Consider the following 54,986-nt stretch of genomic DNA (forward strand, 5'->3'; position numbering starts at 1 on the left):
CGGGGGGGGGGGGGGGGGGGGGGGGGGGGGTGTTGGGGGGGAAACCCCTCCCCCCCCCCCCCCCCCCACCCCCGCAGGCCCGACCCCGCCCAGCCACAAGCCCCGCGCAGCGGACACCGCCCCGCGCAGCGGGAAACGCGCCCGCACGAGGGCAACCGTGCTCACCCAGAATCCCGACCCGCCCCGCGCAGCGGAAACCGCTACGCGACAACCGTGACGTCGAGCTCACCATCCGCGTACTGCCGACGCAAAACCTTCTTGTCGAACTTCCCGACGGAAGTCTTCGGCACCGAGGTGACACGCGCCCACCGCTCCGGAAGCTGCCAGCGGGCAACCCGCTCGCCGAGGAACGCCTTCAGAGCCGGGTAGTCGCAGGTCGCGCCGTCCTTCAGGACCACCGTCGCCAGTGGCCGCTCGCCCCACTTCTCGTCCGGGACCGCCACCACGGCCGCCTCGGCGACGTCCGGGTGCGCCATCAAATGGTTCTCCAATTCAACCGAAGAGATCCATTCACCGCCCGACTTGATGACGTCCTTCGAACGGTCCGTCAGCTTCAGGAAGCCGTTCGGGTAGATCGCGCCGACGTCGCCCGTCCGCAGCCAGCCGTCTTCCGTGAACTTGTCCTTCGGACGCTCGTGTTCGGCGCCCGCCCCGCCGTAGTACGAGGCCGTGATCCACGGCCCGCGCACCTCCAGCTCGCCGGTCGACTCGCCGTCCCACGGCTGGATGCTGCCATCGGGCGCGGCCAGCCGCAGCTCCACACCGGCCGGCGGCCGCCCCGCGAGGATGCGGTACGGCCACGCCTCCTCGCCCGTCATCCCCAGCGGCGGGAACGCCATCGAGCCCAGCGGCGACGTCTCCGTCATGCCCCACGCCTGTACGAGCGTCACCCCGTGCCGGTCCTCCAGGTCCCGCATCAGCGCCGGCGGGCACGCGGAGCCCCCGACGATCACGGTCCGGAGGGACGACATGTCACGCGGCTTCGCGTCGAGTTCGGCGAGCAACCCCGCCCAGATCGTCGGGACGCCACCGCTGACGGTGGGCTTCTCCGCCTCGATCATGTCGGCGAGCGGCGCCGGCTGGAGGAACCGGTCGGGCATCAGCATCGACGTGCCCGCCATGAAGCACGCGAACGGCAGACCCCAGGCGTTGACGTGGAACATCGGCACGACGGGCAGGCACGTATCGGCCGGGGTCAGTCCGAAGGACGCGGCCGCGTTGACCTCCATGGCGTGCAGGTACACCGAACGGTGGCTGTACGCCACGCCCTTGGGGTCGCCCGTCGTCCCCGAGGTGTAGCAGAGGGCGGCGGCCTCGCGCTCGTCCAGCTCGGGCCAGTCGAAGTGGTCACCGGGGCGGCCCGCGAGCAGCTCCTCGTACTCGTGCACGGTGGGTCGACAGGACGCGAGGACGGACCTGTCCCCCGGGCCGGAGACGACGACATGCTCGACCGTACCGAGGTACGGCAGCAGCGGCGCGAGCAGCGGCAGCAGCGAACCACTGACGATGATCACGCGGTCGGCGGCGTGATTGACGATGTACGCGATCTGCTCGGGAGGCAGGCGCAGGTTCAGGGTGTGCAGGACGGCACCCATGGAGGGGACCGCGAGATACGCCTCCATGTGATCACTGTTGTTCCACATGAGCGTTCCGACCCGCTGGTCGCCCACCACCCCGAGCTCGTCCCGGAGCGCGTGCGCCAACTGCGTGGTGCGTTCGCCTATCTCGCGGAAACTGCGCCTCAACGGCTCGCCGTCCCCGGTCCAGGTCGTCACCTTCGCGTCCCCGTGCACGAGCGCACCGTGGAGGAGCATGCGGGTAACGGTCAGCGGTACGTCCTGCATCGTGCTCAGCACCGAGGGGCCTCCCATATCTACGCGCCGCGTTGCGCGAGGTAGTTCCCCGCGATTCTGCTTACGTTCCCCTCGGTAAGTCACTACCCTGCGGCCACGTTTTCGCTTGCCGCTCAGGGGGCGAGATCGCCGCTCTTGACAGCGGCGAGGAAGGTGGCCCAGGCGGAGGCCGGGAAGATCACGGCGGGGGCGTGGGGTCGCCGCTTGCTGTCGCGGACGGGGACGATGCCGCCGGGTATGTTGTCGGCGATTTCGAGGCATTCACCGTCTCCCACGCTGTACGTCGACTTGCGCCAAGTGGCTCGGCTCAGTCCGATTCGAGTGCTCTGCATGTGCCGAATTCCTCCATCGCCTTTTCAAGCCAGCTGATTGACGCAGATGGCGAGAGCGCCGAAGCCTGCACCAGGTCGTACCGATGCGAGTGCCGCGCTACCGCTCGCCGGTCCCTGACCAGATCGCCCCAGGATTCCGCTTCAACGTAGGCCACATCCGGGGCGTTGTCGAAGGACAGCAAGGTCAACGTTCCGCCCATGGCCGCATGCGCGCCCACCGCGAACGGCAGGACCTGCACCTCGATGTTCGGAGAATCGGCAGCGGCCAGGACATGAGCCAACTGCTCGTACATGACGGAAAAACCTCCGACCGGCCGTCGGAGCACCGCCTCGTCCAACACCACCCACAGCAGCGGAGGGTCTGGCTTCGCGAGCACGCTCCTCCGGGCGATCCGCGCGGCGACCTTTTCCTCGATGAAATCCGCCGTGAACCACGGGTAGGCAACTCGCATGATCTCCCGTGCGTACGCCTCGGTCTGCAACAGGCCAGGAACGTGGAACGGCAAGTACTTGTGCATGGCGCTGGCTTTGGCCTCGTACTCGACGTACTTGCGCACCCAGTCCGAATACGGAAGTCGCTTGACGTGCTCCCACAGATCGGACAGGTCTCCATCCGCGTCGAGGAGCTTGTCAAGCCGGTCGGAGATGTCTTTGGGAGGCACCTCTTTGCCCAGTTCGAACTGAGCGATCCGGTTGTGCGCGAGGGGGATTTGGTCACCCAATTCCCGCTGCGTCCAACCGGCTCGCGCACGCAGCTTGCGCAACTTCTTGCCGTACAGGGCCGCCAGGGACGTGGAAGGGTCGAGTTCCTTGGGAGCGGGCACCGTTGCCACCATTTTCGCCTTGATACGCCGAAAGCCGTTACCCCTGGTCAGCGTACTCCGCAGGGGCCATTCTCGTCACCGCATCAGCACACACAGTGAGGAGTCGAGCGGTGAGCACCCGGGCCGTGATCAAGCACATGTACTGGACGGTCCGGCCCGACGAGGAGCCGGACGCCAGGATTCGTACGTACGCGCAGGAGTGCGATCTGTGCGGGGAGGGGTCGCCCCGGTCGGCGGACCCGACGCCGACCATCGACTGGGTCCTCCGGCACGCGGGCGCGCACCCGTCGCACCGTTCGTACACCGAGATCATCAAGCGCGGCTGGCGCGCGGTGATGGACACCCCGGCGGCCCGCCCGTGACCGGCCGCGACTGCGCGCACCCGCCGGGTGGGTGGAGGAGGGGGCGGGCCGGCATGCGATGCGCCCATTGCGGCGTAGAGCGCTTCCCGTCCTACGGGACGATCGGCCTGGCGCTCCCCCTCCCGGACTACGCCCCACCGACCGGCTCCCGCATGGCCCTCGACAGACGTTAGGGGCGCCTCTCGCGGAAGCCGAGCGGGACGGGGCACCACCGCAGCACGCCAAGGCCGAGCCACTCGGACCGGCCACAGCCCCGGAGGTACGCACATGCCGCCCGCAACGCAGATCTGGCACCTACATGCCGAAGCGCTCGCCATGCGCGTCGCGCACCGCTCGTCACGATGACGCCCGGGTCTTCGTCGAGCCCGACGGCTCGACGTACCTGGCCCGCGGGAAATGGCTGGCCAAGTTGTAGCCCAGGCATCGAGATATCGTGGTGTGTCGGAGTGTCTGGCGAGAGAGGCGGCTCATGGCCGAAGCGGCGGGATCGGGTCCGGGTGATCTGATCGAGGTGTTCAAGGCCCTTGGCAACCCTGCCCGTTTGCAGATCATGCGGTGGCTGAAGGATCCCGAGACGCACTTCGGCGAGTACGAGCCGATCGCGGACCGCCGGACGGTCGGCGTGTGCGTCACGCACATCCAGGCGAAGTCGGGGCTCGCCCAGTCGACCGTCTCCGGCTACATGAGCACGCTCGAACGGGCGGGGCTCGTGCATCCCACCCGGGTGGGCAAGTGGACCCACTACCGGCGCGATGAAGAGCGGCTGGCGCAGGTGGCGCGAGCGATCGACACCACCATCTGATAACTCATTGACGCATCGCAATACGTCGATATGATTCTCTCATGTCGACCTTCGATGCTGCTCCCACCGCGCTGATCGTTCACGCTCACCCCGAGCCCCAGTCGTTCACCACCGCCCAGATGACCACCGCGGCTCAGGCTCTGCGTGATGCCGGGTACCGGGTCGACGTCCTCGACCTCTACGCCGACGCATGGGCCCCGGTCCTCGCCCGCGAGGAGTTCGCACCGGCGGAAGGCCACTTCAAGCCGCAGGCCGAGCAGATGCGCGCGGTCAAGGACGGGACGCTCGACGCGGCCGTCAAGGCGCATCTCGATCGGCTGCTCGCCGCTGATCTGCTCGTGCTGTCCTTCCCGATGTGGTGGTTCTCGTTGCCCGCCATCCTCAAGGGATGGGTGGACCGGGTCTTCGTGAGGGGCGGGGTCTTCGGCGGGGACCACGGACTCTTCGGCGACGCGGCGCTCGCCGGGAAGCGCGCGATGCTGCTGTTCACGACCGGCGGGTCCAGTGAGTCGTTCCGCCCTGGTGGCGCCTTCGGCCCGATGGACGACTTCCTGTTCCACATCCACCGCGGGATGCTGGAGTTCGTCGGATTCCAGACGCTCGACCCCGTGGTCACCCATGGACCCGCCCAGATGACCGACCAGGAACGAACGGCGGCGCTGGACGCGGTCAGGGACTCCGTCGCGCTCATCGCGGCGGATTCGCGGGCCACGAACGGGCCCGCTTCCGCGGTTCGGTGACCGACCGGGAACACGCGATGCAGGCCGAGGAGAGCTGCTGAGCGGCCGCCGCATGGCCGGCAGGAGCCGACCCCACCCCCACGCCGCTCTCACCGCTCGTACAGCTCGTACCCCTCGCAGAGCAGGATGCTGAGGGAACTGTCGGGTTCGATGCTGGCCGGGAATTCGGGCGTCCACTCTTCGCCCTCGGCGAGCGCCATGACTTGCAGATCGAGAAGTACCGTGGCCATTTCCTGTCCCTTCTCCGCCCGCGCTGTTCTCTCCTGTTCATCGATGCCCGCTGAAACGAGTGGGTACGGGCGTCGCGCATCCGCGAGCCGGAGCAACGGGCGCGTGCGTACCCCTCGAACGAGCGCGGCGCTCACGCCCCGAGCATGCGCCGGGCCCGCTCCACCAGGGCGCGGGCGGCCGGGCTCATGGGACCGTCCTCGCGCCAGGCGAGGGCGAGGCCCCCGCGCAGCTCCGGCTCATGGATCACCAGCGTGTGCAGGTCGGCCCTCGACCGGGCCAGGCCCTCCGGAATGATCGCGGCGCCGAGTCCTCGCGCGGCCAGCTTCGCGAGCACCACCGGACTGCCGGCCTCGAACGCGACGCGCGGGGCGATCCCGGCGGCCGCGCAGGCGCCGTCGAGGATCGACCGGATTCCCGTGCCCTGCGGGAGGCTGATCAGCACCTGGTCGTGCAGGGCCGCGAGCGGGATCGTCGGTTCTGCCGCCAGTTCGTCGTCCAGGCCGACGGCGGCCACGATGCGCTCCTCGACGATGGTGTGGATCGCGAGGCCCGGCGGCAGCGGCTCGCCGAACGCGATGATCGCCGCGTCCAGCCGGCCGGACCGCAGCGCGTCGGCGAGCTCGTGGGAATTGGCTTCGACGAGGGTGATCTCCACGCCGGGGTGAGCCGCGTGGAACTCCGCCAGCAGCGCGGGCAGATCGACATCGTGCGAGGTCACCATGCCGATGGCGACGCGCCCGCGCACCATCCCGGCCATCTCGTCCACGGCGAGTCGCACCCCGTGCACCGCCGTCAGGGCCGCGCGCGCGTACGGGAGGACGACCTCGCCGACCTCCGTCAGCCGCACGGCGCGCCCCGACCGGTCCAGCAGCTCCTGGCCGAGCTCCCGTTCCAGCCTGCGGATCTGCGCGCTGACACCGGGCTGGGCGACGTGCAACTTCTCTGCCGCACGGGTGAAGTTGGCCTCCTCGGCCACGGTCACGAAGTACTCCAGCTGGCGAAGTTCCATAACGAATGATTCTAGCTACGAGCATGACTAGATCTTGGACTTCTGGATCAGGCGGGAGGAGGCTGGGAGCGCGGGAACGGCAGGGCCCGCACCGAAGACAAGAGGAGCTGAGCGGCATGAGCATGGACACCACCCCTCGCCCGCGCGCCACCGCCCCCGAGGACATCGCCCGGATGTTCGTGGAGCGCGCCAACGCCGGTGACGCCGAAGGGCTCGCCGAGCTGTACGCGGAAGACGCCGTCCTCGCCTTCCCGCCGGGTGAGCGGACGGTCGGCCGTGAGGCGATCCGCGCGCTGTTCGAGCAGATGGTGGCGCAGGCACCGCGGTTCACGGTGGAGGAGCCGCTGCCGACCCTGCGCCACGGCGACCTCGCCGTCACCTCGACGCGGCCGGCCGACAACTCCGGCGGGCGCGTCCAGGTCGCGCGGCAGCAGCCGGACGGTACGTGGCTGCGCATCATCGACCGCCCCGAGATCACCGGCTGACCATGCGCGTCCTCATAGCCGGGGCCGGCATCGGCGGCCTCACCACCGCGCTCACCCTCCACGCCGCGGGCATCGAGGCGGCCCTGATCGAGGGCTCCCGCGAACTGCGCCCGCTGGGCGTCGGCATCAACGTCCTCCCGCACGCCGTGCGGGAACTCACCGACCTCGGTCTCGGCGACGACCTGGCCCGTATCGGCGTCGCCATCACCGAGAACGTCTACTGCGACCGGTCGGGGGCCACGCTCTTCGCCGAGAAGCGCGGGCTCCCCGGGGGATACGACCGGCCGCAGTACGCCGTGCACCGCGGGCAGTTGCAGATGCTGCTGCTGTCCGCGGTGCGCGAGCGGCTCGGCCCGGACGCGGTCCGCACCGGCGCCCGGCTGACGGGGTTCACGCAGGACGCCGACGCCGTACGGGCCCGGGTCGGCGGTACGGACATCGCGGCCGACGTGCTGATCGGCGCGGACGGCCTGCACTCGGCGGTGCGGGCCCAACTGCACCCGGACCAGGGACCACTGGCGTGGTCCGGCGTACGGATGTGGCGCGGGGTGACCGAGGCCGCGCCCTTCCTCGACGGCCGTTCGATGGTCATCGCGAGGGGCGAGGGCAGCGAGGCGAACTGCGAGCTCATCGCCTATCCGATCGGCCCGAACCTGATCAACTGGGTGGCCCAGGTCCAGGTGGCCGACCCCGGCCCGCTGCCCGGCGACGCGAACTGGAACCTCCCGGGCCACCCGGAAGACGTCCTGCACCACATCGGCCACTGGGACCTCGGCCTGCTCGACGTCCCCTCCCTGGTCACCGGCAGCCGGATGATCCTCGAATACCCCATGGTCGACCGTGACCCCCTGCCGTCGTGGGGCTCGGGCCGGGTCACCCTGCTGGGTGACGCCGCCCACCCCATGTATCCCCTCGGCGCGAACGGCGCGTCCCAGGCGATCGTCGACGCGCGCGTCCTGGCCGACGAGCTCGCGGCCGCCGGCCTGCCCCACGGCCTGGCCGCGTACGAGAAGGCGCGCCGCGATGCGACGGCGGCCGTCATCGCCGCGAACCGCGAGATGCGGCGCGGCGTGGACGCCCGTACCCCCGCCGAACTCGCCCGCATCACCGAGGACTACCGCCGCGCCACCGGCGCCGACCGCCGGCCCGGCCGGCACTACCCCGGGAAGGCGGCTACGTGAACGCGCCGCACGCCCGCCCTCATCCCGTCCGGCCGAACCCGCAAGGACGGGATACCAAGGGCACCCCCTGGCCATGAGCGGAGGGCCCGGCCGAAACGCACCGGCTCTTCGCGCTCGTAGGGGTGCCGTACCCCGGGCTGATAGGCGCGTTGGTTCGCACGCCCCTCTCAGAGGACCTGGAAGTTGGCCATCATGGCCATGTCCTCGTGTTCGAGGTTGTGGCAGTGGAGCATGTAGCGGCCCCGGTAGCCGTCGAAGCGGACGAGGACGTCGACGACCTCGTAGGGCCGTACGTCCACCGTGTCCTTCCACCCCGCATCAGTGGCGGCCGGGGCACGGCCGTTTCGGGAGAGCACCTGGAAGTGCGCGAGGTGCACGTGGACGGGGTGGTGGAAGTCGCTGCTGAACCTCCACCGCTCCACCGTGCCCAGGCGGGGTGTGGCCAGCAGGGTCCTTGTGTCGAAGGGGCGGCCGTTGACCGTCCACATCTGCCGGTCGTCCACGCCTTCGGTGCGGCGGAAGTCGAACCTGCGGACCGCCGCCGCCTCGCTCGCCTTCAGCGTCTCCAGCTTGGACAGGCGGCGCGGGATCGCGCTGTCGTCCTTGCCACGGCGGGTGATGCGGAAGCGCATCACCTGGCGCATGCGGCCCTGGCCCAGGGTGTTGACGAGGGTGACGTCGCTGCCGACCGGGTAGGCGGAGAAGTCGACGACGACGTCGAACCGTTCCGCCGGGGCCATGGAGAGGGTGTTCAGCTGTTGCGGCGCGGCCAGCAGGCCGGCGTCGCTGCCGATCTGGGTGAAGGAGCTTCCGGTGCGGGGCGTGGGTTCCAGGGCCAGGCGGTAGCGGCGGGCGTTGGAGGCGTTCAGCAGTCGCAGCCTGTAGCGGGTGGCGGAGACTTCCAGGCGCGGCCAGGGGGCACCGTTGACCAGCTGGACGTCACCCAGGACGCCGTCCATGTAGGCGTCGCGGACGCCGGGGGCGCCGGTGCAGGAGGGGTCCAGGGCCGGGTAGCGGAAGGCGCCGTCGGCGTCGAAGGACCGGTCGCAGAGCATCAGCGGGAGGTCCCGTTCGCCGTGAGGCAGCGGAAGCGCGTCCTCTTCCTCGTCGTGGACGAGGAAGAAGCCGGCCAGCCCACGCCAGACCTGTGGGGCGCTGAAGTCCATGCGGTGGTCGTGGTACCAGAGCGTGGCGGCACGCTGGTTCAGCGGATATTCGTACGTCCGGTAGCCCTCGCGCACGTTCCAGTCGGACGGCGCGACGTGCATGGCGTGCCCGGCCTGCTGGCCCTTGAGGACGTCCTTGCGGAGCCGGGGGTCGCAGCCCGCGGGCAGGAGCAGGTCGGTGGGGTAGCCGTCGTGCTCCGGTGGAGTGACGCCGCCGTGCAGATGGGTCGCGGTCGGCACGGGCAGCTTGTTGAGGACCCGCACGGTCACGGGGCGACCCGAGCGGCCGGTGAAGGTCGGGCCGGGGAAGATCCCGTCGTAGCCCCAAACGGCGGTCTTCAGGCCCGGAAGGATCTCCACGGCCGCCTCCCGCTGAACGACCTCGTACGTGTCCCGGCCACGGCGGGTACGTACCGGCCGGGCCACGCGCGGGACCGGCAGCGGTACGGAGAAGGGCTCGGGAAGCTTCGCCGTGCTGGTGAGGGTGCGGCCGGTGGACCGACCGGCCAGCTGCGCGTACCCGGCGGCGCCCAGGGTCACGGCCGATCCGGCACCGGTGAGCAGTCCCAGCAGAGCACGGCGCGAGAGCTGTGGCGTCATCTCTCCCCCTGGGTTCGGAAGGTGAGGGCCCAGCAGGTCAGTGCGGCGGCGAGGCCGAAAAGGGCCATGCCGAGGGGGATGTGCCCGGCGAGGATCCGGGCGTGTCCCAGGGCCTGCTGACCTGTGATCAGGGCGAGCAGGAGCACGGTCGCCGCGACCGGCCAGCGCGGGCCCTGGGCGCGGAACCGGATCAGCGCGGTGGCGGCGATCTGCAGGGCGGCGAGCGTGGACAGCGCCTGGGCGTTGGCGTCGTGCCAGCGCAGCAGCTCCACGTCCCCGGTGACGAACAGCCCTGCCAGAGCGGCCTGGAACAGGGTGTCGAGCAGAAACAGGCAGGCGAGCGCCCGCATGACGGTGACGGGCCACTGGCTCGCCTGCGACCGTGCCCGCCGCGTCTCGGTTGTCGGTACGACGACACTGCTCAGGGCGCTCATGCGGCGGCCTCCGGCAAGCTGTGCTCGTACGCCTCGTAGCCGTCCTCGATGCCGAGGAAGATGTCCTTGAACGTCAGGTATCCCTGGCCGACGAGCGGGGTGTCGCGCAGTTCCTCGACCAGGAAGTAGTAGGCCGTGAGGTCCTCGGTCTCCAGCAGCGCGAAGTCGGTGAAGCGCGTCTGGAACGCCTCGGCGTCGACGAACCGCATCCGCACCCGGTCCTCGTACTTCGCGACGATGGGACCGATATGGGTCTCCTTCAAGCGCCGCCGCTCCGCACGCGGCAGCGCCAGCCACAACGGCGAGAACGAGTAGCCCAGGACAATCACGAATGCCATGCGGTGCCCCCATCGCGCCCCGGGCGGACGGCCACGGGGCAGAAATAGTTAACAGTGTTTACCAGGCGGGTCGTAAGATACAGCTAACACCGTTTACCGAGTCAAGCCCGGGGCCCCGAGGAAGCCGGATCCGGGCCGGGCCCGAGAGCAGGAGAAGCCGCACATGGCCGACAAGCCCCCCACCCAGCGCGCTCGGCAGCGCGCGCAGACCGAGGCGGGCATCCTGCGCACGGCACGGCGCCTGCTCGCGGAGGCGGGCCCCACCGCCCTGACCCTGCGGGCCATCGCCCGCGAGCTCGGCATGACCGCACCGGCCATCTATCGCTACTTCCCCGACCACCGCGCTCTCGTCCAGGCCGTCGTCGCCGACCTCTACCAGGACCTGGCGGCCACGCTGGAAGCCGCGCGCGACGAACACCCCCAGGCGCCGACTGCCCAGAAGCTGGCGTCCGCCGCTCGCACGCTGCGGCTGTGGGCACTCTCGCACCGCCGCGAGTTCAGCCTTCTGTTCGGCAAGCCCATCGCCGACGCCGGCACGGCACCCGACGACCCCTCGCACGAAGCGAGCTGGCGCTTCGGCCAGGTATTCCTCACACTCATGACCGAGCTGTGGCGCGAGGGAACCATCCCGGCCCCGCCACCTGCCGACAGCCGGAGCGAGCCGGCCTGGCTGGAGCAGCTGGAGGAACTGCGCGAGCACCTGACCGATGACGTGCCGCTACCCGTCCTGCACGTCTTCGTCCAGGCATGGGTACGGCTGTACGGCGTCATCTCGATGGAGACCTTCGGCCACCTGGACTTCGCGCTCGCCGACCCCGAGCCCCTCTTCGAGCAGACGCTGCGCGAGGTCCTGGCCATGTTCGGGACCCACGTCGGCTGACAACCGGCGACTCCGGGAAGCGTGACTGAACGGCACAATGCTGCCGGACGACCTGAACGGCGCGTGCCGGACCGCCGGCCACCAGCCAGGACGGCGGGCGGCCCCCCTGACGAATCTTTCACCTCGCCGACCACGGCCGCCGACGGGTGCAGCCTCCAGCCGCACCGGACGGCTTGCCTTTCCTTCCAGGGCCGTCGGCGTCCGCGGACCTCGCAAATCCGCCGCCTAACCTATTCGGTGCCCCAACGCAGCGGCCTCCTCGGCGAGCTTCGGGAAGTCCGCCGTGGGGTTGAGCGTGCGGACGAGCTCCGGGGTGAGCGGGGCCCCGGCGAGGACGGCCGCCACCGCGTCCCGGTCGACGGGGCATTCGAAATAGTCCTCGGCCCACTCGGCGTACGCCTCGCCACCACCGTCGAGCAGCAGCTCGAAGAGGAAGTCCGCCCCGTCGGTCTCGCCGTCCTCGAACTCCACCGGCCCGCAGTGCCACCTGTCGTCCCCGGTCTCCCGCCACGCGCAGACCGTGGCGTCGAAGAACCCGTCGAACTCGAACGCCGGCTCGGCGGCGTAATGGGCGAGCGCCGGAGGGAGGCCGTCGAGCAGGCCCGGCCAGTGGGCGCGGTCGTCCTCGCGCCAGGGTGTGGCGTCGCTTTCGTGGTCGAAGCCGTAGAGGAAGACCCCGGCCGGGTCGAAGACGATGGCGTAGAGATCACCGCCGCCGTTGTCCATCTCCGCCAGCGCGACCCCGTCACCCCAGGCGGGGTCGAAGCTGTATGTGCGATAACTCGGATCGAAAACGGCGTCGAGCACGGCGAGGGCCCGGCAGCGCTCCAGGAGCACCGCCGGGTCGGGCAGCTGGGCCACGAGCTCCAGAACGGTCATGGCGACCATTCAACTCCCCACCACTGACAATCGGACCCGGCCGGATCCGCCGGGTTCGCGTCAGCGCCCGGCGGAGTTGCGGCGGCGGGCCACGACGACCAGGCCCGCACCGGCGGCGACGGCCGAAGCCGTGCCGCCGATCGCCCAGGGGGCGTCGAAACCGGCGCCGGTGGTGGCGAGTCCGGTGCTGCCACCGACGGGCTTCAGCCTTGTCCTTCGCGGCCTTGTCCATGGCGGCCTTGTCCTTGGCGGCCTTGGCCGCGGCTTCCACGAAGGTCGGGCCGTTGCTCTTGTCGGACAGCACCTGGGCGATGGCGACCCGGTTGTCCTCGTCACGGGCCGCGTACTGGCCCTTCTCTCATCGATACGCGGGGACGCCGACCATCGTCAACAACAGGTTGACCGCACCGAACTTCGCACGTCAGAACGGGCGTTGAAGGCCCGCGCGGACGGTCGCGCTTGCGATACGGTGGCCGGGATTCGGCTGCTTCGTGACGAAGCGAAGCGGCCCTCGACGGTGCGGGAACACCGGTCGAGGGCCTACACCCACAAGGTCTGCATAGGAGGACCTCGGGATGCTCCGGCATGCTATCGCCCCCGCGCGATTCTTCTCCCAGGTACCGAACGAGATCATTCGGCATCCGCGCCTGTCGGCCGAGGCCGTACGGCTACTGCTGTGGCAGCTCTCCCTGCCGGAGGACGTGCGCACCCCCCTGCACGTGACGGCGACGCAGGCGGCCATCAAGAAGACGGCGTTCATCCGCGCGAAGCGGGAGCTGATGGCGGAGGGCTACGTGCACGAATGGCGCCGCCAGGGCGCGGACGGCCGGTGGACGACGACCCAGCTGGTCTCGAACGTCCCCCTGTCGGCGGAGGAGGCCACGGCCTTACGCGACCCCGCAGCACCGACAGTCGCGAAACCGGCCGTCGGTGAACCGACAGGTCGGGCGGTCGGCCGTCACCCAGACAACACTGAAGAGAACACTGACGACCCTCCCTCCCAGCCCTCCGGAATCCCGCAGCCGTTGATCGAGCGCGGCGGGCTGGTCCTGGCCTCGGTCTCGCACCGCGAACGAAGGCTCCGGCTGACCGGCAGGGACGTACAGCAACTGGCCACCCTGGCGGGTGAATGGCTGCTGCGGGGAGCGACCGTCAAGGAAATCCGCGAGGCCCTGACGGACGGCCTCCCCGACCGCGTCCATTCCCCGGCGGCCCTGGCCCGCAACCGCCTCACCCGCAAGATGCCGGACGCCCCACGGCTCGGCGCGGACGCGCCTGGGGTTCGGCCGTTGCAGCCGTGCGACGGGGGCTGTGAACGGGTGTTCCGACCGCTGGCGGAGGAGACGAGCTGCCGGGACTGCCGGGTGGAGGCGGCGGAGGAACGGCGGGATAGTGGGGTGGGCTCCCTGGGTGGCGCCCAGGCGGCTCTACCGGCTTACTGAGAACTCGGGAGCGACGACAACCATGCCTGGTCCCAAGCGACTTGAGCCGGAGACTTCACTGGCCGCCGTCTACGGCAAGAAAGTCCGCAAGCTGCGGACTCGCGCGGGCTGGACGCAGCGTGAGCTGGGCGAGAAGGTCTACGTCACGCACAGCCGGATCGCGAAGATCGAGCTGGGGACGGAGTCGCTGCCCAGGCAACTCTCGAACGCTCTGGACGATGTCCTTGGCGCAGAGGGCGACTTGACGGACCTGTGGGAACATCTCGGCTACATCCCGCCCTTTCCCAATTGGTCCCGCCAGTTCTTCGAGTACGAGGCCAAAGCGACGAGGATGCATAAGTTCGCGCAGATCATCCCTGGGCTGACCCAGACGGAGGAGTTCATGCGGGCGCTCTTCCGCTCGGGAGAGATTTACGGCGGCCTCAGCCTGGAGGAGAAGGTGGCTGTCCGCCTCGGTCGGCAGGCCCTGCTCGAAACGCCCACTCCCCCATGGTTGTGGATCATTCTGGATCAGTCCGTACTCCACCGGGTCGTGGGCGGACGAGAGGTCATGCGGCGGCAACTGGAACATCTTCTGGACCTCTCCGAACGGCCCAACATCCACGTGCAAGTTCTCCCGTACGAGACTGCGGAGACCGTCACGATGGGCGGCTCGCTCACCATCCTGACGCTCCCCAACAGGCACGAGGTGGTGCACCTGGAGGGCGTGCAGTCCGGCGGGACCATCGAAGAGCCCGAAGAGGTCGCGAAGTACGCGGGAATCTACGACCGCCTACAGGCGAACGCACTCCCCCCGAAGACGTCCACGGACTTGATCCGCGAGGTAATGGAGGAGCAGTACCCATGCGTGCCGTCCCAACCGACATGAGCGCTGCCGTATGGCGCAAGAGCAGCTACAGCAACAGAGAGGGCGGCGACTGCGTCGAAATCGCCGACCACATACCCGGCACCGTCCTGCTCCGTGACTCCAAGCACCCCCAAGGCCCGGCCCTGACGATCCCCGCCGAGGCATGGGCCGCATTCGTCACCGCGATAAAGCCGTAGGACGGCCCATGTAGTCGAATGAGGCGTGACGCGCGCAGCGCCCCCGCGTTGGCCAGGCGCATTCGCCCGTCGGCGTCACCGACCCTCCGGAGTCCGCTGTGAAGAAGCCCTGCCTCCGCGTCCTCACCCTTGCCGTGGTGTCACTGGGAGCGCTCGCGCCCTCGGCCGCACCGGGTCCCCTGCGCGCAGGCACCCCGATCACCCTCTGCCTGACCGACGCGTCCGCCGCCGCCCTGCGTACCGCGGGGATCGAGCTGGCGGCCGTCGCGCCCGCCACCCTGGTCGCCAGGAACGGCCACCCCTGCGTGCGGACGGGCCTGGAGACCGGGCGGATCAACCCGGACCTGTCCGGGCCGGCCCCGGCGGCGGGCGGCGGCTTCGCCTTCCGACGTGATCAGCAGCGGGCCGCGTTCGAGAACCTGGCCGGCGCGGCCACACCCGGCCGGGCCTTGGTCACCTCGGCCGTTCACCACGGCAGGCGGATCGACGTCTTCACCTCGCCGTCGGCCCAGCTGAAGCTCTTCCTGACCAAGATGAGCGCCGAGGACATCCCGATGAACCTCACCCCGACCGGCGCGGCCGCCCTCGCGGAATCGTTCACCACCAGCCCGCTGCCCGCGAACAGCAAGGTCTTCACGGGGAGTGCCGACTTCGACGTCCTGAAGCAGGCGGCCGGCCTGCTGGGTGGCCGGTAGGGCCTGTGGGACCGTCGTTGCCGCCTGCGGCGGCGAGCGCCCTGCGGGCGCGTCCTCAAGCGCCGCGCAGCGGTGGTGCACCCCCACGACCCGCCGCACACGCCCTGATGACCGTCACGCCGCCCGCGCCAGATCCGGGTCCTCGCGGAGCTTGCCCAGCGCCCGCGACACCGCGCTCTTGACCGTGCCGACCGAGACCCCGAGCAGCTCGGCGGTCTGCACCTCGGTGAGGTCCTCGTAATACCTGAGGACGACCATGGCCCGCTGGCGCACCGGCAGCCGGAGGATCGCCCGCCACATCGCGTCGCGCAGCGCCTGCGCCTCCGCCGGGTCCGCCGCGGCCGACGCCTCGCGCTCGGGGAGCTCGTCGTAGGGGAACTCCTCGACCTTGCGCTTGCGCCACTGCGACGTGCGGGTATTGACCAGGGCGCGGCGTACGTAGCCGTCGAGCGCCCGGTGGTCCTCTATGCGCTCCCAGGCCAGGTAGGTCTTGGTGAGAGCCGTCTGCAGCAGATCCTCGGCATCGCACGGGTTCGAGGTCAGCGAGCGGGCGGTGCGCTGGAGCACCGGGCCGCGTGCCCGTACGTACGAGGAGAACGACGGGTACACGGCGGTGGATGCGCTGGTGCACACAGGCGTCGTGGTTGCTGTCATGCCCTTAACGCTAGGAGCGCCCCCCTGCCTCGCGGATCGGCCGCAGGTGCCGAAGAGCGGTCCCCCTCAGGTCGTACAGATGAGGCTGTCCCCACCTCCTGAAGGGGGAGGGTGCTCAGGGGCCCGTCGGGGCGGCGGCACTGGCCAGGGGGCCTGCCGGGGCGCCCCGGCAGGCCCCCGGCGACCTCAGTCGATGATCGCCACGGGCGCGTCGACGAGGTTGCGGTCGATCGTCAGCCGCTCCCCGCCGTGGGACTCGGTGACATTGCCGCGGTACTGGTGGATGCGGCGGTGCGGCTGCCAGGCCGTACGGGCGAGCGACGGCTCGTCGTCGGTGGAGGGCTCGACGTTCCAGCGGGCGAACCACAGCACGTCGGGCAGGCTCGACGTGCCCGACCGCCGGGCGCGCTCCATGTGGCGCACGCCGGAGCTCGCGCTGCTGTAGAAGCCGGCCAGATAGCCCTGGCGGCGTACGGTCGAGCTCCAGCCGCGGATGAAGTTCAGGGTCGTACGGGTGCAGTCGGCGTCGCTCTGGTCGTACGCCTCCATGTCGAGGTAGAGCGGGCTGTGGGAGGCGATGCCCATCGCGGCGGCCCGGTTCACGGCCTCCCGGCCCTCGTCCTGGCCCTGCCCGTAGGGGTCGTCGTCCTCGATCAGGAAGCCCTTCTTGTTGTCCGCGGTGACGCAGGGCGACTGCGAGCCGACGTAGATCGGCAGGACGCGCCAGCCGAGGGAGCGGACGCTGGTCAGCCACGTGGCACTGAGATGGTGCTGATTGGGGCAGGCGCGGGCCCGGCCGGCGAAGTAGACGCCGACGGCGCGGTAGTCCGACTCCTTCCAGGCGCGCATGGTGGACAGCGGGGGCGCCTGGCAGGTGTCGAAGCCCCACCCCTTGAACACGGAGGCGCCGTCGTCCCTGGGGTCCCCGTCCTTCGCCGTCGCGGCCGGCGTCCCGGTGGTCAGCTGGGCCGCAGCGACCATCAGGGCGACGAAATATCCGATGATCTTCCTTCGTCGGTCCATACGCCGAGTGAACGGCTCCCCTGACCTTCAGCCTCCGCTGACACGCCCTCGGTTCATCCGTCTGCCCCGAGAAGCAGCCCGGACGTGGGAACTCCGGTGCCCGCCGTCACCAGGACCAGCGCCGCGCCGGGGACCTGGTTGACGGAGGTGCCGCGCACCTGCCGCACCGCCTCGGCGATGCCGTTCATGCCGTGCAGATACGCCTCGCCGAGCTGGCCGCCATGGGTGTTCAGCGGCAGCGCGTCCGCGGCGACGAACCCCCCGCCCTCACCCGGTGCGCAGAAACCGAACTCCTCCAGTTGCATCAGCACGAAGGGCGTGAAGTGGTCGTAGAGGATCGCCACGTCGACGTCCCCCGGGGCCAGGCCGCTGGAACGCCACAGCTGCCGGGCGACCACCCCCATCTCGGGCAGGCCGGTCAGATCGTCCCGGTAGAAGCTGGTCATCTGCTCCTGCGCCCGCCCCGCGCCCTGAGCGGCGGCGACGATCACGGCCGGCGGATGCGGGAGCGTACGGGCCCGGTCGAGCGAGGTGACGACGAGCGCCTGCCCGCCGTCGGTCTCCTGGCAGCAGTCGAGCAGCCGCAGCGGCTCGGCTATCCAGCGGGACGCCGCGTGATCGGCGAGGGTGATCGGCCTGCCGTGGAAGTACGCGGCCGGGTTGACCGCGGCGTGCCGGCGGTCGGTGACGGCGACGTGCCCGAAGACCTCGGGCGTCAGGCCGTACGTGTGGAGGTAGCGGCGGGCGGCCATGGCGACCCAGGACGCGGGCGTGAGCAACCCGAAAGGCAGCGCCCAGCCGAGCGCCACGCCCTCGGCGGACGGCTCGCGCCGGCGCACACCGGCGCCGAAGCGGCGGCCGGAGCGCTCGTTGAAGGCGCGGTAGCAGACGACGACCTCGGCGACGCCGCTCGCCACGGCGAGAGCGGCCTGCTGCACGGTGGCACAGGCGGCGCCGCCGCCGTAATGGACGCGGGAGAAGAAGGTCAGCTCACCGATGCCGGCCGCCTGGGCGACGGTGATCTCAGGGCTGGTGTCCATGGTGAAGGTGACCATGCCGTCGACGTCGGAGGGCGCGAGCCCGGCGTCCGCGAGGGCGGCCCGTACGGCCTCGGCGGCCAGGGCCAGCTCACTGCGCCCGGAGTCCTTGGAGAACTCCGTCGCCCCGATGCCGACGACGGCCGCGGTGCCACCGAGGGTGTCGGGGCGGCGGGCGCTCATTCGGTGGGACCGACGGCGGCAGGAGTGGTGGGGGCGGTGGGGATGGCGATGGTGACCGAGCCGGTGACGTGGCGGCCGAGCCGGTTCGTGCCGATGACGGCGACTTCGGCTCGCCCTGTGGGACCGGAGCCGGGGGCGAGTCGGTGCCGGGGTCCGTGCTTGGGTCCAGGCTTCGGTCCACGCTCTGGTCCGGAGCCGGCTCCGGCGGGGGCGTCGTGGGCGTGATCGCTCACGGAGACGATCCTTCCGGTCAGCGTCAGGACATCGCCTGGATAGTTGGGCACGCCCAGCCGTATCGAAACGCTCAGAAGCATGGATTCTGGGCCGAAATAGTCAGTGATGTACCTGCCCACCAGACCATTGGTGGTGAGGATGTTCATGAAGATGTCAGGAGAGCCCTTCGCGCGGGCCGCTTCTGCGTCGTGGTGGACGTCCTGGAAGTCGCGGGAGGCGATGGCGCCCGCGACGACGAGCGTACGAGTGACCGGGATGGTCAGCGCAGGCAGTTCGTCACCGGCCTTCATGCCTCCGCTCCGTCCGGGAGCGCCCGGAATACGGGAAGTTCCAGTTCCGCGTCCACCCGTATGAACTCCAGCTCGACCGGCATCCCTATCCGTATGCGCTCGGGGGCGGCGCCGGTGATGTTGGCGATCATCCGTACGCCCTCGGCGAGTTCGATCAGGCCGACGGCGTAGGGAGGGGCGAAGGCGGGGACGGGCGGGTGGTGCACGACCACGTACGAGTAGACGGTCCCGGCACCGGACGCCTCGACGGTGCTCCACCGCGGCGACCCGCACCGGCCGCACCCCGGCAGCCAGGGGAAACGGAGCGTGGCGCAGGCGTCGCAGCGCTGTACGAGCAGCTTGTGCGCGGCCACTCCGTCCCAGAAGGCGGCGTTGTCGCGGTTGACGACGGGGCGGGGGTGATCGGAGGGGCGGGGGTCCTGCTGGGTGGGCAGGGGCTCCTGGGATGGGCGGGACTTGGGCGCGTATTTGAGGATGCGGAAGCGGTGCGTACCGACGAGGCGGCCCTCCACCCGGACCTCCGTCCGTGTAGTGACGAAGTGCCCGACGCCGAGCTTGGTGGTCTTGCGCGGCGACACGGTCTCGATGACGGTGTCGAAGGTGGGGAGGTCACCGGGGCGGAGGGGGCGCGGGTACTCCTGCTCGCAGTCGGTGGCGACGGTGGCGGTGTACCCGGCACGGTGGAGCAACTCGAACAGCTGCCCGTAGGCAGCGGAGCGTTCCCGCCCGGAGAGTCCGCCCATGAGCCATGCCTGGAGCATGGTGGGCGGGGCGATGGCGTCGGGGCCGGTGTAGGCGGGGTTCATGTCGCCCATGGCCTCGCACCAGTGCCTGATCATCGGCGAATTGACGGGATCCTTGGCCCGGCCGGACACGGCGGCGAGCCGGCCTTCGAAGGCTTTGAGCCGGGGGTGGAGGTCGTCGCGAAAATCGTCGCTCGGGCTCACGAAAACTGACTGTCCGTCAGATTAGGAGCTGATGTCAAGGGTCGGTGCGGGTTGCGACGGCCGACCGTGGGGGTGGGGGCCGGGGGGGGGTGTCCGTGTCCGGACATGGCTGCGCGGCGACACCGGAGTGCCGCCGCGCACCATCACCAGACCCATTCCACCAGTCGCGTATCACTGCCCCGCCGGGCCGGCCCTAGCCCCAGTCGGAGAAGTTGATCGTCACGTTCTCCTGACGGATCCAGGTGTCGTCGGCACCGACGACGCTCGCCGTATTGTTCTGGTTCGAGGCTCCTGTGCCCACGGCCTGCTGCTGGCCGGTGGTGGAGGCGCCGTGGTTCGTACCCCCTACGCCGCTCCCGACGATGGCGGCGGCAGCGGCATTGGCCCCACGGTTGGCGATCTGGTTGCCATTCCCGTCATCGGCCGAGGCCACACCGGAGAACAGCAGAGCCGCCATGGGCAATGCGGCGACAGCAGCCAGGACGCGAGCAGTGCGGGTGCGTGCCATGTAATTTCCTCCAGAACAGAAACCGAACTACTGCCTACTGCCGGAGGGTTGGCCTACCGCCCGGCGACCGTGCCGACGTCGCGATTCAAGAATTGCCCACCGAATCCCCACCGAACCACCTGTCTCTTCCTATTCCCTCGCAAGCATGACCACTCTCGAATAAACCCCCACCTCACCCTCAACCCCGCACCCGACGCCCCCAGGGGCTTCCTCAGGCAGCTCAGATCCCAGCAGCCCCAAGCGAAGAACCGTTCCGGCCGAATTCCGGCCAACCCCGCGAACATGTCCGAGGAACGGCTGGGACCTGGCGGGAAAGGGCCGGAGCGCCGGTCAGCCCGCGTGGTACCGGACGTACCGGTCCCATGCGGCAGCCCTCTCCCGGTTCCGGGACCCGGTGAGCTCACCACGAGCGACCCGCGCGGCGACCTGGTCCATATAAATCCGTATGGAGGGGCGGCTGGATCCGTATGAAGGGGCGACGGGCACAGCACGGCCGACAAGTTTGCGTCAGCGCGCGTCACCCTTTGGTCAACTTCCTTGCCGCGGACGGTGGCGCCCATGAGGCTGGTTGCCGCCTCCCTCGAATTGCGGAGTTCCCCGATTCCCCGATTCCGGGCCCGCTCCCCGACGTTCTTGAGGATGTCATGACTGCTGCGACGCCGACCGGTGCTCTTTCCTACGCGCGACGTTGTGCGCAGGCGATCAACGCGCTCCATTCGATCCCCTACTTCACCGCCGACTTGGGGAACGAACTCGCGAAATCCGGCCTCAACGATCCGCAGAGCGTCTACCTCGCGGGCCGCACATCACCGCTCGGCGCGGTGAACGCGCCCGTCGTGACCGCGGCTCTCAACACGTTCGCCCCCGCCCACATCGCGGAGCGCCTGCCCGCGCTCTGGGACCTGGTCTCACCCGAGCAGGTGCTGGCCGCACGGCAGGAAACCGCCGGCACGGTGCTGGAACGGCTGCTCGGCGCCGATGTCATCGGGTCGGAGTCATTGGCGGAGGCGGCGAAACTCGCCGCGGCGGCGGCCGGAGCGGGTTCCGAGGCCGGACGCCCGCTGTACGCGGCCAACACCGCCCTCGACCGGCCCGACGAGCCGCACCTCGCGCTGTGGCACGCGGCGACCCTGCTCCGCGAACACCGGGGCGACGGCCACCACACGGTACTCGGCCATTTCGAGCTGACGGGCGTCGATGCGCTCGTCGTCGACTGCGCGAGCGAACGCGGCATGGCGAAAGCGAGCGTCATGGCCAATCGCGGGTGGACCGAGGACGAATGGGCGGCCGCGCGGGAAAGGCTGCTGGCGCGCGGCCTGGTGGACGGCGAAGGCGCGCTCACCGCCCGTGGCACCGCCCTGCGGGAAGAAATCGAGCGCGAGACCGATCGCCTCGACCGGGCACCGTACGCGTTCCTGGGCGATTCCGCTGTCGAGAGACTGGCCGGACTCGTCCACGAACTGGTCAACTCGGCTGTCCGCTCGGGAGCGTTCGTCCCGCAATTGCGGGACTTCTTCGCACCTGACACCGAAACCTGGAACAAGCGCTGAGCCGCATACTGAAGGACATCACCGCATCCCAGAAGGAGAGCGTCATGACCGCAGCCGTCTTCCCCGACGTCGACCGCCCCGACTCCCGGCTGGCGCTGGTCAGCCCGCTCTACGTGGGTGCGCGGGACATCCAGCGCGCGGTGGCCGACGCGATCGTCGCCGAGTGGTCGGCAGCGAGCCGCCCGGCCGGTCTCCTTTCGCAGACCTGCTACGTCAGCGTCTGCGGCGAGAACGTATGGACCTACGAACAGTGGACGGACCTGGAGGCCTACCGGGCCACCGGCCGCATGTACCAGCGGCCGACACCCCTGCGCGGCCTCGGCAAGGACGGCACGGACATCGAGCGCAGCGCCCCCATCCCGTTCGAGCTGTACCGCAGCAACCTCTACGACACCGCCGGCACCCCCACCCGCATCGTCGCGCCGACCTTCGACGTCGACGGCCGTGACGCCCAGCGCGCCATCATCGACGCGCTGCTCGACGGCCCGCTGGCAGCGGGCGTGCCGGGACTGTTCGCGGCCCACTTCCACTACAGCCTCGACGGCAGCCGCGCCCTGAACTACGCGGAGTTCACCGACGACGACGCCCACGAAACCTTCCTCACCGGCCCGACCGCGAAGGCGGCGACCCAGCTCACCCACGACATGCCGGGAGTACGCGGCATCGGCGGAAAGCGCTACACCCTCCACGGCACCGTCGCTTGAGGGGCCTGTCGGCGCCGCGAAATGGTAGCCATGCGGCGTCACTGCCCAGCAGCCGGGCCGAGGCGCAATCACTGGGAGTCCGGAACAGTCCCGCAAGCCGGTCACAGCTTGCCGAACACGACTCCGCGCCATGTCCATCCTGCTCCAAGGACCGCGTCTCGCACGGGGTCCTTCATCTCCGCGCTGTCGAAGCGGAACGTCTCCGTCGTCTCCACGCCGCCGTCGGCGCCCCGCACGACCGTCCGGCCCCGGGAAATCGTCCTCACCTGTCCACGTTGGTATTCGGCTGACACCGCCAGCCTGGGCCTGCCCTCGACCCAGATGACCTCCCATTGGTGGTCGATGGTGCGGACCTCGCGGAGCGCCGGGACCAGGCGCATCCGGATCTGAAAGACGCGGCTCACCTGGGTCCGGACGAAGAAGGCATGCCAGGCAGGGTCCGAGATCCGCCACTCAGCCACCAGAGTCGGCCGGCGACGTGCGCTGCCCAGTGCCGGTGCGCCGCGAGGCGGCAGAGCCCCTGGCGTACCCGCCGGCGTTCCTCCACCTCCAGAGCTGCCAATTGATCTCCGGCGCCAGCAGCCTGCCCACCGCGCTGGGGCAGTTCTTCCGGGTACCGCTGTCCGTTGTGAGCGCATGGAGCGTGCGCTGAACCACCCCAATGACCGGCTGCGGGGGTCGACCCGGCCGAGGTGGCGCGCCGGGCGGGGCACAGCCTCGCGGTCCTCTGCCGGTTCTACGCCACGATTCTGCGCGGCGTGCAGGAGAGGGCGAACCAAGCTCATCGACCAGGCGCTCGACGGAGACGAGTGAGGGTCGACCCTTGGCCCGTGCATGGCCCGCACACCCTGGTCACCGGCGGGCTACGAGCGGGTCGGGGGTGAGACAGAAGAATGACTGAAGGGGTGTCTCTCGCTGAGAGACACCCCTTGTGGTCAGCGCATTCGCTGACTTCGGCGGAGGCTGAGGGATTTGAACCCTCGGTGACATCGCTGCCACGACGGTTTTCAAGACCGTTCCCTTAGGCCGCTCGGGCAAGCCTCCCCGCGTCGCCCGGGGGCGACACGGGGGTCAGCCTATCGCCTCAGCTGTCGCCCTTGCGTTCGCCCAAGGTGATCTCCGTCGTGGACTGCTTGCCGTCGCGGGTGTAGGTGACCGTCACCTTGTCGCCCGGGCGGTGGGTCCAGATCTCGCTGATGAGGGTGGGGCCGCTGTCGATGGCGGTGTCGTCGAGCTTGGTGATGACGTCGCCCGGCTTCAGGCCGGCCTTGTCGGCGGGGCCACCGGGGCTGACGGCCGGGGAGTTGTTGGCGCCGGAGGGGGCGATCTTGGCGCCGTTGCCGGAGTCCTTCATGTTCACCGTGGCGGAGATGACCGGGTAGATCGGCGTACGGTCCTTGATCAGCTGGTCGGCGACGTTCTTCGCCTGGTTGATCGGGATCGCGAAGCCGAGGCCGATGCTGCCGGCCTGCTGCTGCCCGCCGCCGAAGCCGCCGGAGTTGTTCGCGGACTGGATGGCGGAGTTGATGCCGATGACCGCGCCCTGGGCGTTGAGCAGCGGGCCGCCGGAGTTGCCCGGGTTGATGGACGCGTCCGTCTGGAGCGCGCTCATGTACGACGCGTTTCCACTGCCGCCGCCGTCGCTGGAGGCCACCGGGCGCTTCTTGGCGCTGACGATGCCCGTGGTGACCGTGCCGGACAGGCCGAAGGGAGCGCCGATGGCGACCGTCGCGTCGCCCACCGCCGCCCGGTCGGAGTCACCGAGCGGCAGCGGGTTGAGCTTGGCGCCGCTGGCGTCCTTCAGCTTGATGACGGCGACGTCGTAGCCCTGCGCGCGGCCGACGACCTCGGCGTCGTACTGCTTGCCGTTGGAGAACGTCGCCGTGAGCTTGCCGCCGCCCTGCGCGGCCGAGGCGACGACGTGGTTGTTGGTCAGGATGTGGCCCTGCTTGTCGTAGACGAAGCCGGTGCCCGTGCCGCCCTCGCCGCCGCCGCTCTGCGCCTCGATGGTGACGACGCTCGGCAGCGCCTTGTTCGCGATGTCCGCGACCGAACCCGGCGTCCGGCTCTCCAGCTTGGGGTCGCCGGAGGAGGAGACGGTCGTGGAGGAGTCACTGCCATTGCGGTCCGCGACCCAATAGCCGACGCCGCCGCCGACGCCGCCCGCGACGAGCGCCGCGACCAGGGCCGCCGCGACGAGGCCGCCCCCGCGCTTGCGCGCCGGCGGGACGGGGACCGCGCCCCAGGCGCCTTGGGGCCCGGTGGGACCGCCGCCGGCCGCCCCACCGTACGGCTGCGGCTGCGGCGGCTGCTGGTGCTGACCCGCGGCCCCCGCGCCGTACCAACCGCCGTGCGTGCCACCGCCGTGCTGCCCCGCCGCGCCGACCTGCGCGTACGCGGGCTGCTGCGGCGCGGTGGCGGCCTCGGAGGCACCCGGAGCGCCGGCAGCGCCCGAAGCGTCCGCGCCGCCATCGACGCTCGGCAGCTGCGCCGTACGGTCCTCGACCGGCGGCTCCCCCGCCTCCTCGGCGGCAGGCGCGGGCGCGGTCGCCGTCGGCGGCGCGCTCGGCAGCGGCGGTACGGGCGGAACGGGGCGCTCCGGCTCGGCGGCCGACGTCGGGGCCTCCGTACGCGGACCGGGCCCGGTCGGAACGGCGGCGCCCTCGTTCTCGGTGCTCACAGTTCTCTCCTCATCACGTGCATCACAGGGTGCACATCAGTTTCGTTCGCGACGTCGGCCAGGTGGCCTGTATGCCCGGACCCCCGCCCAGGCGCCCGCCAGGACGCACGCCCCGGCTTCTCCCGACGCCCATGCCTGCGCGTCCGTGCCTACATGCCTACATGCCCATGGGCCTGTGCAAAAGTCCGTTGCCCACTGCCAGCATTTCCCATGGCGCGTCAGACCACCGTAAGCGGAGCCTGTGCACGCGGGCACAGACCCTTATCCCCGGCAATCCAGGCAAAGGGGCGCGCATGCGCGAGAGTGTCGGGCGGTGGCACCATAACGCGGTGACCAATGCGCACCCGGCCCGGGACAACAACCCCGAGCGCCACCAGCTCGCCGTCATCGCCCACCGCGGGGCCTCCGAGGACGCCCCGGAGCACACCCTCGCCGCCTACCGCCGGGCGATCGAGGACGGTGCCGACGCGCTGGAGTGCGATGTGCGCCTCACCGCCGACGGGCATCTCGTCTGCGTGCACGACCGTCGCGTCAACCGCACCTCCAACGGCCGCGGCGCCGTCTCCTCCCTCGAACTGGCCGATCTCGCGGCCCTCGACTTCGGCTCCTGGAAGGGCGCGGCCACCGACAGGGAGGCGCCCGATCTCCAGGAGGCCCCCGACCTCGACGCCACCTCGGTCCTCACCTTGGAGCGCCTCCTCGAGCTCGTCGCCGACGCCGGCCGCCGCGTCGAGCTGGCCATCGAGACCAAGCACCCGACCCGCTGGGCGGGCCAGGTCGAGGCGCGGCTGCTGGAGCTCCTCGGCCGCTTCGGCCTCGCCGACCCGCCCGCCGGTGAGCCCTCGAAGGTGCGGGTGATGAGCTTTTCGGCCCGCTCCCTGCACCGCGTCCACGTCGGCGCGCCCGCCATTCCGACCGTCTATCTGATGCAGTTCCTCTCACCGCGCCACCGCGACGGCCGGCTTCCCGAGGGCGTACGCATCGCCGGGCCGAGCATCCGGATCCTCCGCAAGGACCCGGCCTACGTGGCCCGGCTGCACCGCGCGGGGAACCAGGCGCACGTCTGGACCGTGAACGATCCGGTCGATGTCGAACTCTGCGCGCGCATCGGAGTGGACGCAGTGATCACAAACCGACCCAAGCAGGTCCTTTCCCAACTCGGGCGATCGTAGCTCCATTACAAGGAGTGCTCCGGCGCGTTCGGTACGTGTTCGAGCCGTGCGAGTGCATCACCGGGGCGTGGATGGCCGGTTTCCGGTCCAGTCCATTGGGGCATCCATCCCCTGACGTGGGGCAAAGGAGGTCTCGGGGGTGGCGTTGGTGGTGGCACAGGAGGTGCCCACGTCGTCGATCATGGCCGTACCCCATGGTCCGACCGGTGTGGGCCAGGCAAGACACCGGATGCGTGAGGACCTGCGCATCAGTGGGGTATCGGATTCGGTCATCGACGACGCCGTATTGATCCTTTCGGAATTGCTCAGCAACGCGTACCGGCACGGACGCCCGCTGAGCCCGGAGAACGGCGACAGAAACGGGGAGAAGGACGGGGGAATACGTGCGGCTTGGCGCGTGGACCAGCACGGCCGGCTCACGGTCGAGGTCACGGACGGGGGCGGCCCGACCCGGCCACTTCCGGCCACACCTTCGGTGACCGCGCGCGGGGGCCGCGGCCTGAACATCATCAGCGCTCTCTCCCAGGACTGGGGCGTACGGGACGCATCCGGCGAGGTGACCGTCTGGGCCGCCCTGTCGGCGCGCGGCAGTTTCGCTACGCGCGTCGCTCTCGTCCCGGAGATGGCATTCGGCGAAATCGACGAGCTGGCGTAACGGCGGCGCGACGCGCGTAGACCCGCGGCACATCACACAGCACCGGGCAGCGCGCACATCGGCGCCCACGTGCCACGACGGCGTGGCACGACAGCGGTACGGCAGCGATACGGCAGCGGTACGAAGTGGCGTACGGCCGGTGGGCCCCGCGACCGGAGCGCGCACAGCGCTCCCCCGACGCGGCACCCCACCACCACCGGCCGGACAGGTCCCGGACCGAAGCAGCGGACGAAGCCCAAGCGGAAGCCGAACCGGAACCGCAATCCCGCCCCCGGGCCCGACCCGCTCCCTCCTCATCCCGACTCGCCCCGATCCCGATCCGCCTCGTCCAGCCCGCGCGTACCCGTCCGGGCGGCACGGCGGACGCTAGGCTCGCGCCGTCGACGGATCGCCTCCGTCGCACGACCCAGGCATCCGAGCCGCGGACACCGCAGACCGCGGGTGCCGCCGCGTACCGCACGATCGGGAGACACGCACGCCATGGCCAAGAAGCGCCGCCCCCAGACCAAGGCCGCCACGCCGCAGGCCGTCGACGGCCCCATCCCGGTCGTCGGCGCACGCGAGCCCTGCCCCTGTGGGTCGGGTCGCCGCTACAAGGCCTGCCACGGCAGGGAGGCCGCGCACGCGGTCGCCGAGCTCGTCCAGCGGCCGTTCGAGGGGCTGCCCGGCGAGGCCGACTGGGTCGCGCTGCGCGAGCTCGTGCCCGCCGCGACCGTGGAACTCACCCTCAAGGACGGGCTGCCCGAGGGCGTGCCGTCCGTGACGCTGGCCACCGTGCTGCCCATGGCCTGGCCCGCCCTGCGCCGCGACAACGGCGCGGTGCTGCTGGGCCTTCAGAACGACACCGCCTCCGGCGACCTCAGCCGCGATCTCGCGGACACGCTCCAGCGCGCCCTGGTCGCCGAGCCCGGCACGCCGGTCGCCGCCACGCGCGTCGGCACCGACGGCCCGCGGCTTCAGGACCTGCTCGACCTGGAGAGCCCTTTCGAGCCGGCCGTCCACACGGGCTTCGAGTTCTGGGTCGAGAACGCCGAGAACGCGACCGGCGAGGTCGCCGCCTCGCTGGACCGCGCCAACGCCGCCGCGATCCCGACGGTCCGGCTGTCGGGCGTCGACGCCGCGTACTGGTGCGAGACCCCGGAGAAGAACCACCTGCGCTGGGTCATGACCCACCCGGAGGAGCGGCTCCTGGACGCCCTGGCCCGGCTGCAGGTCGCGGGCGCGACCTCGCTCGGCGAGGACACCCGCCTGGTCGGCTCGTTCCGCGCGCACGGGCTGACCGTGCCGGTCTGGGACCTGCCGAGCGCGATGCGGGCCGAGGACGTCGAGAAGGCGGCCGCGGTCTTCGCGGAGCGGCTGGCGGTCGCGCTCGCGGACGACGCGCCGCTGACGGCCGAGGAGCGACGGGCGCGCGGCGGCCTCACCAGCCGTCAGGTCACCCTGAACTGACGGCCGAAACCGGTAGTGGAACCGGTATCGCAAACCGGCGATGAAAACCGGTGGCGGAACCGGTATTCGATCTCGCGGAACATACGAGATCCGGCCCACCGTCCGATCGACAGTCGAACCACAGTTGAACGGCCATTGATCGCCGGAGAGTCGGCGAAGAGCCGATGGAGAGACCGCGAAGAGGCGGCGGAGAAGCCGCGAAGACCGGTGATCCAATAGCGGAGCGAAAGATTCCGGGCTTCCAGGGGCTTCATTCACGTGACTCCTGTCACAACTCCCGCTGAAAGACCGGAAATCCGCGTCCGGAAATCCGCGATCGAATTTGCGAACGGCCGATCTCTTGTTACGGTTCTAGAAGCCCGGTCGCTGGTGCATCCCCCGTCGCCAGCGACCGGGCGTTTCCATGCCTGGACACGCTGCCTGGACACGCCGCCCGGATACATGCGGCCTGGACACGCGGCCCGGATACGCGCCCGGCGCCGCCGACGCGGCCCGCGGACCACCGATCCCCTCGCCGGGCCCGCACCCTCCGCCGGCAGACCCCCTGCCCGGCCCGGTCCTCCGCTCTCCGGCCCGCGCCCTAATCCATCCGGTCGTCAGGTGAGTTGCTGCCGGATCTGAGCAGCATCTTCCCCTCGGGCGAGGCGAACTCCGCCACCGCCGCGTACGCACCCTCGTCCCGCACCGTCGGCCGGTGCGGCGTCTCGCAGCCGCCCGGGTCGCCGGAGGCCCCCGCCTGGCACCGCACCTCGACCGTCCGGCCGTCGGGGCCCATCAGGGTCAGCACGGCCGCCAGCGGCCCGCCTGAGGCGTTGCGGTAGTACGTCCGGCCCCAGGTGTCGGGGCCGCGCTCCAGGACGCACGTCTGGGCCTCCAGCCCTTCCGGCGAGGAGACTTCGGGGCCGCAGCGCGTGGAACCGGCGCCAGGGCCGCCCAGACCGACCGAAGTGTCCGAAGGATCCGTCGACAGTCCCGGGCCGTCCGAGGCGTCGGCGACCGCCCCGGCCCCCGGAAGCTGCGCCGCGGCCCCGTACCGCTCGCCCTTCCTCGCGCCGTCGCCCCGGGCACCGTCACGATCCGGCCCCCGCGGAGCGGACCGACCCTCGCCCCGGGCCCGTTCGCCGCTCTTTTCCGGACTCATCAGCCCCGCGGGGCCGGCCGTCGCCGCCGCCAGCGGCAGCACGACGGCGAGGGCGACCACGCTCGCCAGAGCCACCATCCGAAGATTCGCCGCACGCTGCTGAGACGCACTGGGCACACCGGGCACACCGGACGCACGATCCATGGGACCACCTGCAACTCGCCGCGAACGCTGAAGCGCGGGGACGCCGTCGAATACGCCCCGCCCGGACCGAAAGGCGCCCGGCAGCGGGATCCGGCGCAGGCCCTCACCCGAACATAGCGGGCAGGACGGGGCCCACCGGGGGGCCGCGCGGTGGTTTCCCACAGTTCTCGGAACGGCTTACACCCGTACGAGTGAGAGCGCGTGCGTCTCCCGTCCGTACGCGCTCTCGTGTGCTCGCACAGGCAGCCCCCTCAGGGGCGCCGTTCCTCGCGCCGGCCGCGGCCCGTCGGCTCCGCCGCGCCCGTCAACCGCTCAGTACGCGAGCCTGCTGCCGCCGCCCGCCGTGCCCGTGCCCGCGCTCTCCTCGACGAGGACGTCGACCACCGTGGCGATGTCCGGCAGCCACGGCGGAGCGGCGGCGCCCCCCCGCTCCGCCGACGGCGTCCGGCCGGAGCGCGAGGCCCGGACCGTGCGAGCCGCACCGGCGGCCGGACCGCCCGGCTGCTGCGGTGCCCGCTCCCAGCGCACCCGGCCGGCCCCCGTGGGCGACGGTGGCAGTGCCACATAGCCGCCCTCCCCGTGGAAGCGCAGCGAACCGGGCACCCAGTCCTGGCTGTGGAGCAGTTCGCCGAGGACTTCGAGGGAGTACGGGGCCACCAGAAGGGCCCACCGGGTGGGGGTGGCGACCACCGGGCCGAGGCGTACGCCCGCCCGGTCGAAGGACGCCAGGGCGCGCGCACCGGCCACGGCCGGCAGGCTCACCGCGCAGGGCGCCCGGCCGCCCGTGGCGAGCACGACGGGCGCCTCGGGGCGGTTGGTCCACCACCACTGGACCATCCGGGTGTCCGTGGTCGCCGCCAGCAGGCCCGGGTCGAAGGGGTGGGCACCGGGGGCCGCGCAGTCGGGGTGCGGGCAGGCGCATTCGGTCTCGCGGCCGCCGTCGGACCGCAGACCCACACCGGGGAGTACGGGCCATTGCCACTCCGTGGCATAGGTCAGGGCCGCGGTGAGTGCCGCGGACGGACCGGCTCGCCGAAGCGAGAGCTTGCGTCGCCTTCCGAGGATCTCGCGCATGAGCGCTCGTTCCTTTCCGTAAACGCCGAAGTTGGGGCCCTTGTCGGAGACAAGGGTCGTATCGCACTGCATGACTCTTCGCAGGAACTGCGGGAACTGCCTGGAACTACGTGACCGGAACTACGTGAACTGCGTGAACCGATGAACTACGTGGAACTGCGTCGATCTGCATGGATCCGCATGGCATCGCCATGCACTGCGTCGGGCTGCGTCCGAACCACGTCCGGACTACATGGCACTACGAGCTCGACATCGCGCGCTGCTCAACACGCCGTGGCTCTTTCGAGGCCGGCACACCACATGGGTCAACGTCACCGCATGTACACCACTGCATGTACAACGCAGCGCATCACGCCACGGGCCGAGCGTGAAACATGGCGGGGGGTGGCGCGCGTATGGCGCTTCGTGCTGAGCCTGTGCGCCCCTCGCCTGCGGCACGGGTCGCCCCACGCCCTCGGGGGGTGGGCGCGGCTGTTGCCGGTAAAGACGCTCGGGTCCGCCGCCGGGTTCCGGGGCGGCCCCAACTGCCCCTGCCCTTCACCGAGTACGTACCCACCGGGGTGGATATGACGCGCTGTCGAGCGACGCCAGTCGATCGCGGACCCGGAGGCGCGGGACCATTTTCCGGCCAAGTTTGAAACCCCATAGACACCATCAATCCCACTGGCGCAGTGCTGGACATCACATTGTCCAGGCGTGTACATGTGGAGCACTGATAGCACGCAACACGACAGGGGGTTTGCGATGCTATTGATGCGAAAGTACAGGCTGATCAGCTGGTCGCGCGGGCTCGACAGGAAGCGGCGGGCACCTGCCCGGACCGCTGCCCCCTGCGCCGCCACGCGGCCCTGCCAGGGCAGTCGATCATGACCACGCCACACCTGCCGAAAGTGGCCGGAATCAATCCTCCCCTCCCCGCGCCCTCCCACACTCCGACCCCCGCCGGCACCCCGACCGCCCCTGGTCCCAACGGCCCCACCTCCCCCACCGCCACCGGGGCCACCGGCTCGCCCGGACCGGCCGGGTCCGCCGGAGCCGGACGCTCCACCCCGGCCGGCCTCCGGATCCCCGCGCCGAACGCCCTCGTACAGGACCGCCTCGCGGGCTGGATCTCGGACCTCACCACGGTCCAGGAGCTGACCGAGCGGCTCGCCCGGACCGCGACCCTCCACGCCGCCCTGCACGAGATGCTGCGCGCCGGGGCGTCCCTCGTCGGCGCCCGCCGCGGCCTGGTCACCCTGCACCCGACCGAAGGCCCCGGGCACGAGCACCCCACCACCGTCGGCCTCGGCCTCGACCGCGCCGACCTCGGCCACATCGAGACCATCCCGCGCGGCCCGGAACCGGCCGGTGCGCCCGGAACACACAAGCCGCGCAAGCCGCTCAAACCCCACGACACGTACGAACCGCGCAAGCCGCACGAGGCGTACGAGCCGCACGGGACGCCCGTGCCGGCCGACGCCCACGGCCGCGGTGACACCCGCGGCCCGGGCCTCCACGGGGCAGGGCCCCCCTTCGGCCCGGACGACGCCTACGACTCCGGTGAGACCTTCGGCTCCGGGCCCTTCGGCCCGTACGGCCGGCTCTTCGACGACCTGCCGCCCGTCGGGGCCCGCACCGGCACCGCGCACCCCGACATCGCCGCCGACGAGGAGCTCGCCCCGCGCCACCGCGAGGTCGCGGCCCGCCTCGGTTACGGCGCCAGCTACGCCGTACCGCTGGAGTCGGAGGGCGCGGGCCGGCTCGGTGCGGCCATCTGGCTCTACGACGAGCCGGCCGAGCCCACCGAGCGGCAGCGCCACCTCGTCGGCCTCTACCGCGACTACGCCACCGAACACCTCGCCCGCCATCTCGAACTGGCCGAGGCCCGCGGCGCCGTCGCCACCCTTCGCGAGGAGCTGCTCCCCAGCCGGCTGCCCCGGATCGGCGGGGTCCGCCTGGCCGTACGCCACCGCAGCGGGCGGCAGGGCGGGGGCGGCTGGTACGACGCGCTGCCGCTGCCCGAGGGCGCGTTCGGCCTCGCGGTCGGCGGAGTGACGGGTTCCGGGCCCAGCGCCATCGCCGCGATGGGCCGGCTGCGGGCGTCCCTGCGCGCGTACGCCGTCATGGAGGGCGAGGATCCGGTCGCCGTCCTGTCCGACCTCGAACTCCTGCTGCGGCTGACCGACCCCGCGCGCGCCGCCACCGCGCTCTTCGCCTACTGCGAGCCGGCCGGCGACCCGCGCGGCGTCGGCCGGACGCACAAGGTGCTCCTGGCGGGTGCGGGGCACTGCCCGCCGCTGATCATCGGCCGGCAGCGCGTCGAGTACGTGGAGACGTCGCTGTCCGCGCCGCTCGGCATGCTCGCGTGCTGGGAGGCGCCCAGCGTCGAGATCGAGCCGGTCTCCGGCGAGACGCTGCTCTTCTACAGCGACGGGCTGCTGCACCGCACCGGCGACGCGATGGACCGGGCCTTCACCCGGCTGCACCGGGCGGCGGCGAGCGTTCCGCGGGCCGCCCTGGACGACCCGGACGCCATCGTGGAGCACGTCCTGCGGACCGTCCTGCCGAACGCCGACGAGGACATCGCCGACGACGGCGACTGCGGCGACGACGTCATCCTGCTCGCCGCACACTTCCAATGATCTTGATCGGGGTCCCCTGGGGCCTCACCTGTTCATCCATAGCCTTCTCCGTCGCATTTCCTCGCACATACGATGGAAAGCGGCCCCGTCCGAGGAGGAAATGCAGTGACCGAGCAGCAGCCCGCGCCCGAGAACCCCGAAGGTGACGAGCCGATCAAGCAGCGGAAGAACGGCCTCTACCCGGCCGTCTCCGATGAGCTTGCCGCCAATATGAAGTCCGGCTGGGCCGACACGGAGCTGCGTGACCTGCGGCCCATCCCCCAGGCCGCCGAGACCGCCCGACGCCGCGGCGAGCTCTCCGCGCGCTTCCCGGGCGAGCGCCTGGTGATCCCCTCGGGGAACCTCAAGACCCGGTCGAACGACACGGAGTACAGCTTCCGGGCCTCGACGGAGTACGTGTACCTCACCGGTGACCAGACCCACGACAGCGTGCTGGTCCTGGAGCCGACCGGCCCCGAGGGCCACGACGCGACGATCTATCTGCTGCCGCGCTCCAACCGCGAGAACGGCGAGTTCTGGCTCGACGGCCAGGGCGAGCTCTGGGTCGGCCGCCGCCACAGCCTCACCGAGGCCGAGCTGCTGCTGGGCATCCCGGCCAAGGACGTCCGCGAGCTCGCCGACGCCCTCGCGGAGGCCACCGGCCCGGTCCGCGCCGTGCGCGGCCACGACGCCGGGATCGAGGCGGCCCTGACCGACAAGGTCACCGCCGAGCACGACGAGGAGCTGCGCGTCTTCATCAGCGAGCAGCGCCTGGTGAAGGACGCCTACGAGATCGGCGAGCTCCAGCAGGCCGTCGACTCCACGATCCGCGGCTTCGAGGACGTCGTGAAGGTCCTCGACAAGGCCGAGGCCACCTCGGAGCGCTACATCGAGGGCACGTTCTTCCTGCGCGCCCGCGTCGAGGGCAACGACATCGGCTACGGCTCCATCTGCGCCGCCGGCCCGCACGCCACCACCCTGCACTGGGTGCGCAACGACGGCCCGGTCCGCTCCGGCGAGCTGCTGCTCCTGGACGCCGGCGTGGAGACCCGCTCCCTCTACACCGCGGACGTCACCCGCACGCTGCCGATCAACGGCGCGTACACCGACCTCCAGCGCAAGATCTACGACGCCGTGTACGAGGCCCAGGAGGCCGGCATCGCGGCGGTCAAGCCGGGCGCCAAGTTCCGCGACTTCCACGACGCCGCCCAGCGTGTGCTCGCCGAGAAGCTCGTCGAGTGGGGCCTGGTCAAGGGCCCGGTCGAGCGCGTCCTGGAGCTCGGCCTCCAGCGCCGCTGGACCCTGCACGGCACCGGCCACATGCTCGGCCTGGACGTCCACGACTGCGCGGTCGCCCGTACCGAGACGTACGTCGACGGTGTCCTGGAGCCCGGCATGGTGCTGACCGTCGAGCCCGGCCTGTACTTCCAGGCCGACGACACGACCGTGCCCGAGGAGTACCGCGGGATCGGTGTCCGCATCGAGGACGACATCCTCGTCACCGAGGACGGCAACCGGAACCTCTCCGCGGCGCTGCCGCGGACGTCCTCGGACGTCGAGACGTGGATGGCGGAGCTCAAGGGCTGATCACCGCCTGATGATCGAGGTGATCACGGCTTCTTGAAGTGAGAGCCGCGGCCCGCACCACGCGCGGGCCGCGGCTCTTCGCCGTCCACTGCGGCTCCGTCGTCACAGCGGCTATCCATCGTCACCGGGTGCGCGGGCGGTCACCGGGTCGTGTAGCCGCCGTTGATGAAGAGCGTCTGGCCGTTGAGCCACCAGCCGTCGGTGAGCAGGAACTTCACATAGGGCGCGATCTCCTCGATCTTCGTGAGGTCGCCGTTCATCGCCGAGGACTTGTGGTACGCGATCGAGTCGTCGGTCTCCGCCGGATAGAAGAACCCGGTGTCCATGGGGCCGGGCGCGATGTTGTTGACGGAGATGTTGCGACCGAACAGCTCCTTGGAGAGCGCCCGGGTGAAGTGCTCGACGGGGGCCTTGCTGCCCGCGTAGACGGAGTACAGGCCGGTGTAGGCGGCGAGCAGCGAGGTCACGATGGTGACGATCTTCCCGCCGTCCTCCAGCCGCTTGGCGGCCTCGCGCATCATGAAGTAGGCCGCCTTGGTGTTGACGGCGAACATCTTGTCGAACTCTTCCTCGGACGTCTCCGTCATCGGCTTCTTGATGACCATGCCGGCCGTGTTCACCATGCAGTCGACCTTGCCGAAGGCCGCGACCGCGACATCGAAGAGCCCCTCGACCTCGGCCACCTTCGTCAGGTCGGCCTCATGGACGACCGCATCGCCACCCGCGGCCTTGACGTCGGCGGCGGTCTTCTCGGCCCCCTCCTTGGAGGAGGGGCTGTTGTAGTGGACGACGACGTTGGCACCGTCCGAGGCGACGTGCCTGGCGATGAGACCGCCGAGGTTCCTCGACGCGCCTCCGATGACGACGACCTTGTCCTTGAGCGTGCGGGTGGGTGCGGGCGTGGGCATGGGCCTCTCCCGGAGACGGATGGATTGCCGGTATCGCCCACGTTATTGACGTATGCCCGCATACGCCTGCGGACGGCATCCACACGGGCAGGCCGGGCCACCTCTCGGCCCCTTCCCTGATCGCCGGTCATGGCGCCGGTCATGGCCCCCGGCACGCCGGTCAGGCGCCCAGGCCGGCGTCCCGCGCCAGCAGCGCGGCCTGCACGCGGTTCTCGCATTCCAGCTTGGCGAGGATGCGGCTGACGTACGTCTTCACGGTGGCCTCGCTCATATGGATCCGCCGGCCTGCGTCGGCATTGGACAGCCCCTCGCCGAGCAGGGCCAGCACCTCGCGCTCACGCTCGCTCAGGGCGGCCACCCGCGCCCTCGCCCGCTCGCCGCGGGCGACCTCCGGAGCGATGGCCAGCGAGTCCACGACATGCCGGGTCGCCGCGGGCGACAGATAGGCGTCGCCGGCCGCCGCCGCCCGTACCGCCCCGATCAGCTCCCCGGGGGCCGAGTCCTTGAGCAGGAAGCCGGCCCCGCCCTGCCGCAGCGCCCGCAGCACGTTCTCGCGCTCGCCGAAGGTGGTCAGGATCAGCGCCCGTATCTCCGGCGCCGACCGCCGGATCTCGGCGAGCGCGTCGAGGCCGTCCATCACCGGCATCCGGATGTCGAGCAGCGCCACCGCCACCTGGTGGCGGCGGGCCAGCTCGACCGCCTCGCGCCCGTTCGCCGCCTCCGCCACGACCTCGATGTCGTCGGCCGAGGTGAGGATCATCCTGATGCCGGCCCGGATGAGCGGCTCGTCGTCGGCGATGAGGACGCGGATCACCTGGTCTCCCGCTCCCTTGGCTTCTTGACCTGGAACTCAGATCTTGATGTGGAGGTCAGATCTTGATGTGGCACTCGGTTTTGACGTGACGCTCAGTTCTTGACGTGGAACTCACGCTTCTCGGCCAGTTTCCCGTCCTTGAAGCAGAAGCGGTAAACGGTATCCGTGCTCAGCCCCCTGGAGGTGTCGGTGGACAGCAGGGCGAGACAGCTCGTCCCGGCCGGGTCGTCCGGCAGCTTGTCCGTCACCCCGGAGGTGATGAAGGACTGCCCCGACGGCAGCCGGTCGCGCACCCGCTCCTCGCTGTCGCCCACCCGCACCGACTCATAGAGGCTCGGCTCGATCGTGGCCTTGTCCGATTCCTCGATCACTTTCCCCACCCCCAGGACAGCCAGCACCACAAGCCCCACGAGAACCAGCAGGGCGACGCCGCAGCCGATCAGACAGCCATTTCGCTTCTTGCTCACGATGCTCTCGAACTCCTCGCGCGGATCCGACCAGTCGATGACCGGTCCACCGTCGCCCGGCGGTATCTCCCCCATCTGCTGCCGGAAGTCGTCGGCGCCGTCGACAAAGGTCGCCTCTCCCGCCTCCTTGGTCTCGTACGGAAGCACCCCCGCGAGCCGGAAGCCGTCCTCGACCGGACCGGCGTGGACCATCCCGCCGACCAACCGGGCCCGCTCCCGCAGGCCGGTCAGCCCCTGACCGCCGCTGACCGGAGCCGACCGGTCCCGGGACCCGGCGGGCACCGGGCCGTTCGCGACCTCCACGACCAGGGCGTCCGGCTCATAGCGCAGGCTGACGGTGATCGGCGCGCCCGGCGCGTGCTTATAGGCGTTCGTCAGTCCTTCCTGCGCGACGCGGTACGCCGCGTGGTCGGCCGTCGGGGCCAGCCGCCGCGGCTCGCCCGAGCGCTCGAAGCGGACCCGGGCGCCGGCGGCCGCCGCCGACTCGACCAGCGCCTCGATGCCGGCCACCGCCCTGGAGACGGGCTCCCGCTCCTCGCCCGTGCCGACGTCCTTGAGGATGCCGACCACCTCGCGCAGCTCGTGCATCGCGGCCACCGATGCCTCGCGCAGCACCCCGACGGCCTCCCGCTGCCGCCCGGTCAGCTCCCTGTCCACCTCCAGCGCGCCCGTGTGCACGGCGATGAGGGCCAACTGATGGCCGAGGCTGTCGTGCATGTCCTGGGCGATGCGCTGCCGCTCGCGCATCCGCGCCTGCCCGGCGATCATCTGCCGCTCGCGCAGCAATTGGGCGTTGCGCTCGCGCAGCGCCTGCAGCAGGGTGTGGCGCTGTGTCCAGTAACGGCTCGTGAGCCCGGGGACCACGACGGAGACCAGGAATATCAACGCTCCGAAGGCGGCGAGCCACACCTCCGACCGCTCCACCCGCACCAGCCCGAGCGCGATATTCACGACGAAGGCGGCGGAGAACGTCGCCAGCGCCCGCATCACCCCCGGGATCCGGCGCCCCGCGGACCAGCCGGCCAGGATCAATATCAGCCAGCCGCCCTCGGCCGCCGCGGACAGCGCCGCCGCGGTGATCAGGACCGTACCGGGCAGCACCCTCCGCAGCACCGACAGCACCACGACGGCCGCCGCCACCGCCACCATCCGCAGGGCGCCGTGCCCGCTCAGCCATTCGGTGCCCGCGGAAAGGACGGCGAGCACTAGGGCCAGCGCGCACTCCCCGGCCAGCCGCCGCCGGGTCCACTGCCCGGGGTCGGTCAGCCGTCGCCACAGCTCACGAGCCCACGATGTCGCCTTCATGCTCCGCAGCCTAGGCAGCGGGTACGTCCCGGGTCGTCAGCCGAAGGTCTCCCGGCCGATCAACCAAAGTCGCCGGTCGCGACATCGAAAGTCTCTGGGCGCGGCTCGCGTCACGACGCCTTGAGCAGCGCGCCCTCTCTCCACTTGAGGATCTTGTCGAAACTGACCACCGCGCCCTGCCGCCCGGGGCGGTTGCGGACGCGGACGTGGTCGGTGAGCGACTCGATGAGAAAAAGGCCCCTGCCGTGTTCGTCCTGGGCGGGGGCCGGTGTCTTCTGGCGCTGGGGCCGATTCGCGCGCCGCGGCTGCGGACGGCGATCACGGCGGTGCGGCTGCTCGGGGAAGCCCGGGCCGGAGTCCGTGACCTCGATCCGGCAGGTGTCGCCGTCGATGAACGCCGTCACGAGATAGCCGGTGGAGGAATCGCCGCCGTGCTCGACGGCGTTCGCACACGCCTCACTGAGGGCGACCGACAGGTCGTAGGAGATCTCGGGGTCGACCCCGGCCGTCTCCATGGTGCCGACCAGCAGTCGTCGTGCGAGCGCAACGCTCGCGGCCTCGCGCCGCAGATGGAGTGACCACCAAATGCTCATGCTCAGCCTCCTGGCCGCGACGACATACCGATACGTATAGCCACCGCTGATGGCCCGTAAGCCTGCCGAGCGCGTGAGACCGCTCATTCGGACGACGCGACGGACGGGTGCATCGGTGTATGGGGGTGTTCCCGTCGTGCGCCGGTACGCCCCCGTCGGGTGGCGATCGGTCGCCCCCTGCCGTAGGGAAGGTGTGAGCCCGGTGGGATGATGGCGCAGCCATGCCTCACCCTGTCGCGCGCGCCGGCGCCGATCTGCGACTGCTACGGGCCGCGGTCTTCACCGCGGTCTGTGTTCTGCTGTCCGCGGGCGGGCATGTGCTGGCCTCCTGCGCGAGCGTCCCGCTGTGGACGCTGGGCGCGGGCTTCGCGGCCGTGTTCGCGATCGCGGTGCCGCTGGCCGGGCGGGAGCGCTCGCTGCCGGGCATCGCGGCCGCGCTGGCCGCCGGGCAGCTCGCGCTGCACACGCTCTTCGGGCTCGGCCAGCACGACGCCGGGGTGACCCCGCGCCAGGCGGGTTCCGAGGGCCGGCTGATCACCTTCGCCGCGAAGCTGATCTGCAACCCACCGCATCCGATGTCCGCGACGGAGGCCCGGCGCGTCATCACCGACGCCGGGCTCGACCCGTCCGCGCACCCCATGCCGACGGCGCCCGCGCCGGCGTCGCCGCTGTCCGCGCTGGGCGTCCTGCCGCCCTCGCTGCCGATGCTGCTCGGCCACCTGCTCGCCGCGCTGGCCGCGGGCTGGCTGCTGCGGCGCGGTGACGCGGCGCTGTGGCGGATGGTCGGGCTGTCGGAGCGCTCGGCCCGTGGGTTCGCCGAGGCCGCGCTCGTACGCGCGCTGCGCTCCGCCCTCACGCTCGTACGCGCCCTGTGGGACCGCACCGGCGGTGGGCCCGTGGCGCCGGCCAGGGGCCGGTACGGGGACGAGGAGCGCCCGGCGGTCGAGCCGGTGCTCCAGCACGTCGTGATCCGGCGGGGACCGCCGCCTTTCGCCCTCGCGGCCTGACCACGCGACGCACTCCGGCATTTCGGGCGGAAGGGCGGTCGCGCTGTCGCCGCACGCGCACAACGCATCCCCTTCGTCCCCTCCTGCCTCTGGAGTGTCCCCATGAACGCCAACACCGCTCGCCTTCGCCGTCTCCCCCTCGTCGGCGGCATCGCCGCCGGAACGGTCCTGCTGCTCGCGGGGCCCGCCTTCGCGCACGTCAGCGTGCAGCCGGGCACCGCCGAGAAGGGCGGTTACAGCACCATCGCCTTCAAGGTGCCGAACGAGAAGAACGACGCCTCCACGGTGAAGCTGGAGGTCACCCTCGACCCCGAGCACCCGCTGTCCTCGGTGACGGTGCAGCCCGTGCCCGGCTGGGAGGTGAAGGTCGAGAAGAGCAAGCTCGACAAGCCGCTCCAGTCGCACGGCAAGACGATCGACGAGGCCGTCAGCAAGATCACCTGGTCCGGCGGCAAGATCGAGCCGGGTCAGTTCCAGCAGTTCCCGCTGTCGGTCGGCCAGCTGCCGACCGACGCCGACCAGCTGGTCTTCAAGGCGCTCCAGACCTACTCCGACGACGACGTCGTGCGCTGGATCGACCCGTCCAAGCCTGGCGGCGGGGAGGCCGAGCACCCGGCGCCGACGCTGAAGCTCGTCGCGAAGGCCGGTGCCGCGGACGCCGGTAAGAAGGCGGACGACAAGAAGGCGGACGAGAACAGCGCGCAGGCGGCGTCCTCCGACAAGAGCGACTCCGGCTCCGACACCACCGCCCGTGTCCTCGGCGTCGTCGGCATCGTCGTCGGTGTCGCGGGTGTCGCCTTCGGCGTGCTCGCCGGCCGCCGCCGCCCGACCGCCTGACGCACGGCCCTGCCGGGGCGGCGGCCGACGTGCCGCCGCCCCCGTACCACCGACCCCTGGAGAAGAAGCTCCATGCGCACCAAGATCCTCGGCGTGGCGCTGGCCACCGCCGCCGCGCTCACCCTCACCGCCTGCGGCGGCGGTTCGGGCGACGGCGGCGACAAGGCCGTGGCCGACGTGTCCGCGACGCCCAAGAAGGCCGCGATCACCCTGGACCGGCCGAACCCCAAACCGGACCTGGTCCTGACCGACACGTCCGAGAAGAAGTACGAGCTGGTCAAGGAGACCAAGGGCCATCCCGTCCTGCTCTACTTCGGCTACACCTACTGCCCCGACGTCTGCTCGACCGTGGTCGCCGACATGGCCGAGGCCGCGAAGAAGCTGCCCGAGGCGGACCGGAACAACCTGAAGATCGTCTTCGTGACCACCGACCCCGAGCGGGACACCCCCAAGCGGATGCGGGAGTGGCTCGACGCCCAGGGCGGTAAGGACATCGTCGGCCTGACCGGCTCGTTCGACACCATTCAGGCCGCCGCCAAGCCGCTCGGCATCCTCGTGGAGAAGCCGAAGAAGGAGAAGGACGGCTCCATCACCGTCAGCCATGGCGCCCAGGTCATCGGCTTCTCGCCGAAGGACGACGGCGGCCATTGGGTCTACACCGCCGAAACCACCGCCGCCCAGTACGCCAAAGATCTCCCGAAGATCGTCAAGGGGGAGAACCCGTGATGCGCAAGTCCACCGCCGCCACCGCCGCCGTTCTGCCGCTCCTGCTCGCCGGGGGCCTGCTGCTGGTCACCGGATGCCAGTCGGAGAAGAACGCCCTGGCCTCCGACAGGTCCGAGCTGTCCGTGAGCGGCGCCTATCTGCCGCAGCCCGCGATGCCGGACATGGCCGCCGCCTACCTCACCGTCAAGAACGACGGTGACAAGGCCGACCAGCTGACGTCCGTCACCAGCCCGCTCTCCGGTGACATCACCATGCACACCACCGAGGGCTCCCGGATGAAGCACGCCGGCAAGCTCGACGTGCCCGCGAAGGGCGAGCTCAAGCTCACCCGCGGCGGTGCGCACCTGATGCTCGGCAAGCTGACGCACAAGCCGAAGGTCGGCGAAAAGGTGGAGTTCACGCTGCGCTTCGCCACGTCCGGGACCATCAAGATCAAGGTCCCGGTCGAGACCACGACGTTCCGTCCCAAGGACTGACGTGCGATGAGGACCCTGACCACCGGACGGCTGCTGCCCCTGCTGGGCACCCTGCTCGCCGCGCTGCTGTGCGTGGTCGGCCCCGGCGCGGCCACCGCGTCGGCGCACGCCGCGCTCACCTCGACCGACCCCGCCGACGGGTCGGTGGTGCCGGCCGCGCCCCAGCGGGTGACGCTCACCTTCTCCGAGGGGGTGCTGCTGAACGCCGACTCGGTACGGGTCCTCGACCCGCGCGGTGAGCGCGTCGACGAGGGCAGGCCCACGCACGCGGACGGCAAGTCCGGCACCGCGACCGTCGGGCTGCGCGCCGGGATCGCCGACGGCACGTACACCGTGGCGTGGCAGGCCGTCTCGGCGGACAGCCACCCGGTGGCCGGGGCCTTCACCTTCTCCATAGGCGCGCCGTCGAAGACGGCGGCGAAGGTGGCGACGACCGAGATCGACCCGGTCGTCGACGGGTTCTACGGAGCGGCGCGGTACGCGGCGTACGCCGGTTTCGCGCTGCTCGTCGGCGGCTGCGTCTTCGCCGGTGTGTGCCGCTCGTCGCGACCCGTGCAGCGGGTCGCGGTGGGCGGCTGGATCACGCTCTTCGCCTCCACGGCCGCGTTGCTGCTGCTGCGCGGCGCGTACACGAGCGGCAAGGGGCCGGGTTCCGTCCTCGACCTGTCGCTGCTCGGCGACGTGCTGTCCACCAAACCGGGTGCCGCACTGCTGTCGCGGCTGCTGCTGCTGAGCGCGGCGGCCGTCTTCCTGGCCGTGCTCTTCGGCTCGTACGCCCGCGAGGACGACGACCGCACGGCCGGGGAGCGCCGGGACGTGGCGTACGGGCTCGGGATCGGCGGCGCGGTCGTCGCGACCGGGCTCGCGGCGACGTGGGCGATGGCCGAGCACGCCTCGGCCGGCCTCCAGACGTGGCTGGCGATGCCTGTGGACGTGCTGCACCTACTGGGGGTCGCGGTGTGGCTGGGCGGACTGGTGGCGCTGCTGGCCACGCTGTGGGCCGGTGGGCCGGTCAGCCGGGCGGCCGTGGCGCGCTTCTCGCGGCTGGCGTTCGCGTCGGTGTGCGTGCTGGTGGCGACGGGGCTGTACCAGTCCTGGCGGCAGGTCGGCTCGTGGGACGCCCTCACCGGCACCGAGTACGGGCGGCTGTTGCTGATCAAGGCCGGTCTGGTGGCCGTCCTGGTCGCGGTCGCCTACGTCTCGCGGCGCTGGACGGGCCGGCTCACCGACCGTACGGAGCCGAGGAAGGCCAAGGCTCCCGCTCCCGCGAAGGTGCCGACCGGCAGGAACGCCGGCGAGACCTCACCCGAACGGGCCGCTCAGCTCGCCCGGCAGCAGGCGGCGCTCACCAAGGCGGCCGGGCGGCGACAGCGCGACGCGGACGAGGGTCGCAGCGGACTACGGCGTTCCGTCCTGGCCGAGACCGGCGTCGCCGTCGTCCTGCTCGTCGTCACCACGCTGCTCACCGGTACCCAGCCGGGCCGCGCGGAGACCGAGCAGAAGGAGGCCGGGGCCGCACGCGCGGCGACGGCCGCCTCCGGACCGGCCGAGGTGCGGATCCCGTACGACACCGGCGGCACGAACGGCCGCGGCACGGCCGCCGTACGGATCGACCCGGCGCGTACGGGCGACAACACCGTGACCGTGACCGTGACCGACGCCGCCGGGCGGCCCGTCGACATACCGCAGCTCGACATCTCCTTCACCGAGACGCGCAAGGAGATCGGGCCGCTGCGCACCCCCCTCAAGCGCCTCGCCGCCGGCCGCTGGGAGGCGACCGGATTCCAGCTGCCCATGGCCGGCGAGTGGCAGCTCACCCTGACCGTACGGACCTCCGACATCGACCAGATCACGGAGATCAGGAACGTGAAGATCAACTGATGGCTGAACAGGCTGTGAAAGCGAAGCGGGACGGCCGGGACGAACGAAACGGCCAGGACGGTACGCGGGACGGTACGCACGCGATGAGCCGGCGGCGGCTCCTGGGCACCGCCGGGGCCGCCGGTGCGGCGGGGCTCGTCGTCGGCGGCGCGGGAGGCGCCTTCGCGGCGCGGGCCGTACGCGAGGAGCCGGCCGCACTGGCCGGGGTCGGCGCCGCCTCCGTACCGTTTCACGGGAAACATCAGCCGGGCATCGCCGACCCGGCGCAGGCGTGCGGTCATCTGCTCGCCTTCGACCTGGCGCCGGGAGCCGACCGCAAGGCCGCGGCCGCGCTGCTGCGCCGCTGGTCGGCGACGGCGGCGGAGCTGATGGCGGGCGAGGCGCCGAAGGGCGACACCACCGGCATCGCGCTCGACGCGGGCCCGTCGTCCCTGACGGTGACCTTCGGCTTCGGCCGCACCTTCTTCGACCGCACCGGCCTGGCCGCGAAGCGACCCGCCGCGCTGGAGCCGCTGCCCGCCTTCACCGGTGACGCGCTGGACGCCAAACGCGGCGAGGGCGACCTGTGGGTGCAGATCGGCGCCGACGACCCGCTCGTCGCCTTCCACGCGCTGCGCCTGCTGCAGAAGCAGGCCGGGGACGCGGCGCGCCCGCGCTGGCAGATGAACGGCTTCAACCGGACGCCGGGCGCCACCGCCGAGCCGATGACCGGGCGCAATCTGATGGGCCAGATCGATGGTACGAACAACCCCAAGCCGACGGACCCCGACTTCGCCGCGCGGGTCTTCGTGCCGGACGACTCCGGCGACTGGATGGCGGGCGGCTCGTACGCGGTCGTACGGCGCATCCGGATGCTGCTCGACAGCTGGGACCACCTGTCCCTGGAGCGCCAGGAGCGGGTGATCGGACGCCGCAAGTCCGACGGCGCGCCGCTGTCGGGCGGTACGGAGACGACCCCGGTCGACCTGAACAAGGTCGGCGCGGACGGCACGCTGGCGATCGCGGGCGACGCGCACATCCGGGTGGCGGCTCCGGAGTCCAACCGTGGCGCGGCCATGCTGCGGCGGGCGTTCTCGTACCACGACGGCTTCCGCGACGACGGCGCCCCGGACGCGGGCCTGCTGTTCATCGCCTGGCAGGCGGATCCGCGGCGCGGCTTCGTCCCGGTGCAGCGGAAGCTGGACCGGGGGGACGGCCTCTCGCGCTTCCTGCGGCACGAGTCGAGCGGCCTCTTCGCGGTGCCGGGCGGGTGCGCGGCGGGGGAGTATGTGGGGCAGCGATTGCTGGAGGGGTGATCTTCAGCTGGCTGGGATGACAGCGGACGCCCGCACGACCGAGCCCGTCCGGGGGCAACCTCCCAGCGGTAGCTGGGGGAGATCGAGGACACCGCGCGCAGCGCGGTCCGCGCGGCCCGAGGCCGACCTCGACGCCCACCTCGCCGACGGTAACGTGACAGCCCCCACGCGCGGACCGTTCCGGAGGAAACATGTCGGCCAGCCGCTACACCTATCTCGGCCCCGAGGGCACCTTCACCGAGGCCGCCCTGCGGACGCTCCCGGAGGCCGCGACGCGCGAGCTCGTGCCGATGGTCTCCGTGCCGGCCGCCCTCGACGCCGTGCGCAACGGTGAGGCCGCCGCCGCGCTCGTACCGATCGAGAACTCCGTCGAGGGCGGGGTGACCGCGACCCTCGACGAGCTGGCCACCGGCGCGCCGCTGATGATCTATCGCGAGGTGCTGCTCCAGATCGCGTTCGCGCTGCTCGTACGCCCCGGAACCGCGCTCTCCGACATCAAGACGGTCACCGGGCACCCCGTCGCGCAGCCGCAGGTGCGCAAGTGGCTGGCGGCGCATCTGCCGGAGGCGCGGTGGGAGTCGTCGGCGTCGAACGCGGACGGTGCGCGGCTGGTGCAGGAGGGGCGCTACGACGCGGCCTTCGCGGGAGAGTTCGCGGCGGCGACGTACGGGCTGGTGCCGCTGGTCACCGACATCCACGACGCGGAGAACGCGCAGACCCGGTTCGTCCTGGCCGGGCGCCCGGCGCGGCCGGCGGCGCGGACCGGCGCGGACAAGACGTCGGTGGTGGTGTGGCTGCGCGACGACCACCCGGGCGCGCTGCTGGAGCTGCTCCAGGAGTTCGCGACGCGCGGGGTGAACCTGATGCTCATCCAGTCGCGGCCGACGGGTGAGGGCATCGGCAATTACTGCTTCGCGATCGACGCGGAGGGGCACATCACCGACCGGCGGGTGGGCGAGGCGCTGATGGGGCTGAAGCGGATCTGCCCGAAGGTGCGGTTCCTCGGTTCGTACCCGCGCGCGGGCGTGGACCCGGCCGATCTGGGCGAGACGCCGCCGTCCACGTCGGACGGCGCGTTCATGGCGGCGGCGGACTGGCTGGCCCGGTGCCAGGACGGGCGGGCCTGAGAGCCCGCACGACAACCCGCGCGAGCCACATCTGAGCGCTGGCGTGATCCGGAAAGTTATCCACAGGTTCTTCCCGAGCTGGGGATAAGTCGACAGATCGAGGCCCGCCGGGCGATCCCGGAATCGGTCAAGGTCGACAAATCTCTCTAGCTACAGGGTCGTCATCCACAGCACCTAGGCGGCCCGGACGGGCCTCGCATCCCCACCCCGTCAGTCGAATGTCATCGAACAACCCTTTAGGGCGAGGCATTACCACCCGAATGAGTGGCTGAGTGATGTTTGCCCAAGGAATCCTCGACATAAGGGCAGAACCGGGTGGAACGTTCGATTCCGGTGTCCACAGATTTCACGCACAGCCTGTGGACAAAGAAACGGAACCTCCGGCACCTGTGGACAACCGAGCCACAACGGGGCCGCGCCGACTCCACCAACTCCCGCTCGCCGTAAGGGGTGTCGACGCTACACCCCACCCCTATGCCCCTTTTCGGCAATTGCGCGCGAATTCCCCCGGCTTTCCCCGGCGACTGGGGCGAGCCCGTTATTCACAGTCTTTTTCCCTGCCCTCAAAACAGGACAAACTATAACGAAGAGGAATATCGCGTCGAGCGATCGCGCCCACGAAGGTAGCCTGGTGGGGTGATTGACCTTCGCCTGCTTCGTGAGGACCCCGACCGTGTGCGCGCCTCCCAGCGCGCCCGTGGAGAGGACGTCGACGTCGTCGACGCGCTGCTCTCCGCCGACGAACGGCGCAGGTCGTCCAGCGTCCGCTTCGATGAACTTCGCTCCGAGCAGAAGGCGCTCGGCAAGCTCATCCCCAAGGCCACCGGTGACGAGAAGGCCGAGCTGCTGAAGAAGGCCGGCGAGCTGTCCGCCGCCGTCAAGGCCGCCGACGCCGAGCAGGACGAGGCCGCCGCCGAGGCGCAGCGTCTCCTGCTGCGGATCGGCAATCTCGTCCACCCCGACGTGCCGCGCGGCGGCGAGGACGACTTCGTCGTCCTGGAGACCGTCGGCACCCCCCGCGACTTCGCCGCCGAGGGCTTCGAGCCCAAGGACCACCTGGAGCTCGGCCAGGCGCTCGGCGCGATCGACGTCGAGCGCGGCGCCAAGGTCTCCGGCTCGCGCTTCTACTACCTGACGGGTATCGGCGCGCTGCTGGAGCTCGCGCTCGTCAACGCCGCCATCGCCCAGGCCACCGCCGCCGGCTTCACGCCGATGCTCACCCCCGCGCTGGTCAAGCCGCGCGCCATGGAGGGCACCGGCTTCCTCGGCCAGGCCGCCCAGGACGTCTACCACCTGGACAACGACGACCTGTACCTGGTCGGCACGTCCGAGGTGCCGCTCGCGGCGTACCACATGGACGAGATCCTCGACGCGTCGCAGCTGCCGCTGCGCTACGCCGGCTTCTCGCCGTGCTTCCGCCGCGAGGCCGGCACATACGGCAAGGACACCCGCGGCATCTTCCGCGTGCACCAGTTCGACAAGGTCGAGATGTTCTCGTACATCGCGCCCGAGGACGCCGAGGCCGAGCACGCGCGCCTGCTGGAGTGGGAGAAGCAGTGGCTGACCAGCCTGGAGCTGCCCTACCAGGTGATCGACGTCGCCACGGGTGACCTGGGCTCCTCCGCCTCGCGCAAGTTCGACTGCGAGGCGTGGATCCCCACCCAGGGCAAGTACCGCGAGCTGACCTCCACCTCCAACTGCGACGAGTTCCAGTCCCGCCGCCTGTCCATCCGGATGCGCGACGGCAAGAACGTCAAGCCGGTGGCGACCCTCAACGGCACCCTGTGCGCGGTCCCGCGCACGATCGTGGCGATCCTGGAGAACCACCAGCAGGCCGACGGCACGGTCCGCGTCCCCGAGGTCCTGCGTCCGTACCTGGGCGGCCGGGAGATCCTGGAGCCCCTCGCCAAGTGAGCCCGAGCACGCTGCCGTACCGGCTGATCGCGACCGACCTCGACGGCACGCTGCTGCGCTCCGACGACACCGTCTCGGAGCGCACCCGCGCCGCGCTCGACCGGGTCACGGCGGCGGGTGCCTCGCACATCATCGTCACCGGCCGGTCGGTGCCGTGGACCAAGCACATCCTGGACACGCTGGACTACCGCGGCCTCGCGGTATGTGGTCAGGGCGCTCAGGTTTACCACGCCGGCGAGCACAGACTGCTGACGTCGGTGACGCTGGACCGGCAGCTCGCCGGACTGGCGCTGGCCAAGGTCGAGGCGGAGGTCGGCCCGCTCTTCCTCGCCGCCAGCCGTGACGGCATGGACGGCGAGGTGCTGGTCGGCCCCGGCTACCGCATCCAGGAGGGCCCGCTGCCGGCCATCCCGATCACCGACCCGAGCGAGCTGTGGGCCGCGCCCCTGAACAAGCTCTACCTCCAGCACCCGGACCTCGGCGACGACGGTCTGGCGGAGGTGGCGCGGGCGGTCGCCGGCGACCTGGTGGGCGTGACGATGGCGGGCGCCGGCATCGTCGAGCTGCTGCCGCTGGGCCTCAGCAAGGCCACGGGCCTGTCGCTGGCCGCCCGCCGGCTGGGCATGAAGGCCGCCGACACGATCGCCTTCGGCGACATGCCCAATGACGTCCCGATGTTCGGCTGGGCGGCCCACGGCGTGGCCATGGCCAACGCCCACGCCGAGCTGAAGGCCGTGGCGGACGAGATCACGGACTCGAACGAGGACGACGGGATCGCGGTCGTCCTGGAGCGCCTGTTCCCCTGAGGAGCCCCCCTTTCAGGTCGGGGGTCCTCGCATCGTCGTCAGGGGCTCCCGGCTCTTCGTCGCGACCCTCCGATGCGCGGTCACGGGGATCCGCCGTGCGGGTGAAGTCCCACGGCGGCCGCCCGTTCGTGAGCGGCCAGAGGGCCAGCCCGATGGCCACGGAGATCGCGTGGCCGATGTCGGTGTACGTGCCTCCGGTGGTCAGCGGAACGGCGAAGAACAGCACCAGCGCGGTGAGGTGGAGCCACCGCCAGGGCCGGGGCACGCGGTAGGCGAGGATGCCGGCCGCCGCGGCGAGTCCGTACGAGACGCCTATGTCGACCACGTGCTTCATCGAGCGCGGCAGGGAGTGCTCCTCGATGGACATCAGGACCACCTGTTGGCTGATGAGCGTGGCCGCGACATGCGCGACGGCGACGGTGAACAGCCAGCGCAGGGTGCCGATCCAGCGCTCGACATTGGCGTGGACGAGCTCGAACAGCCCGGCATAGAGCAGGAACGACGACGGGTTCTCGATCCAGAAGCCGCTGATCAGCAGCGACTGCATCGGATGCTTGTTCAGCTGGTGGATGTTGCTGCTGGTGCGGTGCAGGAGGAAGGTCTCCAGGTCCTGACTGGCCGCGGCGACGACCAGGCTGGTGACGCCGATGATCAGCAGCCAGATGTGGGTGCCGGGCGAGGTGCGGACCCAGGAGCGTATGCCGGAGCGCAGGCGGGAGACGTCGGCCTTCACCACTCGACGGTAGCCCGGGGAGCGTCGGTGTGCAGTTGTAGGATGACTGGGCAACCGGGTGAGTGACCTCGGCGCATCGACGAGCTTCGGAGGAGCAGCGGCATGGCACTGCGGGCGGCGGGACGGCAGTCCCTGGTGGACACCGTCGTGGATCAGTTGCGCACGCAGGTCGCCGCCGGCGAGTGGCGGGTCGGCGAGCGCATCCCGACCGAGCACGCGCTCGCCGAACAGCTCCAGGTCGGGCGGAACACCGTCCGCGAGGCCGTACGGGTGCTCGTACACGCCGGGATGCTCCGCTCACGGCAGGGCGAGGGCACGTTCGTCGTCTCCATGGCCGACCCCGCGGAGATCATGCGCGGGGTGCAGCGCGCCGGCGTCCGGGACGTGCTGGAGCTGCGGATCGCGCTGGAGGTGGAGGCCGCACGGCTCGCGGCGCTGCGCCACGAGCCCGCCGACCTGGAGCGGATGCGGGCCGCACTCCAGGCCCAGACGGCCTTCGAGGACGCCGAAGGTCAGCCCGACTCCGGCAACCTGGAGCTCTACGCGGAACACGACGTCGAGTTCCACAAGGCGGTCGTGGAGGCGGCGCACAACAGCGCGCTGACCGCGACGTACGCCTGGTTCAGCAGCTCGGTGCGGGAGGCGCTGGTCACCGCGCTCGGCGACCGGGAGATGCCGCGCATCGACCACGGCGACCACGACGACCTGCTGGACGCCATCGCGTCCGGCGACCCCGAGGCGGCCGCGCGCGCCGCCCGGCTGCTGCTCGAACGCCCGAAACAGGCCGTCGAGTCCCTGCTCGCCGACAGCTGACGTTCCCAACGGCGGGCCGGCGCCGGTTCCCCCCTCCCCGACCTCTCAGACACCCCTTTTGGAGAGACACCCATGCCAAAGACGAGGCCCGAAGCACCACTGATCGACGCGGAGGAGGATCTGGCCCCCGCGCCACCCGTCGTCGCCGCACGGCGGCGGCTGCGCGCCCACCCCGCGCTCGTGATGCTCGGCATCGTCCTGGCCTCGCTCAACATGCGTGCCGCGCTGGCCGGGGTGTCGCCGCTGCTCGGTGAGATCGGCGACCACTTCCACCTGGCGGCCACCGCGAGCAGCCTGGTGACGACCATTCCGCTCGTCTTCATGGGCCTCGGCTCGATCGTCGCGCCGAAGCTGGCCCGCCGGTGGGGCACCGAGGCGGTGCTGTGCGGCGCGCTCCTCCTGCTGTGCGGCGGCATCCTGCTGCGCGTCGCCCCGCCGGTCGTCGCGCTGTTCGTCGGCTGCGCGCTCGTCGGCACGGCGATAGCCCTGCTGAACGTCCTGATGCCGGGCCTGATCAAGCGGGACTTCCCCGAGCGGGCCGCGAGCATGACCGCGCTCTACTCCACCGCGATGATCCTCGGCGCCACCATCTCCGCCGCCTCCGCCGTGCCGCTGGAGGAGGCCCTCGGCGGCTGGCAGGGCTCCCTCGTCTCCTGGGCGCTGCTGGCGGCCGTCGCGGCGGCCGCCTGGGTCCCCCAGGCGGTCATCGCGCGCCGGGGCACCCACCACGGCCAGGCGGCTGCCGCCGCGCGCCGGCCCGCCGCCGACAGCGGACCCGGGTTGCTGCGTACGCCGCTGGCCTGGCAGGTCACCCTGTTCATGGGCATGCAGTCGCTGATCGCCTATGTCTGCATCGCCTGGATGCCGACCGTCTTCACCGACAACGGCATGAGCAAGAGCGAGGCCGGCATCGTCTACGCCTTCTACACGCTGGTGCAGATGGCCGGCTCGTTCGTGGTGCCCCTCCTGGCCGGGCGGATGCGCGACCAGCGGCTGCTGGCCGTCGGCGTCGTGGCCCTCATGGCGGCGGGCACGACCGGACTGCTGCTCGCTCCCGTGGCGGGCGCGTGGGTCTGGGCGACGATGATGGGCGTCGCCCAGGGCGGCACGCTGGGACTCGCGTTGACGATGATGGTGCTGCGCTCGGGCGACGCGCACACGGCCGCGCGACTGTCGGGCATGGCCCAGACGTGGGGCTATCTCCTGGCGTCCGTCGGGCCGTTCGCGATCGGCGCGGTCCACCAGGCGACGGGCGGCTGGACACTGCCGGTCGCACTGCTGCTCGTCGCCTGCGCGGGTCTGGTCTTTCTCGGACTCGGCGCCGGGCGCGATCGGAAGATCTGAGACGTTGAGGTGACAGGAGGCTCCCCCGGGGAGCCTCCGCACTCGTCGTGAGGAGTCCGTTCGTCATGCACGTGCCTTCCCGCATCACCGTCCCCGCCGCGCTCGCCGGCTATCACGACGAGTTCGACGGGGAGGCGGGGCGCAGATGGGTCGCCGCCCTGCCGGACCTCGCCGCGCGGTTCCTGGACCACTGGCGGCTGCGGCCGGACGGTCCCGCCTCGCACGGCTATGTGGCGCTCGTCCTGCCCGTCCTGCGCGAGGACGGCAGCCCGGCCGCCCTCAAGCTCCAGCCCCTCACCGACGAGAGCGTCGGCGAGCCCGCCGCGCTGCGCGCCTGGGGCGGTGACGGCGCCGTCGGGCTCCTCGACCTCGACGACGCGTCCGGCACGATGCTGCTGGAGCGGCTGGACGCCGGGCGCTCGCTGATGTCCGTGGCGGACGACGAAGCGGCGGTGCGGACGCTCTCGGAGCTGTTGGCGCGGCTGCTGAAGGCGCCCGCCCCGGCCGGGCTGCGCACCCTGGGGCACGTCGCGGGCGCGATGCTCGACGACGTCACGGCGGCGCTGCCGGGCCTGGCCGATCCCGCCGAGCGCCGGGTGGTGGCCGACTGCGCCGACGCCGTACGGGACGTGGTCGGCGAGCCGGGCGACCGACTGCTGCACTGGGACCTGCATTACGAGAACGTGCTGGCCCCGCTGCCCGGTTCGGCGCGGGAGCCGTGGCTGGCCATCGACCCCAAGCCGCTGGTGGGCGACCCGGGCTTCGAGCTGCTGCCCGCGCTGCACGACCGGTGGGACGACATCGTCGCGACGGGTGACGTGGAGCGGGCCGTGCTGCGCCGCTTCGACCTGATGACCGAGGTGCTGGGCCTGGACCGGCGGCGGGCGGCGCGCTGGACGCTCGGGCGGGTCCTGCAGAACGCCCTGTGGGAGATGGAGGACGCGGAGGAGGGCGAGGACGTCACCCTGGCCCCGGAGCAGATGGCGATAGCCCGTGCGCTGAAGGCCGCCCGCATGTAAGGGGCGGCCTCCCCTGGAGACCGCCCCTTACTTCTGCACGCGCTTTCCGCGTCAGCCGTACAACCTGCCGGTCACTCCTCGCCGGCGAGGGTGAGCCCGCGCAGCTTCTGGCCCGCGAACCAGGTCGCCAGTGCGGTGACGCCGATCAGCAGGGTGAGCGCGAGCGGCAGACCCACGTCGGCGGTGACGGCGCCGTCCGCGCCGATCTTCTGGGCGAGGGCGAGCGACCACTGCTGGACGCTGAGGGTGCGGGCGCCGGCGATGAGGCTGCCGAAGAGGGACTCCCAGACCAGGGCGTAGACGAGGCCGGCCACGACCGCGTGCCGGGTGACGGTGCCCAGGAGCAGGAAGATCGCGCTGTAGGCGACGGAGGCGACGGCCGCCGCGACGGCGTAGGCGACGGCGATCCGCTGGCTGTTGCCGTTCAGGATGAAGCCCGCGATCAGGGTCGGGACGGCCGAGAAGGCGGCCGTGACACCGATCGCGACGACCAGCTTGGTGAAGATGATCGTGGGCCGCTTGATGGGCTTGGAGAGGAGATAGACCACCGAGCCGTCGTCGATCTCCGGGCCGATGGCGCCCGTGCCGGCGACGACACCGATGAGCGGCACCATGGTGGCGAGCGCGAAGCCGCCCAGGACATTGCCGGCGGTGTCGTCGTCCGCACCGGTCAGCACGCGGATGACGACGGAGATGGCGATCAGCAGGGCGGGCAGCGCGAAGAGGATGAAGGCGCGGCGGCGGCCGAGGAGCCCCCGGTAGGTGAGCCGGGCGACGGTGGGGTTGAACATGGCGCTCAGGGCTCCTTTCAGGCCGCGACGAGGTAGGAGAAGACCGATTCCAGGGACTCGTCGGAGGGCGAGACCGTCAGGAGCCGGATGCCGTGCGCGCGGGCGACGCGCGGCAGGAGGGCGGTGAAGCGGCCGAAGTCGACTGCCTGGATCCGCAGAGCGCCTTCCTGGACGTCCACCTCGATGCCGGACGTCGAGGGGTCGGCGATCAGGGCGGCGGCCAGGGCGCGGTCGTCGCTGGAGCGGACGACGTAGCGGTGCGGGCGGTCCGTCATCAGGCGGCGGATCTTGCGGAAGTCGCCGGAGGCGGCGTGCCGGCCGGCGACGACGACCTCGATGTGGGCGGCCAGTTGCTCGACCTCCTCCAGGATGTGCGAGGAGAACAGCACCGTGCGGCCCTCCGCGCCCATCCGCCGCAGGAGGTCCATCAACTGCATGCGCTGGCGGGGGTCCATGCCGTTGAAGGGCTCGTCCAGGAGGAGCACCGACGGTTCGTGGACGAGCGCGGAGGCCATCTTCACGCGCTGGCGCATGCCCTTGCTGTACGTGGCGATCTTGCGGTCCTGCGCGTACTCCATCTCCACGGTGGCGAGCGCGTGCTGGGCCTCCTTGGCGCCCAGGCCGTGCAGTTCGGCGTTGGCGCGGACGAACTCCTGGCCCGTGAGGAAGTCGTACATCGCCTCGCGCTCGGGGACGATGCCGATGTGGCGGTAGATCGTCTCGTTGCGCCAGATGGTCTGCCCGTCGAGGGTGACCGTGCCGGTGGAGGGGGCGAGGAAGCCGCCCATCATGTTGATGAGGGTGGACTTTCCGGCGCCGTTGGGGCCGAGGAGGCCGGTGACACCGGGTCCCACGGTCATGGAGACGTCGTTGACGGCGACCACATTGCCGAACCAGCGGGAGACGTTGTCGATGTGAAGGGAGGTCACAGCCCGACCTTTCGGTAGCGGCGCATCAGCAGCCCGTACGACCCGGCGATCAGGGCGAGCAGTACGAGGACGTAGACGACACCGGTGCCGGCGCCGGGGCCGTGGCCGCCGGGGAAGGCGGACGTGGCGGAGAGGAACGCCGTCTGGACGCCGTCGATCAGGGTGATCGGCGAGAAGAGGCCGAGCCAGCTGATCGCGTCGGTGTTGTCGCGGGCCATGGCGATGCCCTGGATGGTGGACACGGCGCCGTAGGAGATCGTCAGTACGGC

57 protein-coding genes, 1 tRNA gene and 1 pseudogene (1 of these 59 running past the window's edge) are annotated in these 54,986 nt (G+C 71.1%); 30 read left to right on the forward strand and 29 right to left on the reverse strand.

From position 1 onward, the window contains the following. Window positions 1-200 precede the first annotated feature (200 nt). The 3 genes from ACZ303_RS01620 to ACZ303_RS01630 all read right to left on the reverse strand — a co-directional run bounded on the left by ACZ303_RS01620 (window position 201) and on the right by ACZ303_RS01630 (window position 3,021). Window positions 201-1,856: a long-chain fatty acid--CoA ligase gene (locus ACZ303_RS01620; protein ID WP_467333937.1), complete on the reverse strand. Its 1,656-nt coding sequence runs from the start codon at window positions 1,854-1,856 to the stop codon at window positions 201-203. 110 nt (window positions 1,857-1,966) lie between these two features. Continuing rightward, the gene (locus ACZ303_RS01625; protein WP_467333939.1) at window positions 1,967-2,185 is read right to left on the reverse strand and encodes a DUF397 domain-containing protein; all 219 of its coding nucleotides are present in this window, start codon (window positions 2,183-2,185) and stop codon (window positions 1,967-1,969) included. After that, a complete protein-coding gene (locus ACZ303_RS01630; RefSeq protein ID WP_467333941.1) occupies window positions 2,161-3,021 on the reverse strand; it encodes a helix-turn-helix domain-containing protein in 861 nt (286 codons plus the stop codon). The genes ACZ303_RS01625 and ACZ303_RS01630 overlap by 25 nt, the downstream gene beginning before the upstream one ends. A gap of 98 nt (window positions 3,022-3,119) precedes the next feature. Between ACZ303_RS01630 and ACZ303_RS01635 the strand changes: the two genes are divergently transcribed. The 4 genes from ACZ303_RS01635 to ACZ303_RS01650 all read left to right on the forward strand — a co-directional run bounded on the left by ACZ303_RS01635 (window position 3,120) and on the right by ACZ303_RS01650 (window position 4,913). Next, on the forward strand, window positions 3,120-3,371 hold the full coding sequence (locus ACZ303_RS01635; RefSeq protein WP_467333943.1) for a DUF7848 domain-containing protein: 252 nt from the start codon (window positions 3,120-3,122) through the stop codon (window positions 3,369-3,371). Next, window positions 3,368-3,544: a DUF6255 family natural product biosynthesis protein gene (locus ACZ303_RS01640; protein ID WP_467333946.1), complete on the forward strand. Its 177-nt coding sequence runs from the start codon at window positions 3,368-3,370 to the stop codon at window positions 3,542-3,544. Before ACZ303_RS01635 ends, ACZ303_RS01640 begins: the two co-directional genes overlap by 4 nt. A gap of 296 nt (window positions 3,545-3,840) precedes the next feature. Further along, window positions 3,841-4,173 (forward strand): ArsR/SmtB family transcription factor, encoded by a 333-nt coding sequence (locus tag ACZ303_RS01645; protein ID WP_467333948.1) that lies wholly within the window; start codon window positions 3,841-3,843, stop codon window positions 4,171-4,173. 41 nt (window positions 4,174-4,214) lie between these two features. Next, window positions 4,215-4,913: an NAD(P)H-dependent oxidoreductase gene (locus ACZ303_RS01650; RefSeq protein WP_467333950.1), complete on the forward strand. Its 699-nt coding sequence runs from the start codon at window positions 4,215-4,217 to the stop codon at window positions 4,911-4,913. Window positions 4,914-5,002: 89 nt separating this feature from the next. Here the strand turns inward: ACZ303_RS01650 and ACZ303_RS01655 are convergent, their stop codons facing one another. Continuing rightward, window positions 5,003-5,278, reverse strand: a complete 276-nt coding sequence (locus ACZ303_RS01655; RefSeq protein ID WP_467333952.1) for a hypothetical protein — start codon at window positions 5,276-5,278, stop codon at window positions 5,003-5,005. Beyond that, complete coding sequence (locus ACZ303_RS01660; RefSeq protein ID WP_467333954.1) at window positions 5,275-6,153, reverse strand: LysR family transcriptional regulator; 879 nt, start codon at window positions 6,151-6,153, stop codon at window positions 5,275-5,277. The genes ACZ303_RS01655 and ACZ303_RS01660 overlap by 4 nt, the downstream gene beginning before the upstream one ends. Window positions 6,154-6,269: 116 nt before the next feature. Between ACZ303_RS01660 and ACZ303_RS01665 the strand changes: the two genes are divergently transcribed. After that, a complete protein-coding gene (locus tag ACZ303_RS01665; protein ID WP_467333956.1) occupies window positions 6,270-6,638 on the forward strand; it encodes a YybH family protein in 369 nt (122 codons plus the stop codon). A 2-nt stretch (window positions 6,639-6,640) separates the two neighbouring features. Continuing rightward, window positions 6,641-7,819, forward strand: coding sequence for a flavin-dependent oxidoreductase (locus ACZ303_RS01670; protein ID WP_467333958.1), 1,179 nt, complete (start codon window positions 6,641-6,643; stop codon window positions 7,817-7,819). A 167-nt stretch (window positions 7,820-7,986) separates the two neighbouring features. Here the strand turns inward: ACZ303_RS01670 and ACZ303_RS01675 are convergent, their stop codons facing one another. The 3 genes from ACZ303_RS01675 to ACZ303_RS01685 are packed head-to-tail and all read right to left on the reverse strand — an operon-like array spanning window position 7,987 to window position 10,357. Beyond that, window positions 7,987-9,585 (reverse strand): multicopper oxidase family protein, encoded by a 1,599-nt coding sequence (locus ACZ303_RS01675; RefSeq protein WP_467333960.1) that lies wholly within the window; start codon window positions 9,583-9,585, stop codon window positions 7,987-7,989. Continuing rightward, window positions 9,582-10,019, reverse strand: a complete 438-nt coding sequence (locus ACZ303_RS01680) for a hypothetical protein (RefSeq protein ID WP_467333962.1) — start codon at window positions 10,017-10,019, stop codon at window positions 9,582-9,584. Before ACZ303_RS01680 ends, ACZ303_RS01675 begins: the two co-directional genes overlap by 4 nt. Then, window positions 10,016-10,357, reverse strand: a complete 342-nt coding sequence (locus ACZ303_RS01685; RefSeq protein ID WP_467333964.1) for a darcynin family protein — start codon at window positions 10,355-10,357, stop codon at window positions 10,016-10,018. Before ACZ303_RS01685 ends, ACZ303_RS01680 begins: the two co-directional genes overlap by 4 nt. Before the next feature lie 163 nt (window positions 10,358-10,520). On the opposite strand from ACZ303_RS01685, the gene ACZ303_RS01690 reads away from it, so the two are divergent. Next, the gene (locus ACZ303_RS01690) at window positions 10,521-11,237 is read left to right on the forward strand and encodes a TetR/AcrR family transcriptional regulator (RefSeq protein WP_467333966.1); all 717 of its coding nucleotides are present in this window, start codon (window positions 10,521-10,523) and stop codon (window positions 11,235-11,237) included. 225 nt (window positions 11,238-11,462) lie between these two features. Here ACZ303_RS01690 and ACZ303_RS01695 read toward each other — a convergent pair whose 3' ends face one another. Beyond that, the gene (locus ACZ303_RS01695) at window positions 11,463-12,116 is read right to left on the reverse strand and encodes a hypothetical protein (RefSeq protein ID WP_467333968.1); all 654 of its coding nucleotides are present in this window, start codon (window positions 12,114-12,116) and stop codon (window positions 11,463-11,465) included. 575 nt (window positions 12,117-12,691) lie between these two features. Here ACZ303_RS01695 and ACZ303_RS01700 point away from each other — a divergent pair. The 4 genes from ACZ303_RS01700 to ACZ303_RS01715 all read left to right on the forward strand — a co-directional run bounded on the left by ACZ303_RS01700 (window position 12,692) and on the right by ACZ303_RS01715 (window position 15,297). After that, window positions 12,692-13,558, forward strand: a complete 867-nt coding sequence (locus ACZ303_RS01700) for a hypothetical protein (RefSeq protein WP_467333970.1) — start codon at window positions 12,692-12,694, stop codon at window positions 13,556-13,558. A gap of 22 nt (window positions 13,559-13,580) precedes the next feature. Beyond that, window positions 13,581-14,426, forward strand: coding sequence for a helix-turn-helix domain-containing protein (locus tag ACZ303_RS01705; RefSeq protein ID WP_467333972.1), 846 nt, complete (start codon window positions 13,581-13,583; stop codon window positions 14,424-14,426). Then, window positions 14,402-14,602 (forward strand): DUF397 domain-containing protein, encoded by a 201-nt coding sequence (locus ACZ303_RS01710; protein WP_467333974.1) that lies wholly within the window; start codon window positions 14,402-14,404, stop codon window positions 14,600-14,602. Before ACZ303_RS01705 ends, ACZ303_RS01710 begins: the two co-directional genes overlap by 25 nt. Before the next feature lie 98 nt (window positions 14,603-14,700). Continuing rightward, window positions 14,701-15,297, forward strand: coding sequence for a hypothetical protein (locus ACZ303_RS01715; RefSeq protein WP_467333976.1), 597 nt, complete (start codon window positions 14,701-14,703; stop codon window positions 15,295-15,297). A 114-nt stretch (window positions 15,298-15,411) separates the two neighbouring features. Here the strand turns inward: ACZ303_RS01715 and ACZ303_RS01720 are convergent, their stop codons facing one another. The 6 genes from ACZ303_RS01720 to ACZ303_RS01745 all read right to left on the reverse strand — a co-directional run bounded on the left by ACZ303_RS01720 (window position 15,412) and on the right by ACZ303_RS01745 (window position 20,173). Next, window positions 15,412-15,951 carry a SigE family RNA polymerase sigma factor gene (locus ACZ303_RS01720; RefSeq protein ID WP_467333978.1) on the reverse strand — a complete coding sequence of 180 codons (540 nt, stop codon included), beginning with the start codon at window positions 15,949-15,951 and terminating at the stop codon, window positions 15,412-15,414. A gap of 186 nt (window positions 15,952-16,137) precedes the next feature. Then, the gene (locus tag ACZ303_RS01725; RefSeq protein ID WP_467333980.1) at window positions 16,138-16,974 is read right to left on the reverse strand and encodes a glycoside hydrolase domain-containing protein; all 837 of its coding nucleotides are present in this window, start codon (window positions 16,972-16,974) and stop codon (window positions 16,138-16,140) included. A 53-nt stretch (window positions 16,975-17,027) separates the two neighbouring features. After that, window positions 17,028-18,194 carry a lipid-transfer protein gene (locus tag ACZ303_RS01730; protein ID WP_467333981.1) on the reverse strand — a complete coding sequence of 389 codons (1,167 nt, stop codon included), beginning with the start codon at window positions 18,192-18,194 and terminating at the stop codon, window positions 17,028-17,030. Beyond that, window positions 18,191-18,718 carry a hotdog family protein gene (locus ACZ303_RS01735; RefSeq protein ID WP_467333982.1) on the reverse strand — a complete coding sequence of 176 codons (528 nt, stop codon included), beginning with the start codon at window positions 18,716-18,718 and terminating at the stop codon, window positions 18,191-18,193. Before ACZ303_RS01735 ends, ACZ303_RS01730 begins: the two co-directional genes overlap by 4 nt. Next, the gene (locus ACZ303_RS01740) at window positions 18,715-19,665 is read right to left on the reverse strand and encodes a bifunctional MaoC family dehydratase N-terminal/OB-fold nucleic acid binding domain-containing protein (RefSeq protein ID WP_467333984.1); all 951 of its coding nucleotides are present in this window, start codon (window positions 19,663-19,665) and stop codon (window positions 18,715-18,717) included. The genes ACZ303_RS01735 and ACZ303_RS01740 overlap by 4 nt, the downstream gene beginning before the upstream one ends. Before the next feature lie 193 nt (window positions 19,666-19,858). Further along, complete coding sequence (locus ACZ303_RS01745) at window positions 19,859-20,173, reverse strand: hypothetical protein (RefSeq protein WP_467333986.1); 315 nt, start codon at window positions 20,171-20,173, stop codon at window positions 19,859-19,861. A gap of 644 nt (window positions 20,174-20,817) precedes the next feature. Here ACZ303_RS01745 and ACZ303_RS01750 point away from each other — a divergent pair. Together ACZ303_RS01750 and ACZ303_RS01755 are read left to right on the forward strand one after the other, a co-directional pair. Further along, window positions 20,818-21,723, forward strand: coding sequence for an SCO6745 family protein (locus tag ACZ303_RS01750; protein WP_467333988.1), 906 nt, complete (start codon window positions 20,818-20,820; stop codon window positions 21,721-21,723). 44 nt (window positions 21,724-21,767) lie between these two features. Then, window positions 21,768-22,427 carry an antibiotic biosynthesis monooxygenase gene (locus ACZ303_RS01755; protein WP_467333990.1) on the forward strand — a complete coding sequence of 220 codons (660 nt, stop codon included), beginning with the start codon at window positions 21,768-21,770 and terminating at the stop codon, window positions 22,425-22,427. A 101-nt stretch (window positions 22,428-22,528) separates the two neighbouring features. Here the strand turns inward: ACZ303_RS01755 and ACZ303_RS01760 are convergent, their stop codons facing one another. From ACZ303_RS01760 to ACZ303_RS01770, 3 genes are all read right to left on the reverse strand, one after another. Then, entirely contained in the window at window positions 22,529-22,831 is a 303-nt protein-coding gene (locus ACZ303_RS01760; RefSeq protein ID WP_467333992.1) for a hypothetical protein, read from the reverse strand. Window positions 22,832-23,384: 553 nt separating this feature from the next. Then, window positions 23,385-23,471 (reverse strand) — tRNA-Ser (locus ACZ303_RS01765). Window positions 23,472-23,511: 40 nt separating this feature from the next. Further along, window positions 23,512-25,107, reverse strand: a complete 1,596-nt coding sequence (locus ACZ303_RS01770; RefSeq protein ID WP_467333994.1) for a S1C family serine protease — start codon at window positions 25,105-25,107, stop codon at window positions 23,512-23,514. 329 nt (window positions 25,108-25,436) lie between these two features. Between ACZ303_RS01770 and ACZ303_RS01775 the strand changes: the two genes are divergently transcribed. The 3 genes and pseudogenes from ACZ303_RS01775 (at window position 25,437) to ACZ303_RS01785 (ending at window position 28,383) form a co-directional block, all read left to right on the forward strand. After that, window positions 25,437-26,279 carry a glycerophosphodiester phosphodiesterase gene (locus ACZ303_RS01775; protein WP_467333996.1) on the forward strand — a complete coding sequence of 281 codons (843 nt, stop codon included), beginning with the start codon at window positions 25,437-25,439 and terminating at the stop codon, window positions 26,277-26,279. A 52-nt stretch (window positions 26,280-26,331) separates the two neighbouring features. After that, a pseudogene (locus ACZ303_RS01780) lies at window positions 26,332-26,934 on the forward strand (ATP-binding protein). Window positions 26,935-27,414: 480 nt separating this feature from the next. Beyond that, window positions 27,415-28,383, forward strand: coding sequence for a DUF5926 family protein (locus ACZ303_RS01785; RefSeq protein WP_467333998.1), 969 nt, complete (start codon window positions 27,415-27,417; stop codon window positions 28,381-28,383). On the opposite strand, the gene ACZ303_RS01790 is transcribed toward ACZ303_RS01785, so the two are convergent. From ACZ303_RS01790 to ACZ303_RS01800, 3 genes are all read right to left on the reverse strand, one after another. After that, window positions 28,365-28,637: a hypothetical protein gene (locus ACZ303_RS01790; RefSeq protein ID WP_467334000.1), complete on the reverse strand. Its 273-nt coding sequence runs from the start codon at window positions 28,635-28,637 to the stop codon at window positions 28,365-28,367. The genes ACZ303_RS01785 and ACZ303_RS01790 overlap by 19 nt on opposite strands. A 326-nt stretch (window positions 28,638-28,963) precedes the next feature. Continuing rightward, a complete protein-coding gene (locus tag ACZ303_RS01795; RefSeq protein ID WP_467334002.1) occupies window positions 28,964-29,602 on the reverse strand; it encodes a hypothetical protein in 639 nt (212 codons plus the stop codon). A 378-nt stretch (window positions 29,603-29,980) separates the two neighbouring features. Beyond that, complete coding sequence (locus tag ACZ303_RS01800) at window positions 29,981-30,742, reverse strand: bifunctional DNA primase/polymerase (RefSeq protein WP_467334004.1); 762 nt, start codon at window positions 30,740-30,742, stop codon at window positions 29,981-29,983. A gap of 866 nt (window positions 30,743-31,608) precedes the next feature. On the opposite strand from ACZ303_RS01800, the gene ACZ303_RS01805 reads away from it, so the two are divergent. Both ACZ303_RS01805 and ACZ303_RS01810 read left to right on the forward strand, forming a co-directional pair. After that, window positions 31,609-33,366, forward strand: coding sequence for a PP2C family protein-serine/threonine phosphatase (locus ACZ303_RS01805; RefSeq protein WP_467334005.1), 1,758 nt, complete (start codon window positions 31,609-31,611; stop codon window positions 33,364-33,366). Between the two features lie 105 nt (window positions 33,367-33,471). Beyond that, window positions 33,472-34,932: an aminopeptidase P family protein gene (locus tag ACZ303_RS01810; protein WP_467334007.1), complete on the forward strand. Its 1,461-nt coding sequence runs from the start codon at window positions 33,472-33,474 to the stop codon at window positions 34,930-34,932. A 140-nt stretch (window positions 34,933-35,072) separates the two neighbouring features. Here the strand turns inward: ACZ303_RS01810 and ACZ303_RS01815 are convergent, their stop codons facing one another. From ACZ303_RS01815 to ACZ303_RS01830, 4 genes are all read right to left on the reverse strand, one after another. Then, window positions 35,073-35,840, reverse strand: coding sequence for an SDR family oxidoreductase (locus ACZ303_RS01815; RefSeq protein ID WP_467334009.1), 768 nt, complete (start codon window positions 35,838-35,840; stop codon window positions 35,073-35,075). Between the two features lie 160 nt (window positions 35,841-36,000). Next, window positions 36,001-36,654: a response regulator gene (locus ACZ303_RS01820; protein ID WP_467334011.1), complete on the reverse strand. Its 654-nt coding sequence runs from the start codon at window positions 36,652-36,654 to the stop codon at window positions 36,001-36,003. Between the two features lie 92 nt (window positions 36,655-36,746). Continuing rightward, a complete protein-coding gene (locus ACZ303_RS01825; protein ID WP_467334013.1) occupies window positions 36,747-38,426 on the reverse strand; it encodes a sensor histidine kinase in 1,680 nt (559 codons plus the stop codon). A 110-nt stretch (window positions 38,427-38,536) separates the two neighbouring features. Beyond that, window positions 38,537-39,019, reverse strand: a complete 483-nt coding sequence (locus ACZ303_RS01830; RefSeq protein ID WP_467334015.1) for an ATP-binding protein — start codon at window positions 39,017-39,019, stop codon at window positions 38,537-38,539. A 221-nt stretch (window positions 39,020-39,240) separates the two neighbouring features. On the opposite strand from ACZ303_RS01830, the gene ACZ303_RS01835 reads away from it, so the two are divergent. The 9 genes from ACZ303_RS01835 (at window position 39,241) to ACZ303_RS01875 (ending at window position 49,088) form a co-directional block, all read left to right on the forward strand. Beyond that, a complete protein-coding gene (locus ACZ303_RS01835) occupies window positions 39,241-40,026 on the forward strand; it encodes a hypothetical protein (RefSeq protein WP_467334017.1) in 786 nt (261 codons plus the stop codon). Window positions 40,027-40,128: 102 nt separating this feature from the next. Further along, window positions 40,129-40,863, forward strand: a complete 735-nt coding sequence (locus ACZ303_RS01840; protein ID WP_467334019.1) for a YcnI family copper-binding membrane protein — start codon at window positions 40,129-40,131, stop codon at window positions 40,861-40,863. 72 nt (window positions 40,864-40,935) lie between these two features. Continuing rightward, the gene (locus ACZ303_RS01845) at window positions 40,936-41,589 is read left to right on the forward strand and encodes an SCO family protein (RefSeq protein WP_467334022.1); all 654 of its coding nucleotides are present in this window, start codon (window positions 40,936-40,938) and stop codon (window positions 41,587-41,589) included. Beyond that, window positions 41,589-42,065: a copper chaperone PCu(A)C gene (locus ACZ303_RS01850; RefSeq protein ID WP_467334024.1), complete on the forward strand. Its 477-nt coding sequence runs from the start codon at window positions 41,589-41,591 to the stop codon at window positions 42,063-42,065. The genes ACZ303_RS01845 and ACZ303_RS01850 overlap by 1 nt, the downstream gene beginning before the upstream one ends. A gap of 6 nt (window positions 42,066-42,071) precedes the next feature. Further along, on the forward strand, window positions 42,072-43,946 hold the full coding sequence (locus tag ACZ303_RS01855) for a copper resistance CopC/CopD family protein (protein WP_467334025.1): 1,875 nt from the start codon (window positions 42,072-42,074) through the stop codon (window positions 43,944-43,946). An 83-nt stretch (window positions 43,947-44,029) separates the two neighbouring features. Further along, on the forward strand, window positions 44,030-45,241 hold the full coding sequence (gene efeB / locus ACZ303_RS01860) for an iron uptake transporter deferrochelatase/peroxidase subunit (protein WP_467334599.1): 1,212 nt from the start codon (window positions 44,030-44,032) through the stop codon (window positions 45,239-45,241). Between the two features lie 191 nt (window positions 45,242-45,432). After that, entirely contained in the window at window positions 45,433-46,368 is a 936-nt protein-coding gene (pheA, locus tag ACZ303_RS01865) for a prephenate dehydratase (protein WP_467334027.1), read from the forward strand. Between the two features lie 636 nt (window positions 46,369-47,004). Further along, window positions 47,005-48,282: a serine--tRNA ligase gene (serS, locus tag ACZ303_RS01870; protein WP_467334029.1), complete on the forward strand. Its 1,278-nt coding sequence runs from the start codon at window positions 47,005-47,007 to the stop codon at window positions 48,280-48,282. After that, the gene (locus ACZ303_RS01875; RefSeq protein ID WP_467334031.1) at window positions 48,279-49,088 is read left to right on the forward strand and encodes an HAD family hydrolase; all 810 of its coding nucleotides are present in this window, start codon (window positions 48,279-48,281) and stop codon (window positions 49,086-49,088) included. The genes serS and ACZ303_RS01875 overlap by 4 nt, the downstream gene beginning before the upstream one ends. Here ACZ303_RS01875 and ACZ303_RS01880 read toward each other — a convergent pair. Further along, window positions 49,030-49,821: a rhomboid-like protein gene (locus ACZ303_RS01880; protein ID WP_467334033.1), complete on the reverse strand. Its 792-nt coding sequence runs from the start codon at window positions 49,819-49,821 to the stop codon at window positions 49,030-49,032. The two genes, ACZ303_RS01875 and ACZ303_RS01880, sit on opposite strands and share 59 nt — an antisense overlap. A 102-nt stretch (window positions 49,822-49,923) precedes the next feature. Here ACZ303_RS01880 and ACZ303_RS01885 point away from each other — a divergent pair, with 102 nt between their 5' ends. From ACZ303_RS01885 to ACZ303_RS01895, 3 genes are all read left to right on the forward strand, one after another. Beyond that, window positions 49,924-50,634, forward strand: coding sequence for a FadR/GntR family transcriptional regulator (locus ACZ303_RS01885; RefSeq protein ID WP_467334035.1), 711 nt, complete (start codon window positions 49,924-49,926; stop codon window positions 50,632-50,634). A 72-nt stretch (window positions 50,635-50,706) separates the two neighbouring features. Then, a complete protein-coding gene (locus ACZ303_RS01890; protein ID WP_467334037.1) occupies window positions 50,707-51,978 on the forward strand; it encodes a CynX/NimT family MFS transporter in 1,272 nt (423 codons plus the stop codon). A 65-nt stretch (window positions 51,979-52,043) separates the two neighbouring features. Then, the gene (locus ACZ303_RS01895) at window positions 52,044-52,997 is read left to right on the forward strand and encodes an aminoglycoside phosphotransferase family protein (protein WP_467334039.1); all 954 of its coding nucleotides are present in this window, start codon (window positions 52,044-52,046) and stop codon (window positions 52,995-52,997) included. A gap of 71 nt (window positions 52,998-53,068) precedes the next feature. Here the strand turns inward: ACZ303_RS01895 and ACZ303_RS01900 are convergent, their stop codons facing one another. The 3 genes in view from ACZ303_RS01900 to ACZ303_RS01910 are tightly spaced (at most 17 nt apart) and all read right to left on the reverse strand, a layout consistent with a single transcriptional unit that may run on beyond the window. Next, window positions 53,069-53,788, reverse strand: a complete 720-nt coding sequence (locus ACZ303_RS01900) for an ABC transporter permease subunit (RefSeq protein ID WP_467334041.1) — start codon at window positions 53,786-53,788, stop codon at window positions 53,069-53,071. A 17-nt stretch (window positions 53,789-53,805) separates the two neighbouring features. Continuing rightward, a complete protein-coding gene (locus ACZ303_RS01905; protein ID WP_467334043.1) occupies window positions 53,806-54,717 on the reverse strand; it encodes an ABC transporter ATP-binding protein in 912 nt (303 codons plus the stop codon). After that, window positions 54,714-54,986 carry the 3' portion of an ABC transporter permease subunit gene (locus ACZ303_RS01910; protein ID WP_467334045.1) on the reverse strand. It continues 627 nt past the right edge of the window, so only the last 273 of its 900 coding nucleotides appear in the window; the start codon falls outside the window, past its right edge; the stop codon is at window positions 54,714-54,716. Before ACZ303_RS01910 ends, ACZ303_RS01905 begins: the two co-directional genes overlap by 4 nt.

The organism is Streptomyces sp. NPDC023527, assembly GCF_055560115.1.

Bases quoted from the DNA above. Each gene is read 5' to 3' on its own strand.
- ACZ303_RS01800 (WP_467334004.1), bottom strand. From the start codon at position 30,742: ATGCGCGAGATCCTCGGAAGGCGACGCAAGCTCTCGCTTCGGCGAGCC.
- ACZ303_RS01730 (WP_467333981.1), bottom strand. From the start codon at position 18,194: ATGAGCGCCCGCCGCCCCGACACCCTCGGTGGCACCGCGGCCGTCGTC.
- ACZ303_RS01885 (WP_467334035.1), top strand. From the start codon at position 49,924: ATGGCACTGCGGGCGGCGGGACGGCAGTCCCTGGTGGACACCGTCGTG.
- ACZ303_RS01815 (WP_467334009.1), bottom strand. From the start codon at position 35,840: ATGCCCACGCCCGCACCCACCCGCACGCTCAAGGACAAGGTCGTCGTC.
- ACZ303_RS01720 (WP_467333978.1), bottom strand. From the start codon at position 15,951: ATGACAGCAACCACGACGCCTGTGTGCACCAGCGCATCCACCGCCGTG.
- ACZ303_RS01680 (WP_467333962.1), bottom strand. From the start codon at position 10,019: ATGAGCGCCCTGAGCAGTGTCGTCGTACCGACAACCGAGACGCGGCGG.
- ACZ303_RS01735 (WP_467333982.1), bottom strand. From the start codon at position 18,718: ATGAAGGCCGGTGACGAACTGCCTGCGCTGACCATCCCGGTCACTCGT.
- pheA (WP_467334027.1), top strand. From the start codon at position 45,433: ATGTCGGCCAGCCGCTACACCTATCTCGGCCCCGAGGGCACCTTCACC.
- ACZ303_RS01840 (WP_467334019.1), top strand. From the start codon at position 40,129: ATGAACGCCAACACCGCTCGCCTTCGCCGTCTCCCCCTCGTCGGCGGC.
- ACZ303_RS01755 (WP_467333990.1), top strand. From the start codon at position 21,768: ATGACCGCAGCCGTCTTCCCCGACGTCGACCGCCCCGACTCCCGGCTG.
- ACZ303_RS01725 (WP_467333980.1), bottom strand. From the start codon at position 16,974: ATGGACCGACGAAGGAAGATCATCGGATATTTCGTCGCCCTGATGGTC.
- ACZ303_RS01895 (WP_467334039.1), top strand. From the start codon at position 52,044: ATGCACGTGCCTTCCCGCATCACCGTCCCCGCCGCGCTCGCCGGCTAT.
- ACZ303_RS01685 (WP_467333964.1), bottom strand. From the start codon at position 10,357: ATGGCATTCGTGATTGTCCTGGGCTACTCGTTCTCGCCGTTGTGGCTG.
- ACZ303_RS01670 (WP_467333958.1), top strand. From the start codon at position 6,641: ATGCGCGTCCTCATAGCCGGGGCCGGCATCGGCGGCCTCACCACCGCG.
- ACZ303_RS01825 (WP_467334013.1), bottom strand. From the start codon at position 38,426: ATGAAGGCGACATCGTGGGCTCGTGAGCTGTGGCGACGGCTGACCGAC.
- ACZ303_RS01750 (WP_467333988.1), top strand. From the start codon at position 20,818: ATGACTGCTGCGACGCCGACCGGTGCTCTTTCCTACGCGCGACGTTGT.
- ACZ303_RS01830 (WP_467334015.1), bottom strand. From the start codon at position 39,019: ATGAGCATTTGGTGGTCACTCCATCTGCGGCGCGAGGCCGCGAGCGTT.
- ACZ303_RS01890 (WP_467334037.1), top strand. From the start codon at position 50,707: ATGCCAAAGACGAGGCCCGAAGCACCACTGATCGACGCGGAGGAGGAT.
- ACZ303_RS01705 (WP_467333972.1), top strand. From the start codon at position 13,581: ATGCCTGGTCCCAAGCGACTTGAGCCGGAGACTTCACTGGCCGCCGTC.
- ACZ303_RS01650 (WP_467333950.1), top strand. From the start codon at position 4,215: ATGTCGACCTTCGATGCTGCTCCCACCGCGCTGATCGTTCACGCTCAC.
- ACZ303_RS01625 (WP_467333939.1), bottom strand. From the start codon at position 2,185: ATGCAGAGCACTCGAATCGGACTGAGCCGAGCCACTTGGCGCAAGTCG.
- ACZ303_RS01855 (WP_467334025.1), top strand. From the start codon at position 42,072: ATGAGGACCCTGACCACCGGACGGCTGCTGCCCCTGCTGGGCACCCTG.
- ACZ303_RS01710 (WP_467333974.1), top strand. From the start codon at position 14,402: ATGCGTGCCGTCCCAACCGACATGAGCGCTGCCGTATGGCGCAAGAGC.
- ACZ303_RS01690 (WP_467333966.1), top strand. From the start codon at position 10,521: ATGGCCGACAAGCCCCCCACCCAGCGCGCTCGGCAGCGCGCGCAGACC.
- ACZ303_RS01850 (WP_467334024.1), top strand. From the start codon at position 41,589: ATGCGCAAGTCCACCGCCGCCACCGCCGCCGTTCTGCCGCTCCTGCTC.
- ACZ303_RS01645 (WP_467333948.1), top strand. From the start codon at position 3,841: ATGGCCGAAGCGGCGGGATCGGGTCCGGGTGATCTGATCGAGGTGTTC.
- ACZ303_RS01700 (WP_467333970.1), top strand. From the start codon at position 12,692: ATGCTCCGGCATGCTATCGCCCCCGCGCGATTCTTCTCCCAGGTACCG.
- ACZ303_RS01675 (WP_467333960.1), bottom strand. From the start codon at position 9,585: ATGACGCCACAGCTCTCGCGCCGTGCTCTGCTGGGACTGCTCACCGGT.
- ACZ303_RS01835 (WP_467334017.1), top strand. From the start codon at position 39,241: ATGCCTCACCCTGTCGCGCGCGCCGGCGCCGATCTGCGACTGCTACGG.
- ACZ303_RS01790 (WP_467334000.1), bottom strand. From the start codon at position 28,637: ATGAAGCCCCTGGAAGCCCGGAATCTTTCGCTCCGCTATTGGATCACC.
- ACZ303_RS01745 (WP_467333986.1), bottom strand. From the start codon at position 20,173: ATGGCACGCACCCGCACTGCTCGCGTCCTGGCTGCTGTCGCCGCATTG.
- ACZ303_RS01795 (WP_467334002.1), bottom strand. From the start codon at position 29,602: ATGGTGGCTCTGGCGAGCGTGGTCGCCCTCGCCGTCGTGCTGCCGCTG.
- efeB (WP_467334599.1), top strand. From the start codon at position 44,030: ATGAGCCGGCGGCGGCTCCTGGGCACCGCCGGGGCCGCCGGTGCGGCG.
- ACZ303_RS01660 (WP_467333954.1), bottom strand. From the start codon at position 6,153: ATGGAACTTCGCCAGCTGGAGTACTTCGTGACCGTGGCCGAGGAGGCC.
- ACZ303_RS01785 (WP_467333998.1), top strand. From the start codon at position 27,415: ATGGCCAAGAAGCGCCGCCCCCAGACCAAGGCCGCCACGCCGCAGGCC.
- ACZ303_RS01805 (WP_467334005.1), top strand. From the start codon at position 31,609: ATGACCACGCCACACCTGCCGAAAGTGGCCGGAATCAATCCTCCCCTC.
- ACZ303_RS01845 (WP_467334022.1), top strand. From the start codon at position 40,936: ATGCGCACCAAGATCCTCGGCGTGGCGCTGGCCACCGCCGCCGCGCTC.
- ACZ303_RS01630 (WP_467333941.1), bottom strand. From the start codon at position 3,021: ATGGTGGCAACGGTGCCCGCTCCCAAGGAACTCGACCCTTCCACGTCC.
- ACZ303_RS01900 (WP_467334041.1), bottom strand. From the start codon at position 53,788: ATGTTCAACCCCACCGTCGCCCGGCTCACCTACCGGGGGCTCCTCGGC.
- ACZ303_RS01695 (WP_467333968.1), bottom strand. From the start codon at position 12,116: ATGACCGTTCTGGAGCTCGTGGCCCAGCTGCCCGACCCGGCGGTGCTC.
- ACZ303_RS01665 (WP_467333956.1), top strand. From the start codon at position 6,270: ATGAGCATGGACACCACCCCTCGCCCGCGCGCCACCGCCCCCGAGGAC.